The 57671-nt window shown below is 33.1% G+C and carries 55 protein-coding genes, 1 pseudogene and 1 riboswitch (1 of these 57 running past the window's edge); of the genes and pseudogenes, 51 read left to right on the top strand and 5 right to left on the bottom strand.

Features of this window, described 5'->3' with window-relative positions; all coding sequences use genetic code 11:
• Both spoIID and F8154_RS00650 read left to right on the top strand, forming a co-directional pair.
• A protein-coding gene (gene spoIID, locus F8154_RS00655) for a stage II sporulation protein D (RefSeq protein WP_151859656.1) crosses the window boundary here: on the top strand, nt 1–459 show its final stretch. It extends 546 nt beyond the left edge of the window; the window shows 459 of its 1005 coding nt (coding positions 547–1005); its start codon lies off the left edge, out of view; it ends in the stop codon at nt 457–459.
• 419 nt (nt 460–878) lie between these two features.
• A complete protein-coding gene (locus F8154_RS00650; RefSeq protein ID WP_151859655.1) occupies nt 879–1712 on the top strand; it encodes a M23 family metallopeptidase in 834 nt (277 codons plus the stop codon).
• A gap of 56 nt (nt 1713–1768) precedes the next feature.
• Here F8154_RS00650 and F8154_RS00645 read toward each other — a convergent pair whose 3' ends face one another.
• Entirely contained in the window at nt 1769–2215 is a 447-nt protein-coding gene (locus F8154_RS00645) for a CBS domain-containing protein (protein ID WP_151859654.1), read from the bottom strand.
• 180 nt (nt 2216–2395) lie between these two features.
• Here F8154_RS00645 and spoIIID point away from each other — a divergent pair, with 180 nt between their 5' ends.
• The 11 genes from spoIIID (at nt 2396) to F8154_RS00590 (ending at nt 13621) form a co-directional block, all read left to right on the top strand.
• Complete coding sequence (gene spoIIID / locus F8154_RS00640) at nt 2396–2650, top strand: sporulation transcriptional regulator SpoIIID (RefSeq protein ID WP_151859653.1); 255 nt, start codon at nt 2396–2398, stop codon at nt 2648–2650.
• 276 nt (nt 2651–2926) lie between these two features.
• The gene (mreB, locus tag F8154_RS00635) at nt 2927–3952 is read left to right on the top strand and encodes a rod shape-determining protein (RefSeq protein WP_151859652.1); all 1026 of its coding nucleotides are present in this window, start codon (nt 2927–2929) and stop codon (nt 3950–3952) included.
• Nucleotides 3953–4214: 262 nt separating this feature from the next.
• Complete coding sequence (locus tag F8154_RS00630; RefSeq protein ID WP_151859651.1) at nt 4215–5291, top strand: flagellar hook-basal body protein; 1077 nt, start codon at nt 4215–4217, stop codon at nt 5289–5291.
• A gap of 29 nt (nt 5292–5320) precedes the next feature.
• Nucleotides 5321–6115: a flagellar basal-body rod protein FlgG gene (flgG, locus tag F8154_RS00625; RefSeq protein WP_207706789.1), complete on the top strand. Its 795-nt coding sequence runs from the start codon at nt 5321–5323 to the stop codon at nt 6113–6115.
• Nucleotides 6116–6164: 49 nt separating this feature from the next.
• Nucleotides 6165–6479 (top strand): rod-binding protein, encoded by a 315-nt coding sequence (locus F8154_RS00620; RefSeq protein ID WP_192930097.1) that lies wholly within the window; start codon nt 6165–6167, stop codon nt 6477–6479.
• Nucleotides 6480–6638: 159 nt separating this feature from the next.
• A complete protein-coding gene (gene fabZ / locus F8154_RS00615) occupies nt 6639–7073 on the top strand; it encodes a 3-hydroxyacyl-ACP dehydratase FabZ (RefSeq protein WP_151859648.1) in 435 nt (144 codons plus the stop codon).
• Nucleotides 7074–7090: 17 nt separating this feature from the next.
• Complete coding sequence (locus F8154_RS00610) at nt 7091–7831, top strand: alpha/beta hydrolase (protein WP_151859647.1); 741 nt, start codon at nt 7091–7093, stop codon at nt 7829–7831.
• 196 nt (nt 7832–8027) lie between these two features.
• Nucleotides 8028–9587, top strand: coding sequence for a murein biosynthesis integral membrane protein MurJ (murJ, locus tag F8154_RS00605; protein WP_151859646.1), 1560 nt, complete (start codon nt 8028–8030; stop codon nt 9585–9587).
• Nucleotides 9588–9834: 247 nt separating this feature from the next.
• Nucleotides 9835–11571: a phospho-sugar mutase gene (locus F8154_RS00600; RefSeq protein ID WP_279237154.1), complete on the top strand. Its 1737-nt coding sequence runs from the start codon at nt 9835–9837 to the stop codon at nt 11569–11571.
• A gap of 26 nt (nt 11572–11597) precedes the next feature.
• The gene (locus tag F8154_RS00595; RefSeq protein ID WP_151859645.1) at nt 11598–12152 is read left to right on the top strand and encodes a GerMN domain-containing protein; all 555 of its coding nucleotides are present in this window, start codon (nt 11598–11600) and stop codon (nt 12150–12152) included.
• A gap of 542 nt (nt 12153–12694) precedes the next feature.
• Nucleotides 12695–13621 carry an AEC family transporter gene (locus F8154_RS00590; protein WP_151859644.1) on the top strand — a complete coding sequence of 309 codons (927 nt, stop codon included), beginning with the start codon at nt 12695–12697 and terminating at the stop codon, nt 13619–13621.
• Between the two features lie 80 nt (nt 13622–13701).
• Here the strand turns inward: F8154_RS00590 and F8154_RS00585 are convergent, their stop codons facing one another.
• Entirely contained in the window at nt 13702–13926 is a 225-nt protein-coding gene (locus F8154_RS00585; RefSeq protein WP_151859643.1) for a hypothetical protein, read from the bottom strand.
• A gap of 305 nt (nt 13927–14231) precedes the next feature.
• A riboswitch (SAM riboswitch) is annotated at nt 14232–14331 on the top strand.
• Between the two features lie 101 nt (nt 14332–14432).
• Between F8154_RS00585 and metK the strand changes: the two genes are divergently transcribed.
• The 26 genes and pseudogenes from metK to F8154_RS00455 all read left to right on the top strand — a co-directional run bounded on the left by metK (nt 14433) and on the right by F8154_RS00455 (nt 40098).
• Nucleotides 14433–15623 carry a methionine adenosyltransferase gene (gene metK, locus F8154_RS00580; RefSeq protein ID WP_151859642.1) on the top strand — a complete coding sequence of 397 codons (1191 nt, stop codon included), beginning with the start codon at nt 14433–14435 and terminating at the stop codon, nt 15621–15623.
• 467 nt (nt 15624–16090) lie between these two features.
• A complete protein-coding gene (gene recD2, locus F8154_RS00575; protein WP_151859641.1) occupies nt 16091–18316 on the top strand; it encodes an SF1B family DNA helicase RecD2 in 2226 nt (741 codons plus the stop codon).
• 162 nt (nt 18317–18478) lie between these two features.
• Entirely contained in the window at nt 18479–19204 is a 726-nt protein-coding gene (locus F8154_RS00570; RefSeq protein ID WP_151859640.1) for a ComF family protein, read from the top strand.
• 5 nt (nt 19205–19209) lie between these two features.
• Nucleotides 19210–19626: a TIGR03826 family flagellar region protein gene (locus tag F8154_RS00565; protein ID WP_151859639.1), complete on the top strand. Its 417-nt coding sequence runs from the start codon at nt 19210–19212 to the stop codon at nt 19624–19626.
• A 69-nt stretch (nt 19627–19695) separates the two neighbouring features.
• Entirely contained in the window at nt 19696–19989 is a 294-nt protein-coding gene (gene flgM / locus F8154_RS00560; protein WP_151859638.1) for a flagellar biosynthesis anti-sigma factor FlgM, read from the top strand.
• A 26-nt stretch (nt 19990–20015) separates the two neighbouring features.
• A complete protein-coding gene (locus F8154_RS00555; protein ID WP_151859637.1) occupies nt 20016–20513 on the top strand; it encodes a flagellar protein FlgN in 498 nt (165 codons plus the stop codon).
• A gap of 15 nt (nt 20514–20528) precedes the next feature.
• Nucleotides 20529–22094 (top strand): flagellar hook-associated protein FlgK, encoded by a 1566-nt coding sequence (flgK, locus tag F8154_RS00550; RefSeq protein ID WP_151859636.1) that lies wholly within the window; start codon nt 20529–20531, stop codon nt 22092–22094.
• A gap of 68 nt (nt 22095–22162) precedes the next feature.
• Complete coding sequence (locus F8154_RS00545) at nt 22163–22375, top strand: four helix bundle protein (RefSeq protein ID WP_151859635.1); 213 nt, start codon at nt 22163–22165, stop codon at nt 22373–22375.
• 66 nt (nt 22376–22441) lie between these two features.
• Nucleotides 22442–23413, top strand: a complete 972-nt coding sequence (flgL, locus tag F8154_RS00540; protein ID WP_151859634.1) for a flagellar hook-associated protein FlgL — start codon at nt 22442–22444, stop codon at nt 23411–23413.
• Nucleotides 23414–23616: 203 nt separating this feature from the next.
• Complete coding sequence (locus tag F8154_RS00535) at nt 23617–24177, top strand: DUF6470 family protein (RefSeq protein WP_151859633.1); 561 nt, start codon at nt 23617–23619, stop codon at nt 24175–24177.
• 121 nt (nt 24178–24298) lie between these two features.
• The gene (gene fliW / locus F8154_RS00530; protein ID WP_151859632.1) at nt 24299–24742 is read left to right on the top strand and encodes a flagellar assembly protein FliW; all 444 of its coding nucleotides are present in this window, start codon (nt 24299–24301) and stop codon (nt 24740–24742) included.
• Between the two features lie 13 nt (nt 24743–24755).
• Nucleotides 24756–24980 carry a carbon storage regulator CsrA gene (gene csrA / locus F8154_RS00525; protein ID WP_151859631.1) on the top strand — a complete coding sequence of 75 codons (225 nt, stop codon included), beginning with the start codon at nt 24756–24758 and terminating at the stop codon, nt 24978–24980.
• Nucleotides 24981–25301: 321 nt separating this feature from the next.
• Nucleotides 25302–26081 (top strand): flagellin N-terminal helical domain-containing protein, encoded by a 780-nt coding sequence (locus F8154_RS00520; protein ID WP_151859630.1) that lies wholly within the window; start codon nt 25302–25304, stop codon nt 26079–26081.
• 173 nt (nt 26082–26254) lie between these two features.
• Complete coding sequence (locus F8154_RS00515) at nt 26255–29665, top strand: glycosyltransferase (protein WP_151859629.1); 3411 nt, start codon at nt 26255–26257, stop codon at nt 29663–29665.
• A 54-nt stretch (nt 29666–29719) separates the two neighbouring features.
• A complete protein-coding gene (gene rfbF / locus F8154_RS00510; RefSeq protein ID WP_151859628.1) occupies nt 29720–30493 on the top strand; it encodes a glucose-1-phosphate cytidylyltransferase in 774 nt (257 codons plus the stop codon).
• Nucleotides 30494–30519: 26 nt separating this feature from the next.
• Entirely contained in the window at nt 30520–31611 is a 1092-nt protein-coding gene (locus F8154_RS00505) for an NAD-dependent epimerase/dehydratase family protein (RefSeq protein ID WP_151859627.1), read from the top strand.
• 28 nt (nt 31612–31639) lie between these two features.
• The gene (locus F8154_RS00500) at nt 31640–32920 is read left to right on the top strand and encodes a UDP-glucose dehydrogenase family protein (protein WP_151859626.1); all 1281 of its coding nucleotides are present in this window, start codon (nt 31640–31642) and stop codon (nt 32918–32920) included.
• Entirely contained in the window at nt 32908–34203 is a 1296-nt protein-coding gene (locus tag F8154_RS00495) for a glycosyltransferase family 2 protein (RefSeq protein WP_151859625.1), read from the top strand. Before F8154_RS00500 ends, F8154_RS00495 begins: the two co-directional genes overlap by 13 nt.
• A 33-nt stretch (nt 34204–34236) precedes the next feature.
• A complete protein-coding gene (locus F8154_RS00490) occupies nt 34237–35199 on the top strand; it encodes a glycosyltransferase family 2 protein (protein ID WP_151859624.1) in 963 nt (320 codons plus the stop codon).
• Between the two features lie 21 nt (nt 35200–35220).
• Nucleotides 35221–36399 carry a polysaccharide pyruvyl transferase family protein gene (locus F8154_RS00485; RefSeq protein ID WP_151859623.1) on the top strand — a complete coding sequence of 393 codons (1179 nt, stop codon included), beginning with the start codon at nt 35221–35223 and terminating at the stop codon, nt 36397–36399.
• Between the two features lie 22 nt (nt 36400–36421).
• On the top strand, nt 36422–37525 hold the full coding sequence (locus F8154_RS00480) for a Coenzyme F420 hydrogenase/dehydrogenase, beta subunit C-terminal domain (protein WP_151859622.1): 1104 nt from the start codon (nt 36422–36424) through the stop codon (nt 37523–37525).
• 13 nt (nt 37526–37538) lie between these two features.
• Nucleotides 37539–38366, top strand: a complete 828-nt coding sequence (locus F8154_RS00475; RefSeq protein ID WP_151859621.1) for an aldo/keto reductase — start codon at nt 37539–37541, stop codon at nt 38364–38366.
• A gap of 523 nt (nt 38367–38889) precedes the next feature.
• Nucleotides 38890–39063: pseudogene (locus F8154_RS15640) on the top strand (hypothetical protein); the annotation flags it as partial.
• On the top strand, nt 39051–39260 hold the full coding sequence (locus F8154_RS00465; RefSeq protein ID WP_243141112.1) for an SAF domain-containing protein: 210 nt from the start codon (nt 39051–39053) through the stop codon (nt 39258–39260). The pseudogene F8154_RS15640 and the gene F8154_RS00465, both read left to right, overlap by 13 nt.
• Nucleotides 39261–39330: 70 nt before the next feature.
• The gene (locus tag F8154_RS00460) at nt 39331–39699 is read left to right on the top strand and encodes a hypothetical protein (protein WP_151859619.1); all 369 of its coding nucleotides are present in this window, start codon (nt 39331–39333) and stop codon (nt 39697–39699) included.
• Between the two features lie 138 nt (nt 39700–39837).
• Entirely contained in the window at nt 39838–40098 is a 261-nt protein-coding gene (locus F8154_RS00455; protein ID WP_151859618.1) for a hypothetical protein, read from the top strand.
• A 109-nt stretch (nt 40099–40207) separates the two neighbouring features.
• Here F8154_RS00455 and F8154_RS00450 read toward each other — a convergent pair whose 3' ends face one another.
• Entirely contained in the window at nt 40208–40567 is a 360-nt protein-coding gene (locus F8154_RS00450) for a helix-turn-helix domain-containing protein (protein ID WP_151859617.1), read from the bottom strand.
• A gap of 157 nt (nt 40568–40724) precedes the next feature.
• On the opposite strand from F8154_RS00450, the gene F8154_RS00445 reads away from it, so the two are divergent.
• Entirely contained in the window at nt 40725–40940 is a 216-nt protein-coding gene (locus tag F8154_RS00445; RefSeq protein WP_151859616.1) for a hypothetical protein, read from the top strand.
• A 114-nt stretch (nt 40941–41054) separates the two neighbouring features.
• Here the strand turns inward: F8154_RS00445 and F8154_RS00440 are convergent, their stop codons facing one another.
• Nucleotides 41055–41906: an aminotransferase class IV gene (locus F8154_RS00440; protein WP_192930096.1), complete on the bottom strand. Its 852-nt coding sequence runs from the start codon at nt 41904–41906 to the stop codon at nt 41055–41057.
• 180 nt (nt 41907–42086) lie between these two features.
• Between F8154_RS00440 and F8154_RS00435 the strand changes: the two genes are divergently transcribed.
• The 9 genes from F8154_RS00435 (at nt 42087) to F8154_RS00395 (ending at nt 53966) form a co-directional block, all read left to right on the top strand.
• Complete coding sequence (locus tag F8154_RS00435) at nt 42087–42446, top strand: flagellar protein FlaG (protein ID WP_192930095.1); 360 nt, start codon at nt 42087–42089, stop codon at nt 42444–42446.
• A gap of 27 nt (nt 42447–42473) precedes the next feature.
• Entirely contained in the window at nt 42474–44090 is a 1617-nt protein-coding gene (gene fliD / locus F8154_RS00430) for a flagellar filament capping protein FliD (protein ID WP_151859613.1), read from the top strand.
• Nucleotides 44091–44113: 23 nt separating this feature from the next.
• Nucleotides 44114–44497 (top strand): flagellar export chaperone FliS, encoded by a 384-nt coding sequence (gene fliS / locus F8154_RS00425; RefSeq protein WP_151859612.1) that lies wholly within the window; start codon nt 44114–44116, stop codon nt 44495–44497.
• 4 nt (nt 44498–44501) lie between these two features.
• Nucleotides 44502–44990, top strand: coding sequence for a flagellar protein FlgN (locus F8154_RS00420; protein WP_151859611.1), 489 nt, complete (start codon nt 44502–44504; stop codon nt 44988–44990).
• 904 nt (nt 44991–45894) lie between these two features.
• Nucleotides 45895–46431 (top strand): ribosome hibernation-promoting factor, HPF/YfiA family, encoded by a 537-nt coding sequence (gene hpf / locus F8154_RS00415; RefSeq protein WP_151859610.1) that lies wholly within the window; start codon nt 45895–45897, stop codon nt 46429–46431.
• Nucleotides 46432–46641: 210 nt separating this feature from the next.
• Nucleotides 46642–47250, top strand: coding sequence for a DUF5317 domain-containing protein (locus F8154_RS00410; protein ID WP_151859609.1), 609 nt, complete (start codon nt 46642–46644; stop codon nt 47248–47250).
• A gap of 461 nt (nt 47251–47711) precedes the next feature.
• Nucleotides 47712–50384, top strand: coding sequence for a preprotein translocase subunit SecA (gene secA / locus F8154_RS00405; protein ID WP_151859608.1), 2673 nt, complete (start codon nt 47712–47714; stop codon nt 50382–50384).
• A gap of 14 nt (nt 50385–50398) precedes the next feature.
• Nucleotides 50399–51506 (top strand): peptide chain release factor 2 gene (gene prfB / locus F8154_RS00400; RefSeq protein WP_408608993.1). Its coding sequence is split into 2 segments (ribosomal slippage): nt 50399–50461 and nt 50463–51506, totalling 1107 coding nucleotides; the frame shifts between segments, so codons are not numbered across the junction.
• 144 nt (nt 51507–51650) lie between these two features.
• Nucleotides 51651–53966, top strand: a complete 2316-nt coding sequence (locus tag F8154_RS00395; RefSeq protein WP_192930092.1) for a methyl-accepting chemotaxis protein — start codon at nt 51651–51653, stop codon at nt 53964–53966.
• A 33-nt stretch (nt 53967–53999) separates the two neighbouring features.
• Here the strand turns inward: F8154_RS00395 and F8154_RS00390 are convergent, their stop codons facing one another.
• Nucleotides 54000–54449 (bottom strand): YaaR family protein, encoded by a 450-nt coding sequence (locus tag F8154_RS00390; RefSeq protein WP_151859605.1) that lies wholly within the window; start codon nt 54447–54449, stop codon nt 54000–54002.
• Between the two features lie 124 nt (nt 54450–54573).
• Here F8154_RS00390 and F8154_RS00385 point away from each other — a divergent pair, with 124 nt between their 5' ends.
• Together F8154_RS00385 and F8154_RS00380 are read left to right on the top strand one after the other, a co-directional pair.
• The gene (locus F8154_RS00385; RefSeq protein ID WP_151859604.1) at nt 54574–57198 is read left to right on the top strand and encodes a DUF6240 domain-containing protein; all 2625 of its coding nucleotides are present in this window, start codon (nt 54574–54576) and stop codon (nt 57196–57198) included.
• Nucleotides 57199–57208: 10 nt separating this feature from the next.
• A complete protein-coding gene (locus F8154_RS00380) occupies nt 57209–57478 on the top strand; it encodes an EscU/YscU/HrcU family type III secretion system export apparatus switch protein (RefSeq protein WP_151859603.1) in 270 nt (89 codons plus the stop codon).
• Nucleotides 57479–57671 lie beyond the last annotated feature (193 nt).

Below are 57671 nucleotides of genomic sequence, written 5' to 3'. Positions count from 1 at the left end.
GAGGATGTGTTTTTAAGAGCTGTACCTTACTTGAGAAGTGTATCCAGTCCATATGAAGAAAGGTCACCAGTACTTGTTGACAAAAAAGTAGTACCAGTTAATGATTTTGTTAATCAATTGAAGGTATATAGGAAAAGCATTAAACTGACAGCAAAAAATATAGAGGGACAAATAGCTATACATGATAGATCAAGTGGTGGAAGCATAAAAAGAATGACAATTGGTAATGAAGAGTTTACAGGTAGAGAAATAAGAGAATTATTTAAGTTAAAATCAGCTGATTTCACTATAAAAGCAAGCGGAGATAATATAGAGTTTACAACAAGAGGCTATGGCCACGGGGTAGGAATGAGTCAATGGGGTGCAAATGGTATGGCAGAAAAGGGAGAATCCTACCAAGATATTCTTCAGCATTACTATCAAGGAACCCAATTAAGTAAAATCAAAAGCTATCATTAAAATTAAGAGTTAAGAGTTAAGACTTAAGAATTAAGAGTTAAGAGTTAAGAGTTAAGAGTTAAGAGTTAAGAATTAAGAGTTAAGAGTTAAGAATTAAGAGTTAAGACTTAATAATTAAGAGTTAAAAGTGAAAAGATAATACAAAATTGAAAGTGGAAAATTGAAAATGGATAATTAAAAACACAAAAAAAGAAATGTTGAATGTTAAATGTTGAATGTTGAATCAAAAAGATTAAAGCCTTAAAACATAAAAGACAGACATAAAACATTGTAGTTATAAAAATTAATAGCAATAATACTGGCTGACATAACAAACCCCATAAGTATTAAATAATTGATTTCTCAATACTAAACATTTATTGTGTATGTTTGTATGAATGTGGAGAAACTGGAGATACTATCAAATGGAGGTGGGTTAAATGTCAGATAAAAACCACAATAACGATAATAAAAAACCAAAAAGATCCTTATACAATATTCTAGACAAAGAAGGCTTTTACATTATTCTATTTTTATGTGTTTGCATTGTTGCAGTAACAGGAATTTGGGTTTCAAATCAAGACCCAGATTATATGTTGACTGAGGAGCCTCCTAGATTAGAAGAGGACCCAGACATTACTTTAGTTGATGAAGGTGAATCTGCTATAGAGGAATCAAGTGAAGACACTATGGATTTAAATCCAGAGGAGAATACTGAAGAAGAAGGTCAACAGACAGCCTCTGCTGATGGTATCCAAAGCTCCCCTGCAACACAAGCGGAACTAGAGGAAAATCAACAGGAAAATGTTGATAATGACGGATTTGAAGAAGTAATGGCTGTTTCAAGTGAATTAAGGAATAATATGCTCATGCCTGTTATTGGTAGAAGGGGTTTACCTTTTGCAAGTGATAAACTAGTATTTCATCAGACCCTAGAACAATGGAGTACACATAAAGGATTAGATATTCACGCAGAAGAAGGAGCGCCTGTAAGAGCAGTACTAGATGGAGAGGTTCTTGAGATATTAAATGATACTATCATGGGAATTACTATAACCCTCCAGCATGATGGAGAGCTATTAACTAAGTATAGCAATCTATCTACAGATGCATTGGTAGAGGTAGGAGAAATTGTAGAAAAAGGACAAATCATTAGTGGTGTTGGTAAAACAGCATCAACAAAAACTATTGAAGGACCATTATTACACTTTCAGGTAATAGATAATGGAGTTAATGTTGATCCAGAAATATATCTGCCCAAGTCAGGAAATTAATATACATAATATATAAGGTAAGCCCTAAGTGTTAATTAACTTAGGGCATAGTTATATTATAAATAATATTTTAATATGTTTTTTCTAGTGACAATACCTATAAGCCTATTATTCTTTAAAACAGGAATTGTTTTTATCCCCTTATTCACTATAATATCGATAAGCTCTTCTATAGTAGCATCTTCATCTACACTAACCACCTCTGTAGTCATAATCTGGCTAATTTTTAGGGATTTAAGCTCATTAATGCTATCCTTTAAAATTCTCCTATTAATAGGTATATTAGCTTCACTGTAGGCATAGAAGGAGGATGGATTTAATTTTTTATCAACATATAATAAATCAGTCTCTGTAACTATTCCAATGAAACAGTTATCCCTATCTAATACAGGTAAACAATTTATATTACTATTAATCAATAGCTCTACTGCCTTATAGACACTACAATCACCATTAATAGATTTTACCTCTTTAACCATAATGTCCCTTGCTTTCAAATTCATAGCGATTCCCCTTTACATTAAAAATTGATTTATAAATATTATAACATACACAATACTAAATACTAATTATATACATTATGTTATTACCTAGAAAATTAAGATAAATAAAGAATTTATTCTAAATTCAATCTCCTCTTCATATTATAGACTAAGACACTATGATAGAGGGGGGTTACTATATTGAAGGACTACATAGAGAAGCGAGTCATGGAAATAGCAAACTATATTTTAAAGGAAGGAGCAACCGTAAGACAAACTGCTCGTATATTTGGAGTAAGTAAAAGTACAGTACATAAAGATGTTACAGAAAGACTTCCAAAGATAAACCCTCTAGTGGCAAATCAAGTTAAAACTATACTTGATGTGAATAAAGCCGAAAGACATATAAGAGGTGGAAGAGCAACAAAAATGAAGTATAAGACAATGGGGACATAATTCGATTGCTAAAAATTATAACCATAAATAACCCCTCATAAAAGACTTTCCATTAGCAGGAGAGTCTTTTTACTATTATATAGAAGGGCTCAATGTAAACATCTTATGAGATTTATATGTAAATTGCTGAAAAAAAAAGATAAAAAATGAAAAAATAAAAGGAATTTTAATGAACGTATAGAAAGTATATGGTGATGCTTAAAAGCTGTTTTATATTTGAACCTTTTATGTTATATATAAATTTAAACTAACGAAAGTTGGAAGAGGGGGAATAAAATGTTTGGCTTTGGAACTGATATTGGAATTGACTTGGGAACCGCCAGCGTGCTAGTTTTTGCAAAGGGAAAAGGTATTGTTTTACAGGAGCCCTCTGTAGTTGCAATTGATAAGAATACTAACAATATTTTAGCAGTTGGACAAGAGGCTAGAAGGATGCTTGGAAGAACGCCAGGAAACATAGTTGCTATTCGTCCATTAAAGGATGGAGTTATTTCTGATTATGAAATGACTGAAAAAATGTTAAAATATTTTATTCAAAAAACAACAGGAAGAAGATTCCTATTTAAGCCTAAAATAATTGTATGTGTACCAAGTGGCGTTACGGAGGTAGAAAAGAGGGCTGTAATTGATGCTACAAATGAAGCAGGTGCAAGAATGACTTATTTAATTGAAGAGCCAATAGCAGCAGCCATAGGTGCTGGCTTAGATATATCTAAGCCAAATGGGCATATGGTGGTGGATATAGGTGGAGGAACTTCAGATATTGCAGTAATATCCTTAGGCGGAATCGTTGTTAGCACCTCAATTAAAGTAGCTGGAGATAAGTTTGATGAGTCTATAATAAGGTATATGAGGAAAAAGCATAATATAATGATCGGTGAAAGAACTGCTGAAGAAATGAAGATTAATATAGGGACAGCCTCCTTTAGAGAAAAGGAAGTATTTATGGATGTTAGAGGAAGAAATCTAGTATCGGGATTACCTGTGAATATAAAAATATCCAGTAGTGAAATGACGGAGGCTTTAGATGAAACTGTTACTTCAATTGCTGATGCTGTCCATAGTGTATTAGAACGTACACCTCCAGAATTAGCATCCGACATATCAAACCAAGGAATTGTAATGACTGGAGGAGGGGCCTTATTATGGGGCTTAGATAAATTAATTGAGAAGCGTACAGGAATCAATGTATTCATAGCAGAGGATGCTATTTCTTGTGTAGCTAAGGGTACTGGTAAAGCCTTAGACTCTATACATATTTTAGAGCAGAACAATCAATACTCTAAACCAAGATATAGGTAAAAGCTCTTTGCTAACCTATAACCAATTAATTCGTATCAGTGGTGTTACTAATATTCCCTTTCCTTAAGCCAGAGATAAGTACCGTCAAGCTACAAATAAGTACAGCTAGAGCTTAGGTGGAGTTAAAACTCAATCTGAGCTAAGTTTTCTTTATATGACTACCTATATAATATAATAAAAGGACTTAAGTAAAATAAACTAAATGCCGATAAAATATAAGTGTAGGAATTATTTCTATAAATAATAATTATGAGGTGGTTTAATGCTCAGAGGTTTATATACTGCTGTTTCTGCAATGCAAACTACAGAAAAGAAGATGGATGTAACGGCAAACAATATGGCTAATGTTAATACTACTTCCTATAAGAAGGATGTAGTTATTACCGAATCATTCCCTGATGTTCTTCTTCAAAAAATAAATGGGAAAATATCACCAGAACACTTTACTAATAAGCCTATGGTTATAGAGCAGCAGGGGGATGGATACCAGTTAAAAACTGAAAGTGGTTATTTCACAGTAAAAACAGAATTAGGAAATAGTTATAACAGTGAAATTAGATTAGCCGTTGATAAAAGCGGATATTTAAGGACCTTCAGCTTAGACCCGAATGGAAATATTGATACATCAAATGGGAATTTGGTACTAAATTCAGCTGGACAACAAATCTTCGTGGGGGAAGACCCCTTCCAGATAACAGAAAACGGACAAGTAGTTGTAAACGGACAATCTGTAGGAAGCATAATAAACAGAGGCTATAATAACACTATAGGCACTATTAACGGAGGCCTAAGACTAAACCATATAGAAGTTAATTTTAGTCAAGGAACCCTGCAAGAAACAGGTAACAACTTGGATATAGCCCTTAAGGGGACAGGCTTTTTTAAGGTTTTTACTCCTGATGGAGAAATGTTTACAAGAAGTGGTAGCTTTACTCTTAATGATAATGGAGAAATAATTACCCCAGAAGGATATTTTCTAGCTGGTCAATGGGGTTCTATACTTGCTGATGGGCAAGACTTTCAGTTAACTGAAAAAGGTGAAATTATAGTAAATAATGAAGTTGTTGACCAAATAGAAATAATAGATATTGAAAACACCAAAAGCCTAAGAAAGCATGGCTTAGGATTTTATTATCCAGAAGAAGGTACTGAAATAGAAGAAAGAGAGTTTACTGGTGAAGTACTACAGGGCTTTTTAGAAGCCTCCAACATAGATCCAATTAGAGAAATGATTGAAATGATAAATACTTACAGAGCATATGAATCTAATCAAAAGGTTATTAGTTCATATGATGAAATACTAAAAAAGGCAACTAATGAAATAGGTCGTATTGGCTAGAAATTCATTAATAAAGGAGGATTATAATAATGAGAGCTTTATGGACAGCTGCATCTGGAATGAAGGCACAGCAATTGAATATTGATACCATTTCAAATAACCTAGCAAATGTTAATACTACCTCTTATAAAAAACAAAGGGTTGAGTTCAAAGATTTACTATATGTTACACTTAAGAACAGCAATTTGAATGAAGGAAAAGGCAGTCCTGTAAATCTACAGATAGGTCATGGAGTAAAAACCTCTGCCACCACGAGATCATTTATGACTGGAAGCCTTGAGCGAACTGAAAATGCAGCTGACTTAGCTATTGACGGTGAAGGATTTTTTGCTATAGAAGGACCTAACGGAGAAGCATTTTATACAAGAGACGGTAATTTCAAGTTTAGCGTTTTAGATGATGAAATGAAATTAGTTACGGCAGACGGCTACACTGTTCTTTCTGAGTTCGATGATGAAATTATATTTGAAGAAGGAATGCAAAACATTAACATTTCTGAAAATGGATTAATTACAGCAGAAGATCAAGAGGGTGAAATACAAGAAATAGCAACTATTAAGCTGGTTAAATTCATTAATCCCGAAGGACTAGAAGCTGTTGGTAGGAATTTATATAAAATGACTACAGCTTCTGGAGAAGAATTGCCAATGGAGGAAGAAGGAAGAACAAGTAACATACTTCAAGGGTATTTAGAAACCTCCAACGTTGAAATTGTGGATGAAATGGTTCGTATGATTACAGCCCAAAGAGCATATGAGATAAGCTCAAAAGCAATTCAGTCAAGTGATGAAATGCTAGGAATAGCCAATAATCTTAAAAGATAAATAGATAAAAATAAAAAGCTTTCCTTATTGCTAGAAAGGAATGATTAGCATGAAAATTGATGGTACAAATGTCATTGATAATGCTCAAAAGCTTCCTGATAAGACACCTAAAGACCCTAAGGAGCTTATGGAGGTATGTAAGCAGTTTGAATCAATTTTTATAAATATGATGCTGAAGCAAATGAGAAGCTCTGTTGCAAGCGGTGGATTAATTGAGAAAAGCCACTCTCGTGAGATATATGAATCAATGTATGATGAGGCCTTATCACAGGAAATTGCAAATGGAAAGGGAATTGGTTTAGCTAAGAATTTATATAAGCAACTAACAGCATATCAAAAAGGAGTATATAAAGACCAGGATTAAAAGCTGGTCTTTTTTTAGCTATAAAATCAGATATTGTGGGTACTTAAATGGATAGATGTCTATTGAATATATAAGAGGTATAGGATAAAATAATAGTAATGATTTACCAGAAAATAGGCATTATATAATTATCAATTAAAAATGAAGGGAGCTAACTAAATGGAATTGAATAATATAGAAATACAAAAGATTATTCCTCATAGATATCCTTTTCTGTTGGTGGATAGGATTGTAGAAATGGAAGCAGGAAAGAGGGCTATTGGGTTGAAAAATGTAACAATAAATGAACCGTTTTTTCAAGGTCACTTTCCAGACAATCCTATTATGCCAGGAGTTTTAATGGTAGAAGCCCTTGCCCAGGTGGCGGCGATAACCTGTATGAATTTAAAAGAAAACCATGGAAAATTGGGGGTATTTACTGGTATTGACAACTGTAAGTTCAGAAGACAAGTTGTACCTGGAGATACATTAAGGCTAGAAATAGAAATGAAAGCATTAAGAAGAAGCATAGGAAAGGCTGAGGGTAAGGTATATGTAGATGATCAACTGGCCTGTAGTGCTAGTTTAACCTTTGCATTAATAGATAGAGAATAGTGTAAGGAAGTGTTATTATGGATTTTAGTAAAGAGACGAAGGCCTTTTTTTTAGATGGAGGCAATGAAGGATGTCTCTTAATACATGGATTCACAGGGTCTGCTGCCCATATGCGTCCATTAGGTAATTATTTACATGAGAATGGATATACTGTTAATGGTATTCTTTTAAAGGGACATGGGACAACAGTTGAAGATATGGAAAAATGCAGCTATAGGGAATGGGTTGAGTCAGCATTTAATGGCTACAATAAGCTTAAACAGAGGTGTGACAAAATTTACGTAATGGGCTTATCTATGGGAGGTATACTGTCCCTTTATCTTGCAGAAAAACTGCCAGTAGAAAAGGTAGTATCTATTTCAGCCCCTATTATATTGAAGGATCCTTTGGCAAAATGGACTCCAATATTAAAGCATATTAAAAAATATAATAAATGGTCAGTAGATAAAATAAAAAATAAAGAAAAAAATAATCCAGCTATTGGATATAGTATAATTCCTATAAAGTCAGTACCAGAGCTACTAAAGCTAATAAAGATAACAAAAAACAGGCTAGTTGATATTACTTGCCCTTTATTGGTAGTACAGCCAATGCTAGATAAGCATGTAAAACCTGTAAGTGCAGATATAATATTTAACAAAACCTCATCTACCTACAAGGAAAAGCTATGGCTACAGAATTCACCACATGCTTGTACATTAGGACCTGAAAAAGAGCTACTTCATAGAAGGATACTACAATTCATAAAGAAACCTTAGTTCAGCTGGAGTTTATACTCCACTGAACAGAAGCTTTGCTTACTTTCTAGCTTGGCATCACTTATCTCCCCTTAAAAAGCGTGAGTGTTAGTAACGACGCTGAGATAAGATAATAGATTCATAGCTGAAATTAAGCATTAAATCCTTATGCTTCTTAGGTTATAATAATAAACATTCAAATGAGGAGAAGGCTATCATGGCTAGAGCTGGAAAAGTAGCAAAATCTACAATAATAATCATGGTGTTTACTCTTATCAGTAAATTTTTAGGATTTTTTCGAGATATTCAAATTGCCTCAAAGTTTGGTGCAGGAGAGATAGCTGATACATTTTTAATTGTGTTTAAAGCCAGCTCAATTGCTATAGTAATTATAAATAGTGTAATCCACACTACTCTTTTACCTGTATTAACAGAAGTATCATCTAAAAAAGGAAAAGCGAAGGAGATAAGCTTTGTTAATGATTTCTTAAATGGGGCTTTGATAATAACCTCTTTAGTTGCAATACTTGGATGGATATTTTCACCTCTAATAATAAAGGTATTAGCACCTGCCTTTGAGGGTGAACAATATAGACTAGCAATAGAGCTCAATAGAATAGGATTTCCAATGATTATATCTGTTGCTGCTACATCTGTCATAACGATTTTTCTTCAAAAAAACAATCAATTCACAGTACCAGCAGCTACAGGTTTACCCCTTAATCTAACATATATTGTTTTTTTGGTTTTTTTATCCCACAGATTCGGAATAAGGGGATTAATGTATACTGTTGTAATTGCCCATGTAGCACAGTTAGTTTTTCAATTACCTAAAGCATACGAAATGGGGTATCGCTATAGATTTAGTATACCTAGTAATAATCCTTACCTTAAGAAAACCCTGTTGTTATCGGCACCAATAATTTTAGGTGCTGCTGTACAGCAAATAAATACTATTATTGATAGAAACCTGGCCTCTAGGCTTGAGGTGGGAAGCATCTCAGCTTTATCCTATGCCTTTAGACTAGAAGAGTTCATAGTGGGAGTTTTCATTGTAGCAGTTTCCACTGTCTTTTTCCCTATGCTTACAGGTGAATATGAGAAGGAAGACTATGGAGAAATGAAAAATATAATGGGGTATGGTATTAACTTTGCTTTAATGATAACTGTTCCAGCAACAATAGGTTTAATGCTACTGTCATTTCCAATAGTCAAATTGCTATTTCAAAGAAATGCCTTTGACCATCAGGCCACTATTATGACCTCTAATGCACTGATTTTCTACTCCATTGGTTTGCCAGGAATAGGAGCAAGAGATATGCTATTAAAGATGTTTTACTCCTTAAAGGATACAAAGACGCCAATGCTTAATGGAATAATTGCAGTTATAATTAATATAACACTTAGCCTACTATTAATAGGTCAAATGCAGTACAAAGGACTTGCACTAGCAACAGCAATATCTGCACTAATATCAGCCTTACTTCTTACCATAAGTCTTAAGAAAAAAATGGGTACAATAGGTGGAAGAAATATATTTTCAAGCCTTATTAAGATAACTGTTGCTTCATTCCTAATGGGGCTTATAGTGTATCTACTAAAACCAATAATTATAGGTGATTTAATAGGAACTCCCATGATGAATATATTAAGATTAGGCTTAATTATTTTAATAGGTATAGTATCATATTTTTCACTTTGCTACATATTAAAGGTAAGAGAATTAAAGTTTCTTTTAGATATATTTAAGGGTAGAGTTAAAAGGATATTATATTAACAATTACATGCTACTAATAATCAATTACTTGTTTTTAAGGTATTAAGGTTTTTGCTTTCGTCTTTTCATTCAACATTCAACATTTAACATTCAACATTGCTTTTATATTTAATTTTAATTTTGGTTTTTCCATTACTCATTACTCATTACTAATTGATTTTTTCTTGTTTTCAATTTTACTTATTACTTATTACATGTTACATATTATATATTACTTATTACATATTAAACCTAGGGGGTATTCACTATGAACATAACAACTATAAAAAACTATGAGCTATGGCTAACGGATGCTTATTTTGATGAAGATACCCGTAAAGAACTAAAGGACTTGCAGGGAAATGAAAAGGAAATAGAGGATCGCTTTTACAAAGACCTAGAATTTGGCACAGGGGGAATTAGAGGAATTGTTGGGGCTGGAACAAATAGAATGAATAAATACACTGTAGGTAAAGCTACTCAAGGTCTAGCAAATTATATACATAAATATGGAGAAGAGGCTAAGGAAAGAGGAGTAGTAATAGCCTATGATTGTCGCCATATGTCGCGGGAGTTTTGTCAAGAAGCTGCTTTAGTATTGGCAGCAAATAATATAAGAGCCTATATTTTTGATGATCTTAGGTCTACTCCAGAGCTTTCATTTGCTGTTAGAAAGCTAAATACAATAGCAGGAATAGTAATTACCGCCAGCCATAATCCTGCTGAGTATAATGGCTATAAGGTTTATTGGGAGGATGGAGCCCAAATCACGTCAGAGCATGCATTAGGAATAATAGAAGAAATCAAAAAAATATATGATATTAAGGATATTTATAGATTAAATAAAGATATTGCTATCTCAGAGGGATTACTAATAATTATTGGCAAAGAGGTGGATGATGAATTTATAGATGCAGTTAAGAAGCAATCGTTAAGACCAGAGGTTGCTAAAAAAATAGGTGATACCTTCAAAATTGTATATACCCCTTTGCACGGAACAGGCAGTAAGCCCGTAAAGAGAGTACTTAAAGAAATGGGCTTTACTAATGTTATAGCTGTAGCAGAACAAGACAAGCCTGATCCTAACTTTTCAACAGTAAAATACCCTAATCCAGAGGAGAGGGAATCTTTTACACATGCCATCAATATCGCTAAAAAAGAGTCAGCCCAGTTGATTATAGGAACTGACCCAGATTGTGACAGAGTAGGTGCAGTTGTAAAGAACAACAGTGGAGAATTTGTTGTATTAACAGGAAATCAAACCGGTGCTTTGTTGGTGGAGTACATATTAGAAGCATTAAAGGAGAAGGGCAAAATACCCAATAATGGAACAATAATAAAAACAATAGTTACCAGTGAAATGGGGGCCAAAATAGCAAATGAGTATGGAGTAAAGGTATTTAATACCCTAACAGGATTTAAATATATAGGAGAAAAAATTAAGCAATTCGAAGAGTCAAACCAATATGAGTACATTTTGGGCTATGAAGAAAGCTATGGCTATTTAATTGGGAAACATGCTAGAGATAAGGATGCAGTGGTGAGTTCAATGATTATATGTGAAATGGCAGCTTACTATCATAGTAAAGGCATGACATTGTATGAAGCATTACAATTGCTTTACAAAAAGTATGGTTATTATAGAGAAGATTTAAAATCCATTACCTTAGAAGGTAAAGAAGGAATAGAAAAAATACAAAATATTTTACAAGCCCTTAGAAATGAAGGGGTAGAGTATTTAGGTAGCTATAGGGTGGTGGCAACAGAAGATTATTTACTACAAAGAAGACTTAATAACAAAAACAAAACAGAGGAGGTATTAAACCTACCAAAGTCTAATGTAATAAAGCTTATACTTGAAAATGGAAATTGGGTAGCCTTAAGACCATCAGGTACTGAACCAAAGCTAAAAATATATGTAGGTGTAGAAGCTAACAATATTAAAGAAGCTGATAAGCTCCTTAAGGATTTAATGAATGAAATGGAGTTTAAGGTAAATACTTAAAGTATAATAAGAAGGGAAGGGATACAATGAAAAAATTAATAGTTATTTTATTAGTTATAGCTGTAGCTGTGGCCATGATAGCCTGTAGTCAGCCAGAAGAAGAAGTACCAGATGATAATAATGGAAATGGAAATGAGACTGTAGACCCAGATCCACAAGTAGAAACGACTGAAGTTACTCTATATTTTATGAATAAAGAGTATGTAATGACAGGCAATGAAGAATTAGAAAAGACAGTAAAAATTGAAAGAGAAGTTAATGTTGAGGATAAGCCAGTAGAAGAGGTTATTATGGAAGAGTTAAAAAAGCCAGATGATGAAGAATTATATTCAGCTTTAGAAGATATAGAAGTAATAAGTGTTGAAATCGATGAAAGCATAGCATATGTCAATATGTCAGGTGAAAAATTATTTGGTGGAACCTTAGAGGAGTCATCAATACTAACACAAGTTGTTATGACCCTCACAGAGCTGGATGAAGTTGACTCGGTTCAGTTTTTAGTAGATGGAAGCAAACGAGAAACCTTAATGGGACACTACTCAATAGAAGAGCCTATAACAAGAGAAGATATTAGCAATTAAAAAAGAAAGAAAGTAAAGATAAAAAGGTAGATTTACTACTTTTTTATCTTTTTTTAGTACTTTTTACCTGTTTACATAATTTAGTAACCATGAGATAATTTTCTCAATAGTCGAAATATACAATAATATAACATATTAAATAGAGAACGGGGGAAATATGGCAAAAAACACAATTAATATTACATATTTTTCACTTATATTAAAAGTATATTACAATACAGATATTTTAAATTAATTGTGATAAACTTGATTTAGATATTGGAAATATTTGTGGTGGTGATAATATGAAAATAGTTTTTATTATATTTTTAGCTACTTTATATTTTATACTAGATCGTAGTACCCAGGATGAAAAAGAGAAAGATCCTCAATTTTGATATAAATAATATTTCCCCCTCCTCCTTCTGTAGGCCCTAATAAATATAGGGTCTATAGTTTTTTTCTGCCATTAATACTTAAAGGTTAAATCTGTAGATTGAAACCATTGATAAAATTTGTTATGATTAAAAAAAATTTGCATATCCTGTAATGGGAGGGGTCGCATGGGAATACTTACAGTTTTTAATGAAATAAGTGTTTTATTTCTTTTAATACTATCTGGTTATATAGCACGGAAAATGAATTTATTAAATAATGAAATAAATAAAGGTATAAGCATATTAATTCTACAATTTACTTTACCTGCCCTCATAATTAAATCTATGCAGTTTTCCTTTTCTAAAGAATTAATGATGGGTAGCATTAACATGATAATAATATCAGCTATTGTTCATGGTTTAGCAATAGCAGTAGCCTTTTTGACTCCAAGGCTTTTGAAGGTAGAAGGAGAACGAAAAAAAATATTTCAATTTGTGCTTGTTTTTTCAAATGTTGGCTATATGGGCTACCCCGTGTTACAGGTGATATATGGAGAACTTGGTGTTTTCTATGGTGCGTTGTTTAATATCCCTTTTAATTTCCTTTTATGGACTCTAGGAGTATTTATAATGACCCATGGTAAGGATGGCAATGTATCAAGCTTAAGTTTTAAGAAGCTTATTTTAAATCCTGGTATATTATCGGTATTTATTGGCTTCTCTTTGTTTCTATTATCTATTAAGCTACCCTATGGACTATATAAAACCCTTGATTTATTAGGTAATACAACAACACCCTTATCTATGCTGGTGATTGGTTCAATGCTTGCAGAAATAACCTTTAAAGAGATATTTATAGAAGAAAAGCTTCTGCGTATTTCAATAGTAAGACTAGTAATTATACCCTTTATAACATTTGCACTATTAAAAGCCTTTGGTGTTAGTGGATTGATGCTAGGTATTCCAGTTGTAATTTCAGGAATGCCAGCAGCTGCAAACACAGCAGTTTTTGCAACAATGTATGACGTTGATCCACACCTAGCCTCAAAGGCAGTATTTAACACAACAATACTTTCTATGATATCCATACCACTTTTAACCCTATTGCTATAGCAAAAGTATAAATGGCAATAAAGAAAAGGCAGTATTTTCGCTCTGCCTTTTATATTGCTTACTGTAGGCTTTTTCTAAACTCAAGCCATTTTTTTGCTAATTTCAACTCTATCCACTCTTTTAAGCTGTTCTTTTTCTATTTTTTTAAGTCGATAGAATTTTACTATTAGATCGTCTATTCGGTAGTTTAGTTCTAATATCTGATCTAAATCAACATCAGTTTCTAAGTATATACGAAGTTTGCTTTTGAGGGTTTCAATTTCTTCCTTTAATTTCAGTATATCGCTAATAAATAACACCCCCATACTTTTTAGTGTCCTACTATTTAAAGAATAATTGGTAAGAAGATGAATATTAAATTGTTTAGTATTAAAAAAAGGACACCTCTTGATTTTAACTATTAAGAAACTTGTCTTTTTATGTAATATAATTATACCATAGATTTGCTGTAACAAACACTTAAAATAGTAAAATCTACATAAACTATTGTTAATATATCTTTAATAATTTTTACTCAAAGATGACAGTTTCATATTAGTAAAAAAAATGTTGACACATATAAAACTCAATGATATTATTAACTAGTAATTAAGTTAATAAAAATCTTGATGCCTTATCAAGAGCGGTGGAGGGATAGGCCCGATGATACCCGGCAACCATATTATGTATGGTGCTAATTCCTACAGAATCCCGATTCTGACAGATGAGGTAAGCATATGTTGACATATGCCTCTTCTTGCGGGAAGAGGCTTTTTTATATACAGAGAATAAATAAATCATCAAAGCAAAGAATAAATAAGGAGGTTGAAAAATGTCTAAAAGATTATTTACGTCAGAATCAGTAACAGAGGGACATCCAGATAAAATCTGTGACCAAATATCAGATGCTGTATTAGATGCAATATTTGAAAAGGATCCAAAGGCTAGAGTTGCTTGTGAAACAAGTGTTACTACAGGCTTGGTTTTAGTTGCTGGAGAAATTACTACTGAGTGTTACGTTGACATTCCAAAGGTGGTTAGAAAAACAATTGAAGAAATTGGCTATACAAGAGCTAAATACGGATTTGATTGTGATACCTGTGCAGTCTTAACAGCAATAGACGAGCAATCACCTGATATTGCTATGGGGGTTGATGAAGCACTTGAAAGTAGAAGAGGCGAAGTGGCAGATGAGTTAGAATCTATTGGTGCAGGAGATCAAGGAATTATGTTTGGATTTGCTTGTAATGAAACTCCTGAATTGATGCCCCTGCCAATCTCATTAGCCCATAAACTGGCTAAGAGATTATCAGATGTTAGAAAAAATGGTACACTTCCATACTTAAGACCAGATGGTAAAACACAGGTGACTGTTGAATATGATGGGGACAAGCCAGTTAGAATTGATACCATTGTTATTTCAACTCAACATGGCCCAGAAGTTGAGAGGGAAGCTATCGAAAAAGATATAATTCAGCATGTTGTTAATAAAATAGTACCAAACAACCTACTTGATAACAATACAAAATACTATATAAATCCAACTGGCCGTTTTGTAATTGGTGGACCACAGGGAGATGCAGGGCTTACAGGCAGAAAAATAATTGTTGATACATACGGAGGATACGCTCGTCACGGTGGTGGAGCATTCTCAGGAAAAGACCCAACAAAAGTTGATAGATCAGCTGCATATGCTGCTAGATATGTAGCCAAAAACCTTGTTGCAGCAGGTCTTGCTGAAAAGTGCGAAATAGAGCTGGCATATGCTATAGGTGTAGCACAGCCTGTTTCCATACTTGTTGAAACTTTTGGAACTGCAAAGGTTAAAGAAGAGCTTATTGAAGAGCTAGTTAAAAAGCACTTTGACTTAAGACCAGCAGCTATTATAAGAGATCTTGACCTTAGAAGACCTATATACAGACAAATAGCAGCCTATGGACATTTTGGAAGAACAGATGTAGACCTTCCATGGGAAAAAACCGATAAGGCAGAGATTTTAAGAAAAGAAGCAGGGTTGGAATAAGGAATAAAACACTAATGAAAAGTTAAAAGTTAAAAGTGAAAAGTGAAAAGTGAAAAGTGAAGAGTGAAGAGTGAAAAATGAAAAATGAAAAACAAGAAGACATAATTGAAAATTGAAAGTGGAAAACAAGAAGACAAACTAAAGGTTAAAAGTTGGAAAGTTGGAAAGTTGGAAAGACAAGAACAAAGGCAATGTTGAATGTTGAATGAAAAGACGAAAACAAAAACCTTAATATCTTAAAAACATAATTGAAAGTTAACAGGCAGCATGTAAGGGGCAAGCTTAATATAAGCTATGCCCCTTAACTAATTACTCATTACGTTTCCATTGCTTTTCAGCTTTTCCATTACTCATTGCTCATTACTAATTACTCATTGCTTTTAAAATTACTCATTGCTTTAAAATACTAATTATATCTAGTTTATGCTATAATTAAACCTATGAAATACAGGTAGGGGGGGAATGGGTTGACAGAATTGAAGGGGAAACTTGCTGAAATTGTATATTGTAACGAGGCGAATGGCTACACCGTAGCCTTTTTATCCTGCCAAGAGGAGGATGTAACAATAGTAGGTATTCTGCCAACCGTCAAGGAGGGAGAAGAGGTTCATGTAAAGGGGAAGTGGACTGTCCACTCTTCCTATGGAAGACAGTTTGAAGTAAAGGAATACCAATCTATACAACCTACCACTATTGAAGGTATTATTAGCTATTTATCCTCTGGAATTGTAAAGGGTATTGGAGAAAAAATGGCTAAGAGAATTGTAGAGAAGTTTGGTGAAAGCACCCTTGAAATAATGCAACAATCACCCCAAAGATTAAAGGAAGTATCTGGAATAGGTAAAGCTAAAGCAGAGACAATTGCCAATGCTTTTTTGGAGCAAAGAGAATTAAAAGAGGTAGTCTTTTTATTGTCCAAATATGGTGTTACTCCAGTGTACGCTGTTAAAATATATAAGAAATATGGAGAAATGTCTCTGACATTAATTCAAGAGAATCCATATAGACTTGCAGATGATATTAAAGGGATTGGCTTTAAAATGGCCGACCAAATTGCAAAGGCAATGGGAATACCACCCCATTCAATGTATCGAATCAAGGCGGCAATTAAATATATTTTAAATAAATATAATGGAGAGGGACATACTTATACACCATTTAAGCTACTAATTGATGGGGTAAAGGATTTAATAAATGTCAGTAGTGAAGAAGCTAACGATGCAATTTCAAATTTAGCTTTAGACCAAAAAATTCATTTAGAGAGATTAAACAATGACGAGATTATAGTGTATTCTATGCCCTACTATTATGCAGAAACTAATACCTGTAAACGTTTAATTGAGCTTTCACAGGTTGACTATAAGGACAAAAATACCAATATAGAGGAGCTTTTGAACTCCATAACAAATGATGACTTTGTGCTAGCTAAAAACCAAAAAGAAGCTATTGTTCAGGCTGTTGAAAATGGAATAATGGTAATAACAGGGGGGCCTGGTACAGGTAAAACAACAACCATCAATACTCTAATAAAGGTATTTGAAAGACTTGACAAAAAGATTATGCTGGCAGCACCTACAGGAAGGGCATCAAAGAGGATGAGCGAAGCCACAGGCCGTGAAGCTAAAACTATTCATAGGCTATTGGAAATGGGTTTTTCAGATGAATCTGACGAAATGACATTTTTAAAAAATGAAGACCAACCATTAGATGCTGATGTTATAATCATTGATGAAGCATCAATGGTGGATATCTTACTAATGAATAACCTACTAAAGGCAATTGTGTTAGGGACTAGACTTTTTTTGGTGGGGGATGTAGATCAGCTTCCTTCTGTGGGGGCTGGAAATGTACTTAAGGATATAATAGATAGTAACATTGTGAAGGTAGTAAGACTTAATGAAATTTTTCGACAAGCCCAAGAGAGCATGATTATTGTAAATGCACATAAAATAAATGGTGGAGCCTTACCATTATTAAACGAGAAGGATAAGGATTTTTATTTTATCACTAAAAACAAAAAAATAGATACAGTTGATACCCTCATAGCTCTTGTTAAAGAAAGACTTCCTAAGCATTATAAATTAGACAGTTTAAAGGATATACAAGTTCTTACACCAATGAAAAAGGGTGAGACTGGAACATTGAATCTAAATAAAAGATTACAGGACTCACTGAATCCTCCAGGTAAGTACAAGGCAGAAAAGGAATATAGAGATAAAATCCTCCGTGTAGGAGATAAGGTAATGCAGATAAGGAATAACTATACTCTTAAGTGGACAAATATATCTACAGACTCCCAAGAGGAAAAGGGAGAAGGGGTATTTAATGGAGATATAGGCTATGTTCACTCAATTGATTTAGAAGACCAAGAATTAACTGTAATATTTGATGAGCATCGCCTTGTTGTATATGATTTTTCCCAGCTGGATGAGCTAGAGCTTGCATATTGTGTAACAGTACATAAAAGTCAAGGAAGTGAGTTCTCTGTGGTGGTTATGCCTATCACGTGGGGTCCCCCCATGCTGTTAACTAGAAACCTACTATATACAGCTATCACTAGAGCTAAAAAGCTGGTGGTGCTGGTAGGAGTTGAAAAATATTTACATGAAATGGTTAGGAATAACAGAATTGTTGAACGTTATTCAGGCTTATCCTTTAGACTTAAGAAAATTTTTGACATAAGTAGATTGTAGTTGCTTCATTCAACTAATACCATGCCTAAGTTTAATAACACCTTGATTATAATCAATAATGTCAATTAAGTACTAACGTACTATATTTTTATAAAAAAAAAGGAAAATTAAAAAAATTGTAGAACTTAATAAAAAAAGGGAAAATATTGAAAAGGTATAAATATGGATAATGAAATAAATTACAAGAAAAGTTCAATTTATGGTGAGTATATAAAACCCTATTTAGATGCCTTTTGGCAGTTGATATACCCAGAAGGAACTGGCTGTATTATATGTAAAGGGTCTATTGAAACCAATAATTATAGTATTTGTAACGCCTGCTTTAATAGAATTGTGTTTTATACACCAACGTCATGGATGCAAATAACTACATCAAAACCATTTACTACCAGAGTTTTTTCAGTTATAAAATACAGTAACAGCTCAAAGCAAATAATATATCGCTTTAAGTACAATCACGAAACCTTTATTGCTAAAATAATGGCTAATATGATGATAGATTATATAAGCAAATTGGATATTACTTTTAATGCTTTAGTGGCAGTACCATTACACCATACAAGGCAAAAAATAAGGGGCTTTAATCAAGCGGATTTACTATCAAAGTATATTAGTAAAGGTTATAATATACCCAATATTGAAAAAAGCCTTATTAGAGTAAAAAACACAAAGGTAATGCACCATCTTTCAAGAGAAGAAAGACGTACAAATATAGCAGCAGCATTCCAAGTAATTAATTCTAATGAAATAGCAAACAAAGATGTACTCTTAATAGATGATATAGTAACAACTGGTGCCACGATTGAAGCCTGCTGCAGGGCCCTAATAAATGCAGGGGCTAAATCTGTTACGGCATTAACCTTCGCAAGAAGAACTAAGGAGGTGTAAAATGTATGGATTTAAGAAATTGTTCGAAATGCGGAAGAGTATTTTCCTATAAGGGTGTTGCTGTATGCTCTAGGTGCTTTAATGATGATGAAAGCGACTTCAGTAAAGTAAAGGAATATTTATATGATAATCCAGGTGCTTCTGTGAAGGAGGTATCTGATGAAACAGGAGTTACAGAAAAGCAAATTTTACGATACTTAAGAGAAAACAGAATTGAAATACGTGAAGAAAGCAACTTTTTCCTTGACTGTGAAAGATGTGGAAAGCCTATAAAATCAGGAAGATTCTGTGATGGCTGCACTATGCAGCTTCAAAAAGAGCTACAGACAGCTATGAGGCCAAGAAGTGTATCAAAAAAAGCAGATGAAGATAATAGTAAAATTAGAATGCATATAGCAGAACTAAGAAAAAATAAGAAATAATATTAAGGAAAACCTCAACTATGCCGATAATTAAGTTAGTAAATAAATCGTTAAAGTTGAGGTGTTTTTATGAAAATTTTTAGTAATCCTAATATCTCCAAGGTGATGAAAATATATGAGAAATCAAAGAAGCATACATCTGAAGGTGTTAAAGAAACAGACTATAGCAAGGATAAATTAGAACTATCTAATAATGCAAAGGAATTACAAATTGCACTAAAGGCGTATAAAAACCTACCAGAGATAAGGGAAGAAAAGGTAAAGGAAATTAAAGATAGAATCCAGCAGGGAAGCTATAATGTAGCAGGCAAAGAAATAGCAGAAAAGATTCTTCAAGGAGTTCAAATTGATAAGAAAATATAGGCGTGTGAGATAGGTCGGGTGATAAAATGAAAAAATCAATTGATCAGTTAATAGAATCACTAATACATGAAAAAAACATGTATGATGAAATTTTAAGACTGGAAAAGGAAAAATTTCAAGTGATTCGAAACGGTAATATGCAGCTATTAGAAAAAATGACACAAAAAGAACAACAGTATCTTATGAAAATGGGAACCTTTGAAAAAATAAGAAGATCGGTGCTTGTAAATGTAGCAGATGAGTTAGAGGTAGATGAAATAAGTAGCATATCAGAGTTCCTATTGTATATCGAAGATGATACTGTTGTTGAAGAAATAGACAAATTACGTGATGAGCTACTTAAGGTTATAGCTGAAATTAAAGAGGTTAATCAATTAAATGAGAAGCTTATGAAGCAACATCTTGAATATATTCAATTTAATTTAGAAGTGCTTACAGGTAATATACAAGAAGGGAATAGCTACGGAGGAAAAGCATCGGAAAAAGGAAAGCAAAAAATTAACTTATTCGATGCACGTATATAGAAGAGGGGGACAATTATGCGATCTACTTTTTTAGGGTTTAATGCAGCCCGTTCAGGTTTATTTGCGGCTCAAAGGGCTTTAGATATAACAGGTCATAATATATCCAATGTTAACACTCCTGGTTACACAAGACAAAGATTAAATCAAGTACAAAGCGATGCCATGAGGCTTTTTGGTGGACAAGGAACCCTAGGAACCGGTGTTGATACAGTATCTATAACTCAATTTAGAAATGAATTTTTAGATTTCAAATATAGAAGTGAAGTTAATACTGAGGGCTATTGGGAGGCAAAGCGGGATGGACTAAGGTTTATCGAAGCTATTTTTAATGAGCCATCAGATACTGGAATAAGCACAGTAATAGATGAACTCTTCGAATCCTTCCAAGAGCTAAGTAAAAATCCAGAAAATCTAACCACACGAGCCCTTGTAAGACAAAGAGGCGTAGCCTTTGCAAATTCAGCAAACCATATGTACAGCCAATTAGAAAAAATGGCAGTTGACCTAAACTTCGATATAAAGACAACGGTTGACTCTATAAATGGTTATGCAGAGCAGATTGCAAAGCTAAATGAGCAAATTTTTAGATATGAAAATGATGGAAGCAACGCCAATGATCTTAGAGATCAAAGGAATTTATTATTAGACGAACTATCAAAGCTGGTAAATGTTGAAGTTTTAGAGGTACATAACCACAATGATGATGTTATAAAGGGTCAAGAAGGCTCTAAAATAGGCAAGAAAATGGTTATACAAATTAATGGACAGCCCTTAGTTTCCCATAATAGGTTTACCAAGCTTAATGCAGATGATGAAAAGGCAAGCTCCTTTGACAGTACCCTTTTCATGAAGGAAATTAAGTGGGAAGGTGGAGACAAGCTAGATATACGCGGGTTAAATGGTGAACTTAAGGCACTCCTGGATTTAAGAGATGGCAACACAGGAAGCAGTAAAGGAATACCATACTATATTAATGAGCTTAATAGATTTGTTAAAACATTTGCAGATGAAATTAATAAAATCCATACTTCAGCCTTTGGTCTTAACGGTAGCGATGGAGTAGCATTTTTTACAGCAGGTGGAGTTGATACACCTCCACTAACTCCTCCATTAACTGATGCCAACCTAGACCCAACTGACGGTAGCTACATTCCAGAGCTAGGTGGAATAAATGCTAAAAACATAAAGATTTCATTAGATATAGACAATGATTTAAACACAATAGCAGCATCAAATACTGTAGATCTTTTACCTGGAGATGGCTCTCAGGCACTGGCAATTAATGCCTTAAGGCATAAGGCCTCCATGTTCCAAGAAGGTAAACCAGAGGATTTCATAAAATCCTTAATTTCAAACCTAGGGGTAGATACACAAGAGGCCATAAGAATGGCAGCCAACCAAACCTTTTTGACAGAGCAGATAAATAACCAAAGACAATCCATCTCAGGAGTATCAATCGACGAAGAAATGACACATATGGTTAAATTTCAGCACGCCTACAACGCCTCGGCTAGAATGATAACAACAATGGATGAAATGCTGGATGTGATTATAAATAGAGTTGGGCTAGTGGGTAGATAAATTTATGCTTAGCATAAATTTATCTAGTGAAAAATGAAAAGTGAAAAATGAAAAATGGGTGAACCACAATGAGCAAAAATATTATCAGTGATAAGTCATTTGAGTTTTCAATAAAAATAGTAAAGCTATGTAAAAGATTATACAAAGACAAAGAATATGTATTATCACATCAGTTATTAAAGTCAGGAACGAGTATCGGTGCTAATATTGAAGAGGCACAATATGCTCAGAGTAAAAAAGATTTTATTTCTAAGCTTGTGATTTTATCTACATTTTTATAATGGTTTAAGATTTTAACTTTTAACTTTTCATTTTTAACTTTTCACTAAAAAAGGAGGGAACCGACCTTGCGAATCACCAACGGTATGATGATAACAAACTTAATGCAAAACTTAAATAGAAACATGCTAAGACTTGATAAAACACAGTTGCAGGCTGCAACAGGAAAGAGGGTTCATTTACCATCCGATGATCCTGTTGCAATTTCCAGAAGCTTAAAAATAAGGGCAGACATTAGTGAGCTAAATCAATATTCCAAAAATGTTAATGATGCTGTATCCTTTTTAGAAACCACAGAGCTTGCCGTTAAGAATGTTGGAGATGCATTGCAAAGATTAAGGGAACTAACTGTACAGGCTTCCAACGGTGTTTTATCAGAGGATGATACACGTAAAATAAAAGGGGAAGTAGAAGAAATTAAGGCTCAAATCATTAGTTTAGGAAATACTACATATTCAGGAAAGTATATTTTCTCAGGTAAAAAAACTGATGAGCCACTATTTGAGTTTAATAATGATCCTTTAGTAGATGAGTATGAGTACAATGTTGATTTAGCTGAAAGAAAGGATCCAGCAACGGTTGACGATAAAATGCAGTTTGAGGTAGGAGTAAATGAAACAATAGAAATTAACACCCTTGGACTAGAAGTGTTTGATATAATAGCTCCCGATGCTGCTGGTGATAGAGAAGTCACTGATGGAACTGAACCTGGAATTATAACAATGATTAATCAAGTTATTGATAACTTAGAAAATGGTGATGAAGCAGGGTTAACTGCTGACATTGAAGAAATCGATAAATATTTAAATGTTAATTTAACCGCCAGATCAGAAATAGGTGGAAAGGTTAATAGGATGGAGCTTGTTCAGAATAGAATTGCAGACGATAAAGTAAACTTTACAAGACTACAGTCACAGTTAGAAGATGCAGATATGGCAGAGGTATATATGAATCTTATGAATGAAGAAAATGTCTATAGATCTTCTTTATCAATTGGAGCAAGAATTATACAGCCTACTTTAATAGATTTTCTTAGATAAATTTTAAAATGTTGAATGTTAAATGTTGAATGTTGAATGTTGAATTAAGGTAGCTAGTTAATTTCCCATGAAAATACTGATTGTAAAGATTGGAATTATATGTAAAATTACTAGCTAAGTGAGTGACACAACAGACGAGCTGTTGGTCATCTATTTATTTTCACTTTTCACTTTTAATTTATATTTTCCTAGAGGTGATTCTATTGAAAATACAAATTCAGACCCAAAGCGCCTTAATTGGAATAAACAGTACTAACGGTCAGCTATCCATAAAGCAAAACAATAGGCCAATGCAGCTAAGAGCAACACAAGGAAAGCTATATTTAAAATCAGAAGCTCCAGTACTATTAATAGACCAGCGTCGATGTTTTTCAGAGGCTGGTCTTAAAAGCACTATGGAGCTTTCCCATAAATACTCACAGAAGGGTAAAATGGCTGCCCTAGAGGCTGTTGCTAAAATTGCCAGTGAAGGTAAGGAATTAGCTGATATTCACAAAGGAGATGCCTTGTCAAGGCAGGCAAAAAGAAGAGCAATGCCAAAAGAAAGACAAATTGTTTTTGATATGATACCCAAAAGCAGACCAGAAATAAAGGTTATTAGAGGTGAAGTTACGGGTATGTATGAAAAGGGAGAAATAGATGTACAGATGAATGATTACAAACCCCAAATAAACTACCAAAGAGGCAAGCTTGATATTTACCTAAAGCAAAAGCCTAGCATACAAATTGAATATGTTGGTAACAATTTAGATGTATATGAGTAATAGATAATGAGAAATGTTATTATTCTTTATTATATATTACATATTACTTATCATTTATTAATTACTCCTTATTACTTATTACTTATTCCATATTACTTTTAAAAGAAAGGGTGTTTTCCACATGATACTTAATACAAGACATTTTGGCGAAATAGAAATAAAAGAAAATGAAATTATTAATTTTGTAGACGGTATTCCAGGCTTTGAAGGGATAGAAAAATACATTATAATTAACAATCCAGATAAGGAAGTACCCTTCAATTGGCTACAGGCTGTTGATGAACCATCCTTGGCCTTTGTCGTAATAAATCCTTTTATATTTAAGCAGGACTATGATTTTCAAATACCAAAAAACACTATTGAAAAATTAGAAATAAAATCCCACCAAGATGTATTAGTACAATCTATAGTTGTTGTTCCTGAAGACATTAATAAAATGACAGCCAACTTAAAGGCCCCAATCATAATAAATGTTAGAAACAAAAAAGCAAAGCAAATTCTACTTGACGATGAAAAATATCAAATAAAGCACTATGTACTTGATGAAATAAAGAAAACAGGATAGGAGGGGCGATAATATGTTGGTTTTAACAAGAAAGGTAGACGAAAGCATTATACTGGGTAAAAATATTGAAGTTAAAGTACTAGGCATAGATGAAGGGAAAATAAAAATTGGCATATCTGCCCCAAAGGATGTTGAGATTTATAGAAAAGAAATATATTTAGAGATTCAAGAGGAAAACAAAGAGGCAAGCACCCATAAGCAAAATATTGATCAGCTTAAGGATTTGTTTAAAAAATAATTGAACAAGAATAATGTTGAATGTTGAATGTTGAATTGATGTAGAAATTTGTCTATGCAAATTTCAGTATTAAGTGTCAATTGTCTTCTACACCTATTACATATTCCTTATTACGTATTACCTTTAAAAACATAATTTAATTAAAAAATTATGTTTTTAACTATAAAGTTTTCAATCAGTCTTCCGATATATACTACATAAGCTAAAAAACATCTTTTTTCTACAACGCCGGCAAGTAGGTAAAGGGATGTGGCTTAAAATAATTATTTTAAGCCCAGACAAGGATGTCAGGGTAAATAAAAATTCAAGGAGGAATTACTAATGAGAATTAATAACAACTTAATGGCACTTAACACCCACAGACAATTAGGAGTAAACAATCTTAATGGATCAAAGAATATGGAGAAGTTATCTTCAGGATTTAGAATCAACCGTGCTGCTGATGACGCTGCTGGTCTTTCAATCTCTGAAAAGATGAGAGGACAAATTAGAGGTTTAAATCAAGCTTCTAGAAATGCTCAAGATGGTATCTCTTTAATTCAAACTACTGAAGGTGCAATGGACGAAGTAAGTAACATGCTTATAAGATTAAAAGAACTTGCAATTCAAAAAGCAAATGGAACATACAATGCAGATGATACAGCAAACATTGACCTTGAAATGGACGCATTAATTGCTGAGATGTCAAACATCGAAACAAATACTAAGTTTAACGGTGAGACAGTTTTAGATGGTACTACAACCTTTGACATTATTATTTCTGACTCAGACAGTATATCTTTAACAATCACAGCTGGAGATATCAGTACAGCTTCTGGTTTAGCTAACACATCAACTACAGGTGCAATTGAAGCTGCTATCAACGATATTAACTCAGAAAGAGCGACTCTAGGTGCATTACAAAACAGATTAGAAAGTACTGTAAGAAACCTTAACTCAACTTCTGAGAACCTTCAGGCTGCTGAATCTCGTATAAGAGACGTAGACATGGCTAAGGAAATGATGGAGTTCACTAAGAACAACATCCTTCAACAAGCTGCTACAGCTATGTTAGCACAAGCAAATCAAGCTCCACAGGGAGTACTTCAATTATTAAGATAGTAAATATTAAAAAAGAACTAGTGTAAGTCTAGTTCTTTTTTTTTGCAATATTTTCCCTAGATGTATAAAAAAAGCTTAAAATTCATACTTAATAAAAAGCAGTTTTTTGTCGATAAATATATAAGAATGTTGTAATAAATAGAAGATATCTTCTTATTGCAAGGAGGCAAACAATGCAACTTAGTATTGTAATGATGGTAAAAAATGAGTCAAAATATTTAGACCAATGCTTAAAAAGTCTTAACTCAATTAGAAGCCAGATAGAAGCAGAGCTAATAGTTTTAGATACTGGCTCTACAGATAACACGGTAAATATAGCTAAAAAATATACTAAAAAAGTGTTTTTAAAAGAATGGAATGGTAATTTTTCAGATATGAGGAATACCTCAATTAGCTATGCTAAGGGCCAGTGGGTATTCATATTGGACGGTGACGAGGTAGTCGACAACCCCACTGATTTAATAGATTTCTTTAAAACCAATAGCTATTCCAAATACAACACAGCCACTGTAAGAATTGAAAACATATATGCAGGTAAGATAAGTAGCATTATGGCTCAATGTAGATTGTTTAAGCGAGATAGCGATTTTAAGTATAATGGTGCTATACATGAACAACCAAGTGCAAAAAAACCTCTTAAAAACTTAAACACAAATATAATACATTACGGTTACGACATGACGGATATTCAGTTGAAGGAGCGTAAATATAAGAGAAATACGGAAATTCTGTTTAAAGAGCTTAAAAATAATCCCGACAACTATTATTATTGGTTTCAGCTGGGACAGTCCTATTGTGCCTACGACGAATATCAAAAGGGATTAGATGCCATCTTGACTGCCATAGATGTAATGAAAAAAGCAAAGATTGAAAAGAGCAAAATGATGTTCATTTTCATATACCATATGAAAATTTATTTTTTCATGGAAAGGTATGATGATGTAATAGCAATTGCTAATGAAGCTTTAAGCATATCTAAGGAATATTTAGATGTTTATTATTATATGGGTAAAGCTCAGCAGCTTCAACATAAGTATCAAGACGCAGTAAAGTCCTTTGACAGGTATCTTGATATGGTTTTTTGCTACCATAAGTTTAAAGGATACCATGACATAACTACTGAAACAGCTTCAGTTAATTCCTATGAAAATATATATGCTAATATGTGCTTATTACATAACAAGCTTTCTAACTATAAAAGAACAATTGAATATGGATGTAAGCTAAAGCAAAAGGAAGTATTGACTGGGGCATTAAAAGCCATAGTAGAAGCCTTTGTAAAGGAGAAGGAGCTTAAGGAGCTAAAAAGCTTTTATGATAAAAAAATATCTGGAGATATTGAGCTTCTAAATATATTCGGAGCTTCTTTAGAAAAAGTAAAAATTTACTTAGATGAAGCCAATAAACAAAGACTGGTGAGGGAGTATTCAACAGGTGAAGATAATTATTCCCTCTTGAACAAAATTAGATTAGAGAATTATAAAGAAAGTGTTACCATTGACGATAGATATGTAGCTTTAGTTAACAATTTAGACCTTAATGAATTAGCAGATGAATATGCTGATATTATATATTTTTTAATAAAGAGAGACTACTCAATAGTTGAATTGTTGTCTGAAACCAATACTAAAAAAGTGGAGGGCTACTTTAATTATTTATTAAAGCAATATAAAAAAGATTTTATTAAATTGGCTATAGAGCTAACAAGTCAGCTAACACCTTCTGAAATGAAGCTATGTGAGTTAAGGGTATATAAACCACTGGCTAAGGTTTTAGCCCTATCAGATAATTTAGATCTTCAACAGCTTAAGGAGATTATACAGTTATATAGTGAAATGAGCTTCAAATACATTAGTAATACTATAAACAGTCAGGTAATTGAAAATGAAATGATTTACGATGTGCAGGATAACGAAACAGCCTTTATTATATTGATTTATCATGCAAATAAACATAAAAGTACTAATAAACTTAAATATGTAAAGTACCTTAGAAGAGCTTTAAAAACTATGCCCAACATGGGGCCAATAATAGAATTTTTGCTAAAGGAAATAGAGGAAGAAAAAACAAACCCCTACAATCAACTAAAGAAGGAAGCCGAAGGGGTAAAAGAAAGAATAAAGCTATTGTTGGAGGAGGGTAATATTGAGGCTGCCTACCATGTAATAGGTGAGTACGAAAAAATAGTAAATAATGATGCCGATATATTTTCCTTTAAGATTATTATGGATTTAATGAGTAACAACCTGGAAGCTGCCCAACAGCACCTAAATATGGGGCTTTCACTTGATGAAAACAACTGTGATCTATTATACAATGGCGGCTACATTATGGCCTTATCAAAAAACTACGAAAAGGCAGTTGAATACTATTCAAGAGCATTAACCTTAACGGATGATGAGGAACTAAAAAAAGAAATAGAGCTAGCTATTCAAGATATAAAAAGCATCAGCTCAAGTAACTCCATAGTTAAAGAAAGTCCTCCCTCAGTGGAACTTAACATAAATAATCAGCATGAAGAGCAAAGCCTTTTACTAAAAAATAGTATTAAAAGCCTTAATGATGAAAATGAAGATATACATATGAAAAAACCTGCCGTCAGTATATTAACCTGGGCATATAACTCAGAAAAGTATATAGTCCAGTGTGCAGAAAGTGTATTAAATCAAAGCTTTAGTGACTTTGAATGGATAGTATTAGACAATGGTAGTACAGATGGTACAAGTGAGATGTTAGCTAAGTACCAAAAAAAAGATAAAAGAGTTAAGGTATTTAGAAATGAGTTAAATTGTTTTATTCATAAAAAACAGAATAATCCTGATTATACTAAGTATATCGATAGCTTAGAATCGGAGTATGTGTGTCATTTAGATAGTGATGATTATTTACACAAAGATTTTTTGAGGGAGCTATATTTCTCTGCAACTAAGAAAAACGCAGATATAGCAGTAGGTGGCACAGAAATGTTTAGTGAAGAAAGTGGACAAACTCTAGGATTGAGATGTCCTCCAAGTCTGTATGTAAGTCCCATTCAGAAGCTTGGAGAACGGCTTCCCGACTTTTATGGATCTTTTAGGCCTCTGTGGGGAAAATTGGTTAGAACAACCATCCATCTTAAGGCTCGAGACCATGTTAATCAGAGAAAAATTAAGCTATTAAATGGTGGAGATACTATGATTAGTTTAGTACACCTAAAGTATGCCTCATCATTAATATCTATACACAAGGCACTTCACTATTACAGGATTAGGAGCGGATCCCACTACAACTCACAAATAGACACAAAACGGTATCAGGATTATTTATTAATATATGAAGAAAGCAAAAACCTTTTAACAAGCTGGAATCAGTATAGTAATAGTAATCAAAGCTTTATTTTGAGTGTGTTATTTTACTCCATCAAGGATTTAATCGATTTAACGGTTAATTCAACTAACGTTACTTTAGAATCTAAAATACCAGTAGTTACAAATATATTAGCCGACAAAAGGCTAAGGGAAGTATTTAATAATAAAGGAGCTCTTATTAAGTTACTTGATTACTCAATTAATAGTATAAATCATATGGTGAATAGTAATCACTAACCATATTATCTGCTTTAAGACTAGGCAGATATATTACTCTAAGGAGGTCACATTATGAAGGTAGTAATTTTAGCAGGTGGGTTTGGGACAAGGATTAGTGAAGAAAGTCATCTAAAACCTAAACCAATGATTGAGATTGGTGAACGGCCTATTTTATGGCATATAATGAAGAGCTATAGCTATTATGGCTATAATGACTTTATTATTTGTTTGGGCTATAAGGGGTACGTTATAAAGGAATTCTTTGCAGATTATTACTTGCATACATCTGATGTAACCTTTGATTTCTGTAAAGAGAATAAAATGACCATACATAATAATGCTTCTGAGCCTTGGAGAGTTACCTTAGTCGATACAGGTTTACATACCATGACTGGTGGCAGGATAAAACGAGTTAAAAAATATATTGGCAATGAAAGGTTTATGCTAACCTATGGTGATGGAGTCAGCGATGTAAATATAAAAGAGCTGGAAAAATATCATGTAAAATCTGGTAAGTACATTACAATGACAGCGATTCAGCCTGGAGGCAGATTTGGAGTACTGGATATTAACGACGAATCTCTTCAAATTAATCAGTTTGTTGAGAAATCTAAAGAAGATGGCGGTTGGATAAATGGAGGATTTATGGTAGTTGAACCAGAGGTTTTTGATTATATAACCGATGATTCTACCATATTTGAACGAGAACCCTTAGAAAACTTAGCTAAGGAGGGTAATTTAGTAGCCTACAAGCATTATGGCTTTTGGCATTGCATGGATACCCAAAGAGACAAACTGCTATTAGAAAGATTGTGGAGGGATAATCCTGCTTGGAAGATATGGTGATACAGTAATTGAAATGGGGTGTAAAAATGTCATTAATTCCAGAAGTATCAAAAAAGGATATGGAGTTTATATATAATGGTTTATCATGTTCTGATAAAGAAAAATTTAAAGATAGTATTATCTTAGTAACAGGCTTTGCTGGCTCACTAGGGTACACCTTACTTCACTTTTTTCATCTATACGGGGATAAACTTGGAATAAAAAAAGTATATGGTATAGATAATTATAAGTTTGGAAAGCCAAAGTGGATAGAAAGGATTAAAAACAATCCAGTTTTTGACTTGAAAGAGCTGGATATTGTAAATTGTGATTTACATTTTGCCAAAGATTCAAATATTATATTTCATATGGCCTCCCTTGCATCACCTGTATTTTATAGACTACATCCAATTGAAACGATGGATGCTGATGTAATAGGCCTTAGAAGGCTTTTGGATTTATATAAGAACAAAGGGCTTAAAGGGTTTTTGTTTTATTCAAGTAGTGAGATATATGGTGACCCTGATCCTAAAGAAATACCCACTAATGAGAATTATTGGGGTAATGTTAATACTTGCGGTCCAAGAGCTTGCTATGATGAGTCTAAAAGGTTTGGTGAAACCCTTTGCTATAACTTTGCAAAGCAATATCATATGCCTATAACAATAGTTAGGCCCTTTAATAATTATGGACCAGGTATGAGGATTAACGATCAGAGGGTAGTTGCTGATTTTGCAAAGGCCATAATTAATAATGAAGATATTGTTATATACTCAGATGGAAGACCAACACGTACCTTTGATTATATACCAGATGCAACAATCGGTTATTTGAAATGTGCAACTTATGGAGGCTACGATGTTTTTAATATCGGTTCAGATCGTGATGAAATCTCGATATTACAATTGGCTGAACTATATAAAACCATAGGAAAGGAAATCTTTGATTATTCAGGTAGTATTATATTTAAAACCCATTGGGACAATCACTATTTAACCGATAATCCAAAGAGAAGGTGCCCGGATATTACAAAGGCTAGAAGTTTATTGAAATACAATCCTCAAATTCATATAGCTGATGGCATTGAACGATATTTATTATATTTAAAAGAATGTAATCGAGATGAGTTCGATTGGTAACAACGTATCCTAAGAAGGAGGTAAACTTATGAAATATACTGTTACAGTTTTTGGATTAGGCTTTGTTGGACTAACTACAGCACTAGCCTTTGCAGAAATGGGAAATAAGGTCTATGGTATTGATATTAATATAGAAAAAACTAATACAATTAAATCAGGAAAGCTTCCCTTTGTTGAACCAGGCTTAGATACTGCTTTACAAAAACATATAAATCAGAATTTTTTTGTGTCCGACTCTGTTGAAGAGTGTGTGACAGATAGTGACTTTATCTTTCTATGTGTGGGTACGCCCTGTGGTAAAGATGGTGAGGCGGATCTAACCTATATTAATAATGCAATTGACGCTTTTGCAGGGGTGTTAAATGATGGGAAGTATCGTGTTGTTGTTGTAAAATCAACAGTTCCTCCTTCCACAACAGCAGAGAGAATAATTCCATATTTATCAAACAAGGGATTAGAGGTTGGTAGTAATTTTAGTATTGCCAATAACCCTGAATTTTTGCGTGAAGGATATTGCTGGGAGGATATGATGAATGCAGATAGAATAGTCTGCGGTGTTTCAGATGAAAAGGCTAAAGATATGCTATATTCCCTTTATAAGGATTGTAATATTCCAATATTTGCTGTTAATCTAAATACAGGTGAGTTTATAAAATATCTATCCAATACTCTTTTGGCAACTCTAATCAGCTATTCTAATGAAATGTCAAGAATAGCGGATGTAATTGGTGATGTTCAAATTGCAGATGCTTTTAATATACTACATTTAGATAAGAGATGGGGAAATTGTAATATGACCTCCTATGTATATCCAGGCTGTGGCTACGGGGGGTATTGTTTACCGAAGGATACTGTGGCTATGGTTGCTAAATCCTTAGCAAAGGGATATGAGCCCAAAATTTTAAAGAATGTGATTGAAATAAATAATGATATGCCCAGCTTTATGGCAAATAAAATAACCAGTATTACCAGTAAAAATCAAACAATAGGAATACTTGGATTGGCTTTTAAGCCAGGTTCTGATGATGTAAGGGATAGTTCCTCTGCTAAAATTATTAAGATATTATTAGAAGAGGGCTATACCAATATTATTGCCTATGATCCTATAGCTAATCACCCCTTTGATAAAGAATATAAGCTACAAGAAGTAAAATACTTTCAGGATTTAGATAGTTTATGTAAGGAATCAGATGTACTAGCATTGATTACTGCTTGGGACGAGTTTAAAGATATCAATATACGATATGCTAATAAGCCTATAGTTGATTGTAGATATTTCTTAAGGAGCGGAGAAGAATGCCACTTTTAAGTATAATTATTCCGGTTTACAATGTTGAGAGGTACTTAGCTGATTGTCTTGATAGTATTCTAAATCAGAATTTTACGGATTTTGAGGTTATTTTAGTGAATGATGCATCTAGCGATAATAGTGGTGAAATTTGTGATGAATATGTATCAAGGCATAATAATTTTAAGGTAATACATCTCCCCAAAAACATGTTACCAGCTGGTGCAAGAAATGTTGGTTTAGAACATTCATCAGGGGATTACGTACATTTTTGTGATAGTGACGATTATTATATAAAGAATAGCTTTTTAAACATTGTAGATGCACTTCAGGCTCATAAGCCAGATGTTTTAATTGGTCAATTCATTTGCAAGCCTGAAAAAGGTGCCTTTTATTGCTCTGATGTATCCTTTGATCCAGCAGTATTCCAACATGATAAACCTGAGATAGTTATTAATTACCTTAATAAACTTCCAAAGCTTACCTGCACAACTTGGAGATTTATACTTAAAAGAGAATTTTTATTAAAAAATCAAATATATTTTTTAGAAGGTTTCCATGTTGAAGATGAAGAATGGTTTCCCAAAATTATATGTAGTGCAGAGAAGATAGCCTTGTTATCATCGCCCTTCTATTGCTATAGACCTAGAGCTACAGGATCAATAACCTCATCAAAGACCTATTTACATACAAAAGCCCATTTTGTCATTGCTTTACAACTGTTATCCTTTTTGTTTGAAAAAGGATTTAGTGGTGCCAGAAAGGACTTTATTATGTCGAGGGTTAAATTTTTAATTGGTTTGTTTTCAACAAGATGTGATACCTTAGAAGATAGTGAAATTCATGAACTGTCAAGAATTTATGAGGACTATAGAGGAATTACCCTAAGAAGAAATCTTGATATAGGCTTGTTCCAGCTTCTAGATAAATATGGTGGGAAAGAAGGTCTTACCAATTATAGAACCAGTGTCATCGAAGAGACTTTAAAATGTGTAGAGGGTAACAATGATAAGGATATATATATCTTTCCAACAGGTTATAATGGTGAGGCTTCTGCTCGTATATTGAAGAGTGCTGGATTTAAAGTAGTTAATTTCTTAGATAACAGTGAAAATAAACGAAATTGCATTATTGAGGGAATACCTGTTAATTCTCCAGACATACTCAAAAACTTCACTACGAGCCAGTTTAATCAAGCTTTTATTGTTGTATCAATTCAACAAAAACAAATAGCTAGAATTATACAAGACCAATTAAGGGGTTATGGATTAAAAGATCATCAATTTACTGAAAGATTCTATTAATAAGTAAATTTTGCAGGTAAGGAGTAGCATATTATGACGTATATAAAACCTATTATTAGTGTTGTATTAGTTACCTACAATCGGGTTAATTATCTTGAAAGAGCATTAAATAGCATTCTATCACAAACCTTTACAGACTTTGAATTGATATTAGTAAATAATGGTTCTACTGATGGGACTGATTTACTGTGTCAAAGCTATGTGGCTAAGGATGATAGAATTAAGTATATTACAATACCAGTAAATAACGGTGCTTCAATAGGAAGGAATGTAGGTATTGAAGCAGCATCCTCAAAATATTTGACAATAGTTGACGATGATGATTATTGCCATGAGGAAATGCTAGAGTTTTTAATTAATTTGGCTAACACCCATAATGCTGATATTGCTATGTGTGGCAGCTATAACGATTTTGGCCATCGACTAGAGCCCTATTTTGTATTTGAGGAAATGTTGATTTTAGATAGGCTTATGGGGTTGGAGGAGCTATTAAAACGAGAAAAATATAACGTTGCGCCTCCTACTAAGCTTTTCAAAAGAGATTTGCTTAATCAAATTAAATTTCCAGAGGGGGTACTGGTCGATGATATTCATGTAATCTACAAAGTATTCGCTAGAGCTAGAAAAGTTGTTGTTAAAGGTAAACCACTGTATTTTTTCAGGAAGCACAGTAACAACATGACAAGCTTTATTCAATCAAATCAAATAACACCAGATCTCCTTAATGAATACCTAACCATGTACAAGCAAAGAACCCTTTATTTAACCGAAAGAGTTCCTGGAATCAAACATAGAGCTAAGTATTCTGAGTGGTCCTATATGTTATCTATGTGTAACAAAATTAATCAGTATCATTGTAAGGGCTGTGGAGATATATATAAGGATATGCTTAAGCAATTGAGTGACCACTATGAAGAAATAATTCATTCACCCTTTACAACTTTAAAAGAAAAGGAATCTCTAAACGATTTATTACAGAAGGAAAAATTGATTTAATAAAGTGAGGAGGCTTAATTAATGGATATATGCTTTTATGGTCATGCTGGAAGTGATAATCACGGTTGTGAGGCTATAGTAAGAAGCACCTATGATGTTCTAAATGAAGAGTATAGATTAACATTATTTACAATCAATAAAGCTGCAGATAACAAGTACCAAATAGATTTGTTGGCAAAGGATATAGTACAATATCATCGGTACTTTAAAAAGAATGCACCAAGCTACTTACTAAATAGGTTTCTAAAAAATGTTTTTAATTATGATAATTTTTATTATCACTATGCCAACCATAATTTATTAAATAATATAAAAAGGGATTCTATATATTTCTCCATTGGAGGCGATAATTACTGTTATGGTAACTATCATAAAAACTTAGCCTATATAAATAAAAAGCTCTCAAAAGTAACCAAAACAGTGCTTTGGGGTGCATCTATTGAGGAATCAATTATTAACAAACCGCATGTAATAGAAGACTTAAAAAGATATTCACTTATTACAGCAAGAGAGACCTTGACCTATGAAGCTTTATTAAGGGCAGGGATTAACAAAAACACTCATTTAATACCAGATACTGCATTTATGTTACCAAAGGTTTCATTAGATTTACCAGAGGGTTTCATCGAAGGGAAAACAATAGGAATCAATGTAAGCCCTCTTGTGCAAAAACTAGAAAAAGACAATAATATGACCTATCTTAATTATAAAGAATTGGTAAAATTTATTCTTAAAAAAACTGATTACCATATAGCCTTTATACCTCATGTTGTTATTGAAGGGAATAATGATTTAACACCACTAACGGAGTTGTATAACGAGTTCAAATCATCCAACAGGGTTGTGCTATTAGGTGATTATAATTGCTTAGAGCTTAAAGGCTTTATTGCTAGATGTAGATTATTTGTGGGAGCCAGAACACATGCTACAATTGCAGCCTATTCCTCATGTGTGCCAACATTAGTACTTGGTTATTCAGTCAAATCTAAAGGAATAGCAAAGGATTTATTTGGTAGTTATGATCAATATGTTATCCCAGTACAGGAACTACAAAACCAACATCAACTTACAGAAGCCTTTGAATGGTTATTGGATAATGAGGAAAAAGTAAGAGAATATTTGCAAATAAAAATTCCAGAATACACTTTACCTATTACAAAGGCAAAGAACCTTATAGATTCACTTGTAAGCCATAAATAATTAATGAAAAGCTGGTGTTTATATGATTAATTGTATAGAAAAAGAATTATGTACAGGATGCAAAAGCTGTTTTAACATATGTCCCTATCAAGCAATTACAATGCCAACAGATTTAGAGGGATTTTGGTACCCCTTTGTAAATGAAAAGTGTAAAAAATGTGGATTATGCCTTAAAATATGTCCTTCCCTTAATAGAAGGTCATATAACCATCATTTTAACACACCTCTTGTTTATGCTGCATGGAGCCGTAATGAAGAAGTTAGGTGTTTTAGTACATCTGGTGGCATATTTTCAGAGTTAGCTCATCAAGTACTTAATGATGGTGGATGGGTTGTTGGAGCTCAATATACATGTGATTTTTTAGTAGAACATAGCATGGCTAGAAATTCAACAGGTATATCCAGACTAAGGCAATCTAAATATTTGCAAAGTGATACCAATACAATTTATCAACAGACATTGGAGGCCCTTGAATTAGGAAAAAAGATACTCTTTTGTGGAACCCCTTGCCAAAATGCTGCATTAGACACCTTTCTAAGAAGGGACTATCAAAATCTAGTAAAATGTGACTTTATTTGTCGAGGCGTAATATCACCAATGGTGTATACTAAATATTTAGAGATGCTTGAGGAAAGGTATGGACAGCCTATTATAAGTGTTACCTTTAAAAATAAATCTAGAGGTTGGAATGGGTTTTGTACTAAAATCCAGTTTACAGATGGACAAGAGTATATAGAAGACCGTAACCATGATTTATATATGATAGGTTATTTAAAATATAATTTATATTTAAGAACTTCATGTCATCATTGTTTATACAAGCAATTGCCGAGAGTATCAGATATAACATTAGGGGATTTTTGGGGAATTGGTAGAACAAGACCTCATTTAGATGAAGACAAAGGAACCTCTGTAGTATTGTTGAATTCCAATAGGGGACAACAGCTTTTTGAAAAAATATCAAAAAGAGTGGAATTTGAAGAATGTACCTTAGACGAAGCTATAAAAGGGAATGTATGCATATTAGAAAGCACTCCCAAGGGGCCATGCAGAAATGTGTTCTTTCAGGAGATTCTTGCTAATCCATTTGATGTAGCTTTTAATAAGGTAGTTAGTCTAAAATAAAGAGGGTGATCAGGTGGAGAAGTTTACATTAAACAATGGTATAGACAAGCCAGTAATAGGACTGGGCACTTATCCAATGAAGGGCAATATATTAATAGAAACAATGGAAAAAGCTATAGAACTAGGCTATAGTAGCTTTGATACAGCAACTGCATACAAAAATCATGAAGAAATTGGCGAAGTAATAAATAATAGTATTGTGGCTAGGGAAGAAGTATTTATTACAACTAAGCTTAGTAATATCCATCAGAAGCATGAAAATATCGAAGAAGTATTGAAAAGGAGCCTAAGTATCTTGGGCTTAAAATATGTAGATATGTATTTAATTCATTGGCCAGTACCAGATTACTTTTTAAAATCTTGGGTTGAGTTGGAGCAGCTATATAAAAAAGGTCTTGTACGTTCAATAGGTGTATGTAATTTTCATGAGCATCATCTAAGGGATTTAATAGAGATTGCTAATATATTACCTGCCATTAATCAAATAGAATTACATCCTCTATTAACTCAAAAACCCTTAATTAAATTTTGTTCCAAATATGGAATTAAAATTGAGGCTTATTCACCATTAGCTAGAATGCACAATTACATACAAAATAGTGACATACTAAAAGAATTAGCTGACAGATATCAAAAGTCCATTCCGCAAATCATATTACGCTGGAATTACCAAAATGGTGTAATTTCTATACCTAAAACTCAAAGCCATCATAGATTAAGTGAAAACATAAGCATTTATGATTTTCATTTATCAAATGAAGAAATGATATCAATTGATGATATAAATATGAATTTTAGAGTAAGACACGACCCTGATAATTGTGATTTTGACAAGCTTTGATATTGAATGCTTCTAAAAAGTGGGGTGAATTGTATTGAAAACTAAATCAAATATCATACAAAAGTTAAAGTTTTATAGCTCATTAAACCTGTGGGATTACTTTAAAGGAAATAATCTAGCTAGAAATATGATAATAAATGGTGGTAAAATAATACCCTATAGAAATACAATACTTGATCTTGACCCAAGTGCTAAAATTACCTTAAATGGAAAACTAACACTTAATTCCAACAAACTGAAAAAATCTAAGGCTGAAATGAGATTAAGGTTGGGAAAGGACTCGTCTCTTAATGTAAATGCTAATTTCTCCTTTTTTTATCAGTGTGATATCAGTGTTTTTGATGGAGGCACCTTGAGCTTAGGTTCAGGTTATGCCAACTATGGCACCCAAATAAGGTGTGCAAAGAGCATTACTATTGGTAATAAAGTAGCAATAGCAAATAATGTTGTCATAATGGATAGTGACTTTCATAGCATAGTTTATTCTGATGGTTCCCACAGTATCAAAGAGGCACCAGTTTTTATTGGCGATAAGGTATGGATAGGAAGAGAGGCTATTATTCTTAAAGGGGTTACGATTGGAGAAGGGGCAATTATTGCAGCCCATTCTGTTGTGACAAAAGATGTACCACCCCATTGTGTAGTGGCTGGAAATCCAGCAAGGATTGTAAAGGAAGGTGTAAGGTGGATACCATAATTAACACAAGACACAGGGGGACGGAGGTGTTGTGTCCTTTTGTTTTGAAGGCAGGAGAAGTTTTTACTGAAGAAAATGTAAGGTCTATTAGACCAGGAATTGGTTTAGCTCCTAAATATATTAAAAATGTATTGGGGAGAGCTGTTAAACAAGAATTAAGTAAAGGTACACCTGTTATTTGGGAGCATATAGACTAGAAGTAACTATAAAAACTAGATAGTAAAGCTTTTTAATTACATACAAAAAAATATTTAGGAGTTGATCATTATGGAAAAATACTACGAAGTTATAAGAAGAATAATAGAGTTAATAGATACCTTGGAGGAAGGAATAATTCACTTAGAAAAACAACTAACAGAGCATCGTTATGAAGAATCTGTTGTTATGCTACAGGATTTGTTAGAAGCAATATCAAGCATAGCAAACGCCATAGAACCTATGGATGGGGAGCTACCAGAAAACAATATTAGCAGCCTATCACAGAATCTAATAAAAGGCATACAAAAAACAGTTGATAGCTATAGCGAAGATAAAGAAGTTAATTTAAGTGTTGAAGCACAGGAATACATCATTCCAAATTACATAAGCTGGAGGGATGAAATCGCTAAAACACTAAAACCTTACATTCAATCATAAGTAAGTAGTATCACCATGGATAACCCCTGAAAAACTAGGTTTATAGGATTAAATTAATGTTAAATATATTTTGACATAATAATTTAGATATATAATACAGTGTTTTTATTACAAACGAATATGAGGGGGAAAAACCCAATGAAGCTAGTGAATTGCACAGTATGTGGAGAACTCTTTAGAAGCAGGGATGGTGAAATATGCGATATATGCACTGCGGCAAAAGATGATAACCCATTAAAAAAGGTTAGAGACTTTATAACCTCTTCGAATCGTAAAGTAAGCTTAGTGGATGTATCTCAAGCAACAGGAGTAGATAAAAAACTAATATTAAAATACATAAGGGATAATAGAGTAACAATAGTTAAGGAGAGCTGGACTGATTCACTAGATAATAAATAATTAAAAATGCTTAGGATGCTTAATATCCTAAGCTTTGTTATGTGTGCTCAGCATGAATAAACACAAGTAAACACAAGGGGACGGAGGTGTTGTGTTCTTAATATACTACCTACTCATCTGGAAGAACCTCTACTAAGGATATCAAACCCTTTATTATTTCATCAGGAAGCCTTTCAGCCTTGCTTGTTAATTTTTTTATTAATTTATTTTTACAATAATTATATTCAGTATCAAAATCCTTTACTACCTTTTTTAGATTAGAGGAGGAATAATCTCTACCTAAAAGATAGTCTGTAGAAACCTCAAAAAAATCAGCAATTGAAACAAGTAGCTGCTCATCCTTAGGAAATCTTGTTCCTTGTTCATAATTACTAATTGCTTGTCTACTTATATTAAGAATAATTGCTAAATCCTCTTGACGTAAACCCTTTCTTTCACGTAAGCCTTTTAACCTTGTAGAAAAGTTCATAATAAGTACCTTCACTTCCTATATAAGTATTTGCATTAATGTTAGCATAAAAAATTTAATCAAAAAATATTTTACACAAAAAGTGTCAAAAATGTTGATTAGACACGATAGGTAGCGTATAATGGTAATATATAGTAAATAAGGGTGGGAGTAAAATATGATAACTTATGACAGCTTTAAACGTGTGGTGCTGGAGGATATAAAAAAAACATATCAAGCAAATTTTCAACTTAGTCATCGAGAATGGATAGATGCAGTTGAGCAGGTTCAAAGAGATTTATTATACAACAGATTATATTTTCAAAAAGAAGTAACCTACAGTGAGTTTGTTGATCTTCTTTATATATTTTTATCAATGAAATCTAGAAATTAAGCTAATATGTAACAAATGTTTAAACACCAAAAAATGTTAAAAGAGGACAAGCGCCCTCCTTTGATAAATATACAAGATATCCTCTTAGTTTAACATAAATTATGTAGACACTATTTAGTGAATTGGAGTTATATAATTATTAACATAATCCTTAATTAGTTCATCATAAGCATTCATAAGCTTTACTATTATTGAATTTTCTGCCGATCTAAAGCTCCTGTTTTCTACTGCTGAAATAGGTAATATTTTGGGGGATGTACCAGTCAAAAATAGTCCATCAGCTTCTTCTAAAAAGGATACATTAATTGTTTTCTCAGTAACAGCAATACCATGCTTAGTACATAGCTCAATAACACGATTTCGTGTAATTCCTACCAGTACATCACTAGATGGAGCTGTAACTATTGTATTATCCTTAACAAAGAATACATTAGACCTGCTACCCTCAGTAATAGAATTAGTAGCATCTACTAATAGAGCTTCATAGGCATTGTGCTGAGTAATTACTTCATTGAGTAATTGCCTTTGCTGTTGCATTACTACCTTTGCATTGGGATTAGATCGTTGTGTACTATATAATATCGTTTTGACACCTGTTTTATATAGCTCATGCTTGGGATAGCTGCTCTTTATAAAGAACAAAAAAATATTAGGCTCTTCTTTATCAAAATTATTTATTACAATTTTAATATTATGATTTTCCACCTTATTGAGATGTATAAGCCTATGTATATTCCTCTGTAGCTCTTCTACATTAGGACTATAAGAAAAGCCCAGTAATGAAATTGACGTTTCTAGTCGATTCAAATGCTCTTTCTCAAACAAGGGTACTCTTGAAAAAACACGTATTACCTCGTATACTGAGGTTGATACGGATAAATCATAATCCTTTAGATTAGCTGTAGCATAAACATTATCATTTAGTATGTAGTATTGTAGCTCTATATCTTGCTTATTATTAACCATATTAGTCACTCTCCCCATATATATTTATATTGTATCATTATTTTTTATAAAGTATAATAAAAACTCTATAGCAAACTCCAAAATAAAAAGAAATGCTTAATTTATGTTAAAAAGTTAAACATTTCTTTTTGTTATACCGATATATTAAGTATAAAAAATATGTACAGGAGGGAGCCATCCATGAAGATTGATGGAGTACAAGGTGGAGTAAGCTATCCACACAATCAAGGGGTAAGGCAAGGAAGCCAAGAAATTAAAAAGACAATAGAAATTAAGGGTATAGGTGAGGAAGGAATCAAAAGAGAAGGGCGATACAATGAAGAACAGCTTAACAAGGCTATAGATAAGGCAAATAAAAGCTTTCAGCCCTTTGATCGAAAATTTGAAAGATCTATCCATGAAAAAACTGGCACACTTATGGTAAAGGTGATAGATAGCTCGACAGAGCAGGTAATAAGAGAAATACCTCCAGAAAAAATACTGGATATGGTGGCCCATATGTTGGAGGTAGCAGGAATAATAATTGATAAAAAGGGTTAAGTGAAATTATTAAGAGAGGTGATATGAATGAGAATTGGTGGTATTGCATCAGGCATGGATACTGAACACATTGTAAAGCAGCTTATGGATGCAGAGCGTATGAGGGTTAATAGATTTATTCGTCAAGAGCAAACCTTAAAATGGAGAATGGAAGAATATAATAACCTTAATAAAAGCATGGCTAATTTCATTCTGAATACAAGAAATGAGTTTGGACTAAATGAATTTTCTACCAATGGAACAATTAGAAGTAGCTCTACCAATAGCTTCACCTGGGCAAAAGAAGCTACATCAGCTAACGAGTCAATAGTAACTGCATCTGCTAGAAGCAATGCAATGAATGGAAGCTATACAGTTGAGGTAACTAGTACTGCCAGTGTTGCAAAAACAACCAGTAAAGTGTTAAAGGGTAATGTTGATCCTTTAGATGATGTTTTAGATGTAGATAATAATTTTATTGCTGATGGAAGCTTTACTATAACAACAGATGTTGGTTCAAGTGAAATAACTGTAACAGCTGGAGATAGTATAGGTTCTTTAATTTCGAAGTTAAATAATGCAGTGGCTGTTGGAGGCCCAAATGATGGACAAAGCTTAGGTATTAGGGCTTCTTACGACTCGGATTTAGGGCAATTTATGATGAGCACTAGGGAAACTGGTGAACATAAAAGCATACAGATTACAGATGATCCAGTTGGATTAGCCGCAGCAATGTTCTCAGGTGATATAATGGGTCCAGGAGAAAATGGAACAGATGCTGTTATTAATTTTAATAGTTCAGAGATAAGAAAATCAACAAATAGCTTTTCAGTGTTTGGGATTGACCTACAACTAAAAAATGCTGCTGTGGGTGAAGTGGTTACAATAAATGTAAGCACAAATACAGATGGAATATACGATAAGATTAAATCCTTTGTAGATGAATATAATGGACTATTAGATGAGATAAATGGTAAAATAGGAGAGAAGGAGTATAGAGACTTTTATCCACTTATACAAGAAGAAAAGGATGCTATGACAGAAAAGGAAATTGAGCTATGGGAAGAAAAGGCTAAAAGTGGGTTATTAAAAAATAATGAAGTCCTTCAAAGAACCCTTTCTGGTATAAGAGGAGCCCTTTACGAAAAGGTAGAGGGAGTTACAGGAAGCTTTGAATACATCTATGATATTGGAATAACAACAGGGTATTATAAAGATGGTGGAAAACTGGTAATTGATGAAGATAAACTTAAGGATGCAATAAATAGTGACCCAGATGGAGTCTTAGATTTGTTCTTTAAGGCGCCTGAAGTCTCAGCTACGGGTGAAGACAGAATGAAGGAGTCAGGATTAATTCAAAGAACCTATGATGGATTAGTAGCTGGCATGAAGGAAGTAATTAGACACTCGGGTCCTGGTGATGATTCTAGCCTGTACCGTAGTGTTCAATCAAATATGCTGGTAGATTTTGTTACAAAGCAAAGTAATATTAGTGATATTGGTAGGAGCATAAGTCAATTAAATAGTAGGATAGCAAGAGAGGAAGTTCTATTAGCTTCAAAGGAAGACCGCTATTGGAATCAGTTTACAGCTATGGAAAAGGCAATGGCTGAAATGCAACAACAAAGCAACTGGTTAATGTCCCAAATGGGTTTAGGAGCATAGTATCATAATGAGGAGGAAGTATCGTGGCATTAAACAATCCATATAATCAATATAAAGAAAATAGTATAAAAACTGCAAGTCCTCAAGAGCTTACACTTATGTTATATAATGGTGCTATCAAATTTATAAATCAGGGAAAAATATTTATAGAAGCTAAAAATATCTCGGCAGCCAATGAAGCATTAAAGAGGGCCCAAGATATTATAGATGAGTTAAATAATACACTTGATATGAAGTATGATGTTTCTAATGGACTTAGGGCTATCTATACATATATAAAGCAAAGGCTAGTTGATGCCAATATTCGAAAGGATATAGCACCATTAAATGAGGCTGCAGAGATGGTTGTAGAATTACGTGATACATGGAAAGAAGCTATGAAGCTGGCAAAGATAGGGAATAGGTGATTATATGAGGCCTGAAAAAATTGTGATAGAGCTCCAAAATATATGTAATCATAAGCTTAATATAATGAAGCAAATTTTGTCTTTAACAATAGCTCAAAAAGAAGCATTAACGAACAAAGAAGATCAGGGGATTAATCTACTTAATCAAATAATTGAAGAAAAGCAAAGCTTAATTGATATTGTTAATCAGCTTGATCATGATTTTATAACCAATTATGAGGCTATAAAAAAACTACTAAAAATAGATTCTTTTGAAGAATGTACAGAAGAACCTGTTAAAGGCTTTAAGCAATTAAAGGATACTGTTAATGAAATAGTTAATGTAACTAAAGATATTAGCCAATTGGACAAGGAAAACATGGAAATGGCTAATAGCAATATGAATGAGTTAAAAGCACAGCTAAAAAATATAAAAACGGGAAAAAAGGTAATAAATTCCTATAACAGAAAATATGTGGAAACACCCTCTATCCTTATTGATAAGAAGAGGTAAATAAGATATAATACAAAGGTACTATTGAAGGTCTGTGGTTGAAAGTCCATGCCAGTCGCAGGCAAAAGGACCCACGTAAGATAGTTAAAATAACTATTGATCATGGTGCGGCTTAGAAGTAAGACCTGCCGGTAAAGCCGAGAGGGGTAGTAGTGAAAGTAATCCTTAGCGAACCCTCCAGCAGGCGAGTGTGGGGTAAAAAACCAGGTCAGCTTCAAGTACATTTAATAAAAGCTTTTGACTTTGTCAAGGGCTTTTTTTAATTAACTAAATTAATGATAATTTACGCTTATTCAACTAATAATGTTTATCATTTTCAATATAAGGGTAAATATATTTATTAGTAAGTTTGTCCATTTTTATACACATAATATACACACCCCTTGTCCATGTAAAATAAGTTATCAACAGGCTTATTAACATTATCCACAGACGTGACTACTAACATATTCACAGCCAACAAAGTTATCCACAAGTTCCCAAATGAAAACTAATAACTATAATAAAGTATGAGTCTAATCATTTTATCCTATAGTTAACTAAGCAAAGATGGAGTAAAAACTCCTTTTGAACTAAGTAATGTTTATCATGGTAGTTACAAAGAATGAATATACTAATTAAAGAAAACTTAGTTCAGATGGATTTAAACTCCACCTGAACTCTAGTTCCGCTTACTTTCTAGCTTGGCGGCGCCTATCTCCCCCTTAAGAAGCGAGAGTGTTAGTAACGCCTCTGAGAGAAAAGCATATAGTCAAAAAAAATAGTGTACTTGCTGTTTTATATTTTTAAATTAGGGTAATTATAAAGATAACATATTTACAATTATATATTTAGCTAATTTAAGCCACAGCTTTTAAGCCAATTAATTGGCTTAAATTATATAGAAGTGAAAGGAGCTGGGACTATGAAAGTCATAGTAAGTGGAAGAAATGTAGAAGTTACAGATGCTCTAAGAAATTCAGTTGAAGCTAAAATCTCTAAGCTCGAAAAGTATTTTAATAAGGATGCTGAGGCACAAGCAACCTTATCTGTTGAAAAACAGAGACAAATATTAGAGGTGACTATACCAATTAATGGGTCGTTATTACGGGCAGAAGAAGCTACAGAAGATATGTATACATCTATAGATAGGGTTGTAGATAAGCTTTCCAGACAGCTAAGGAAACATAAAACAAAGCTTGAAAATCGAAACATAAAATACGAGACTATAAGATTTGAAAATATTCCTGCCTTAAAGGAAGAGGATAGTCCATTTGAGGCTAAAATTGTTAAAACAAAGCGCTTTGCCATTAAGCCAATGAGCTCAGAAGAAGCTGTGCTACAAATGGAATTGATTGGACATAACTTTTTCGTTTATGCCAACTCTGAAACTGATGAGGTAAATGTAGTATATAAAAGGAAGGATGGTAACTACGGTTTAATAGAACCAGAGTTTGAATAGATATATTATAATCTACAATCTAAATACTTAATTTACAATAATAGACGGCAGAAATGCCGTCTTAAGCTTTGTATTTTACTAATCATTATTTTATTTACTGGTTAAAGTATATCATTAACTAATAATTAATAAAAAATAAGAAGGAAAATCCATAATAAAATAGAAATACTAAAATTATTAGAACTTCCAACTGAGGGGTAGTGATATTATATGATTCTTGAAGGTTTAATTCTAGGATTAATAGTAGGTAAGCTTAGAGGTGGACAATTTAAAAGGATAGGCTACTTAACTCTTAGGTTTCCATTTATACTACTAACATCATTTTTACTATTATTAATAACATCTATTATGATATCTATTGGAAACCCTCTATTTATTGCCCACAGAATGAAGCTTTATATATTTGCCTATTGTCTTTTATTTGTTGTATTATTCTTTAACCTACATAATAAAGGAATTTGGTTAATATTGTTAGGGGCAATTGCTAATTTTGCTGCAGTTGTATTAAATCAAGGTAGTATGCCAATTAGTATTGAAGCATTAGAGCAATTAAATTTTGAAAACATGTTAACATCAATTAATTCAGGATTATTACCAAACTATATTCCATTAAAGGATGCCTATCCTTTAACGGATTATCTAGGGAAGAGATTAGTTATACCTTTTGCCTATCCCATTAAACAGATTTTTAGTGCAGGCGATGCTTTTATATCCCTAGGGCTTTTTCTTTATATACAGGGCATGATGAACTCAAGGGTATATCGTAAAGCCTCAAGTGTAATTAAGTTTGACCATTACGGGAAAGTAAAGGGAAGATAAAGAAATACATGGAATAGGGAATAAGGAATAGGGAATAAGGAATAGGTAATAAGTAATAAGTAATAGGGAAAATTAAAAATTAATAGTTAAAAGTTAAGAGTTAAAAGTTAAGAGTTAAGAGTTAAGAGTTAAGAGTTAAAAACATAAAACCATAAAAACAAAAATGGAAAATTGAAAACAATTATAAAGGCAATGTTGAATGTTGAACCATAAAAGCAAGTAATAAGTAATATGGAATAAGTAATAAGTTTAAACAAAAGACCAAAATAAAAGAAGATAAAAGATAAATACCTAGTCCTTATAACATTAAATAAAAATTCAAATGGAAAATTATATAGTTGAGATTAAACTTCTCAACTTTTTTTGCGTATATATGTTATGGGCATGTCAATTGTGTTAGACTAAGAATGATGATAAAATGATAAAATAAGTTTATACTATACTGGATAGAGGTGATTTCATTGAAAAACTTGTTTGAGAAGTTATTCGGAACCCATAGTGAGAGGGAATTAAAAAAACATAAAAAGACTGTAGAGCATATTGAGTCATTAGCATCTGAGTTTGAGAAGTTGACCGATGGTGAGCTTAAGGATAAAACAAGACAATTTAAAGAGAGATTAAAAAACAATGAAACATTAGATGATATATTACCAGAGGCATTTGCAACTGTTAGGGAAGCAGCATGGCGTGTACTTGGACTTAAGCATTATCCTGTGCAAATTTATGGAGGTATCATTTTACATCAAGGTCGAATTGCAGAGATGAAAACAGGAGAAGGTAAAACCCTAGTGGCAACTTTACCTGTATACCTAAATGCACTAGAAGGAAAAGGGGTACATGTTGTAACAGTAAATGACTATTTAGCTAGTCGTGACCAAGAGTGGATGGGTAAAATCTATAATTTTCTTGGTCTATCAGTAGGAGTTATAGTACACGGTTTAACACCCAAGCAAAGGCATGAAGCCTATAGGGCAGATATTACCTATGGTACAAACAATGAGTTCGGGTTTGATTACTTAAGGGATAATATGGTTATATATAAAAAAGATATGGTGCAAAGAGAGCTTAACTATGCCATTGTGGATGAGGTGGATAGCATTTTAGTTGACGAAGCTAGAACCCCCCTTATTATCTCAGGGCAAGGTGAAAAATCTACAAAAATGTACTTTGTTGTAGACCAATTTGTAAGAACTCTAAAGAAGGAAGAGGATTTTACTATTGACGAAAAAGCAAATACTGTTGCCTTAACAGAAGTAGGTGTTGAAAAGGCTGAAGGCTTTTTTGGAATAGAAAACCTTTCGGATATTGGAAACATGGAAACCTCTCATCATATTAATCAAGCCCTAAAGGCACAAAACCTTATGAAACTTGATAGAGATTACGTTATTAAAGATGGAGAGGTTGTTATTGTAGATGAGTTTACTGGAAGATTAATGTTTGGTAGAAGATATAGTAATGGACTTCATCAAGCTATAGAGGCTAAAGAAAAGCTAGATATACAAAGAGAATCAAAAACCTTAGCAACAATAACATTCCAAAACTACTTTAGAATGTATAAAAAGCTTGCTGGTATGACGGGTACTGCCAAAACAGAAGAAGAAGAATTTATATCCATTTATGGAATGGATGTCATTGAAATACCAACAAATAAGCCAGTTGTAAGGGGCGATTTCGCCGACAGCATATATAAAACAGAAAAAGGCAAGTTTTTAGCCCTAGCAAATGAAATAGGGGAAAAATATAAAACTAAACAGCCAGTACTTGTAGGAACAATTTCTATAGAAAAATCAGAGGAAATTGCACAGCTATTAAAGAAAAAGGGAATACCCCATGAGGTATTAAATGCAAAGCAGCATGAAAGGGAAGCAGAAATAGTCGCCCAGGCAGGTCGTAAGGGTGCAATAACCATTGCAACAAACATGGCAGGCCGTGGAACCGATATAATTCTTGGAGGTAACCCTGAGTTTTTGGCTAAACAGGAAATGAAAAAGAGAGGATATAGTGATTACATACTTTCAATGGTTACTAGCCATGAAGAAGCAATGGATGAAGAATTAGTAGAAGCAAAAAACCTTTACCAAAATCTTTATAATTCCTTTAAGGTTGAAACCGATAAGGAAAATAAAGAGGTTATTGCATTGGGTGGTCTTCATATTATTGGTACAGAGCGACATGAATCCCGTAGAATAGATAATCAGCTGAGGGGACGTTCTGGTAGACAAGGAGACCCAGGCTCTAGTCGCTTCTATATTTCTCTTGAAGATGATTTGATGCGCTTGTTTGGTGGAGACAAAATGCAAGGCTTAGTAGATAAGCTTGGCTTAGGGGAAGACGAAGCCATAGAGCATGGTATGCTAAGTAAATCCATAGAAAATGCACAGAAGAAGGTTGAGGGTAGAAACTTTGGAATTCGTAAACATGTGTTGCAATATGATGATGTTATGAATAAGCAAAGAGAAGTTATTTATGGAGAAAGAAGAAAAGCCCTACAGGGAGAAGATATGTACCAGCATATTATTAACATGGTTGAATCCATAATTGACGATGCTATTGCAATATATACAGCAGATGCCCAATACCCAGAGGAATGGGATTTAGATGGACTAACAGAATATCTAAGCACTATCTTTTTACCAAAGAATTCTCTACATATTGAGAATATAGAAGATCTAACAATTGACATATTGAAGGAAAAGCTGTTTGATATAGGAAAATTAACCTATGACAAGAAGGAAAAAGAAATAACCCCAGATAGAATGAGGGAAATAGAAAGAATTATTTTACTTCAAATAATAGATACAAAATGGATGGACCATATAGATGCTATGGATCAGCTTAAACAAGGGATTGGGCTAAGGGCTATAGGACAAGAAAACCCAGTTCGAGCATACCAAGTTGAGGGCTATGATATGTTCCAGCAGATGATAAAAAGTATACAAGAGGATACTGTAAGGTATTTATTTAGTATTGAAAAGGATAATAATGCCCAAAGAAAACAAGTTGCTACACCTATAGAGGCCACACATGGTGACAGAAATAAGCCTGTAACTGTAAAAAAAGGTAATGAGGTAGGCAGAAACGAACCCTGTCCCTGTGGAAGTGGTAAAAAATATAAAAAATGCTGTGGAGCTTAAAACGAGGTGAGTAAATGTTAAACTTAGATAATTATAAGCAACAATTATTAAGCATAAATGAAGTAATTAAAGAATTGAGGGCTTCTCTTTGACATAGAAGAAACTAAAAGATTAATTAAGGATTATGAAGCTAAAATGACTGAGGAGGATTTTTGGAATCAGCCTCATGCTGCCCAAGATACTCTCAAAAAGGTTAAAGTGTATAAGGATAAGGTGGAAACCTATGAGAATTTAGTTTTTAAATATGAAGAGATTGAGACAATGATATACTTTATAGAAGAAGGAGAAGATTCCTTTGAAACTGAGTTAGTCCAGTGTATTAACCAGCTGGAAAAAGATATTGAAAAAGTACGCTTATCTACCCTATTAAAGGGTGAGTATGATATGAATAATGCTATTATATCTATCCACGCCGGCACTGGTGGACTAGATGCTCAAGACTGGGCTAAAATGCTTATGAGAATGTATACCCGCTGGGGAGAGCATAAAGGCTATAGAGTAAAAATATTAGATTTATTACAGGATCCAGAAGCTGGTATAAAGAGTGTTTCTCTTTTGATTGAAGGTGAAAATGCCTATGGATTTCTGAAATCCGAAAAGGGTGTACATCGACTTGTACGTATATCGCCCTTCGATTCTTCTGGTAAAAGACATACTTCCTTTGCCTCTGTGGATATTATGCCAGAGCTAGATGAGTCGGTTGAAGTAGACATAAAACAAAGCGATTTAAAGATTGATACCTATAGAGCAAGCGGTGCAGGTGGTCAACATGTAAATAAGACTGATTCAGCAGTTCGAATTACCCATTTGCCAACGGGAATTGTAGTTCAGTGTCAAAATGAGAGATCCCAGCATACAAATCGAGATGTTGCCATGACAATGCTAAAGGCTAAGCTTTTTGAGCTTAAGGAACAGGAGCAAAAAGAAAAAATTGAGGATTTACAGGGAGAATATAGTCAAATAGCGTGGGGAAACCAAATAAGATCCTATGTATTCAATCCATATAATTTAGTAAAGGATCATAGAACTAACGTGGAAGCTGGTAATATACAAGCAGTTATGGATGGAGATATTGATGGCTTTATAAATGCATATCTAAGAAATATAGGTAAAAAGTCTTGATTATAAGTAAACATTAGTGAACAACACACAAATCTAGGATAAAATCTCCTAGATTTTTTGTTATTTTGATATGAGTGTAAAGGTTTTCATGCTTTTATGTCGAATAATAATAAATGCAGGAAAATTATTCAAGGAGGCTTATATATGGAGTATAACAAGAAAAAAGATAACGAAGGTTATTCACAGCAAAAAGGAAAATATAAGTCAATTAAGAGAAAGCTAGTTATGGTAACACTGATTATGGTCCTTATTCCCATTCTTACTATTACTGCCTTAAATTATTATATAGATTCATCTAATATAGTAGAAAACGCTGAAGTTAATAATAATCTTATAGCAGAGTCCATAGCGCAACAGCTGGAGATTTATATGAACTCATTGTTTGAAATGATTGAAATGGTGGCTGGTGCCCACGACTTTACTGAAATGAGTAATCATGAGATTAACCTGTTATTTAATAGCTATTCATTTAAGTATAAAGATTTTAAAGCCTTTCAGTATATTGATACTAAGGGTAATGTAGTGGTATCTAATGGGAAAAATAGAACCGCAAATGTTTCTGACCAACAGTGGTTTAAGACTGCTTTAGGTGGAGAACTATATGTAACTCCTTCTATAGGTGATAAACAAGCCTCAGATGTAGGGCTTATAATTGCTGTTCCTTTGAGAAAAGGTGATGGCAACAGAGGTGGCGTTATGACAGTACTGTTGGGTTTTGACCAAGTAATTAATTTAGTTAAGGATGTAAGTATAGGTGAAACAGGCTATGCATATGTTGTAGATAATGAAGGCTATATAATTGGGCATCGTGTCGCCTCAGAGTATGTATATGGTAGATTTAACGTATATGAAGAAGGCACAGAGGATATTAAGAGGATTGCTGCTGGAGAGTTAGATCTTACCCAGGGCATAAATAGTGAAGGGAAGGATATTCTAATTGCCTCCTCTAGTGTTGGGGATTTAAACTGGAGGGTAATAGTTGAACAAGATAAAGATGAAATACTTGAAGTAACTCAGGATACCTTTATAAGAAACATACTTATAGCACTTGTGTTTATTATAATTACCTCAATAATGATCTACACCTTTGCTAACTACTTTATAAAGCCAATTAGAAATTTAGTTGTTAGTGCTAATAAGATTAAAGACGGGGATTTACGTGAACGTATAAATGTTGACTCTGATAATGAGATTGGGCAGCTTCAAATGGCCTTTAACGAAATGTCAACATCTATATCCCATATTATTAAGCAAATTATTGGTACAACCAACGAAGTTAGTGGGTCAATAGATGATTTAATGAATAATGCAAATATGACATCAAGAGCTGCATCAGAAATATCAAAAACTATAGAGCATGTTGCATTAGGAACTTCAGAGCAGATGGCAAGTGTTGATAAGTCCACAGGAGCAGTAGAAAAAATGGTGGATGGAGTTAAGAAGGTTAATGAAAATGCAGCCACTGTAGTTACATCAGCAGAGAAGGCCTCTCTTATGGCATACAATGGGGTAGAAAGTATAGATGAAATAAAGAATACTATGGCTCAAATAACTGCTGTAGCCCAAAATACATTTAACCTAGTATCTGAGTTAGATAAGCATATTAAAGAAATAGATAGAGCAGGCCAATTAATTACCCAAATATCTGATCAAACAAACCTGTTGGCATTAAATGCCGCAATAGAAGCTGCAAGGGCTGGGGAACATGGAAAAGGATTCACTGTAGTTGCAGAAGAGGTTAGAAAATTGGCAGAGCAATCAAGAAATGCGTCAAAAGAGATAATAAATCTAATTGGTAAGATACAGAATGAAACAGGTATGGCAGTTGATGCAATGGAAAAGGGAATAGAAAGTGTAGAGGTAGGAAATAAAGTTATAAATAAAACAACTTCTTCATTCAATAATATATTAGAGGAGACAAAAAGTGTCACAGCCTTAATGAAGGGATTATCCTCAGTTATCCAGCAGGTTTCTCAAGAGGTTAGTGAGGTTGAAGGAGCAATTGCTGATGTGGCAGGAGTATCACAATCTACTGCTGCAGGGGCTGAAGAGGTTTTAGCAAGTGTCCAAGAACAGGATGCCTCAATACAACATATGACAAATTCAACTATAGCACTAGGAGAAATGATAAAGAACCTTGAAAAGCTAACAACAAAGTTTCTAATTGATAATTGTAATGGCTTTGATGAAGGGTCACAGAAATATGAAACAGATAATAGTCTATTATCAGAGGAAGAAGTAATTGATGAAGCTCCTATTGATAAAGCTTCTATTGATGAAGCTCCTTTAAATGAAGCAGTAGATGTTCCTGAAGAAGCAGTTGAAGATACTGCTATGGAGGAGGATATTGAAAAAAATAAAGAGGAAACAGAAGGGCTTCAAGCTGATAATGGGTTGGTTAGTGAAGAAATAGAAAATGACGAAGAAAGCAACCAAGATAATGAAAAGCAAAGTAGTTAAATAAAAGATAGCCCCTTTAGGGGGCTATTTTAATTACATTAAAACATCCAAAAGCATACCTCTAATATCGTCTAATCTTTTTAATACTGTTATACGATCTACCTCTTGGCTTAAAAATTCTTTAGTTAGTTCATTTAATTCACGATCAACATTTTTTACAATGCTATAGACCCTATGGCGTCCACGGCGGTCTAAAAAGTTTTGTTTTGAAAACTGATGGGAATGCTTAACAGCAACATCCAGAAAATCACGCACCAATTTTTTATACTTTACTACTTCACTAAGGTGCATCTTATCTGCTATTCTTTCTAATTGCTTATTTATTTTATTATACAGGTCTTCAAGGTGACCTTTAACATTATCAGATTTTATATCCTGAAGCTTCTCCATAAATTGCTGACGGTTTATTTCAGTTTTTTTTATGTCTGCTTTATTAATATCCCTTATTTCTATACTATGATTAATTCCATCAATTTTTCTCATGGGGCACCTCCATATACCGATGTATCTATTATATATTATCGGACAAAACATAGGAAGACATTAGGCAACAATTAAAGAAATCAGTTTAAAATGTCGATATATCCTTAGAAGAGGTGATATGAAAATGAACAATGGAATTAGTAGTCAATTTTTTCAACGTATAAATCAAGCCTATGGAAATACAGGATTTACCCTTAAAATAAGAGGAACCATTGTATCTAATAATGGAACTAATATGAAAATAGATATAGGTAATCAACGTATATTAGATATGAAGCTTAAGAAAGAAATCCAGGGAAAAACAGGAGATGTAGTCACAATTGATAAAAAGAACATATTATCCTCTAAGCTCACCCAGGAAAGTCTACCAACTATACAACAAGAGGAAGGGGATAAATATACCAAAATATTGAAGTCCTTTAACTTTCCATCTAAATCCCAGTATCTTCAGGTTTTACATTCATTAGAAAATCACGGCTTAGACCTAAGCAAAGAAAACATGCTAGCCTTTATGAATGCAAAAAACCAATTAAGTAGTATTATAGAAGGATTAGATTATAATTCTGCAATTCAGCTTATAGAAAAAGATATAGATATAGGAAATGAACCATTATCTAAAGTATCTGAAGCAATAGATGAAACAAAAGAAAGTGAGGGCTTTACCCTAGCTAAAATCATAAAAGGCCTTACTAAAATGACTACAGAAGAGGCTGAAAAGATAGCAGAAAAGATATATGGTAGCAAAATGGGAAAGGATATAACAGATGTAATAAAAGCCCTTAAACAGGCAGGATTAGAGCTAACTAAAGGCAATATTGAAAAGGTAAACAATGTTTTTAATAAGCTCCATTCAATAAAAGAGATTGAGGATGAAGGTTTAATTAATGCTGTAAAGAATAAAATTGAAACCACAATAGATAATTTATATAAATTAAAGAAATCCATCACTAAAGGCAGTATAAGTTCTGATGATAAAGGCAGTAGCCAAGCAGTAAAGGTCTATGAGGGGTTTCAATCACATAAGACTCTAAGGGAAAAAGATTTAAGATTAATGGAGGATGAAATTAGGAGTATTCTAAAAGAAGCTGGCATAGAAGCCACCGATAAAAATGTAAGTTTATCAAAACTACTATTAAAAAATGACTTACCAATAAACAGAGAGCTAATTGAAAGGATAGTATCAATAAAAGAAGTAATAGGACAATTATCAAATGATATGAATAAGGACACTATAGCCCTACTAATGGAGCAAGGTATTAATGTTGATAAGGAAAATATAAACCAATTATTAAAATATATAAATCAATTAAACATAAGTGAAATCAATCAGTCTCAGACTAATATAAATCAGGCTCAGTTAGACAAAGTACTTAGCAAGCTAACTAAGCTAGCTAATATAAGTGATGAAGAGTTACTCCTTCTTATAAAGGAAAACAGTGAAGTTAAGTTAAGCCAAATTAATATACCTAGAGGCTTACATATTACAGATTTAATAGAAAAACAAGATGTCACCATTAAGAATATTTTTCAATCTGCTACAGTGATATCAAGTGTTTTTTCAGAAATGAAAGCCATTGACTATAACACCATAGCATTTCATTTAAATAAAGGAATTCCCCTTACACTAGAAAGCCTTTATAACAAGGAAGGAATACAATTTAAAAACACCTTAGCAGGAAATGAGGTTAATAAATTAGATGCAAGAATACTTAACGTCGGTTTAAATCCATCCCACGAAAAAGATATGCAGTTGGTAAAGGCATTAATGAATAATGGTTTAAGCATAAGTAAGCAAAATGTTGAGCACTTAAGTAAAGGTGAGCATCAGTATAATCAGCTACGTAATTCATTGACTATATCAATGGTTAAAGATTCAATTATTGATGGAGCGAAGCTGGAAAAAATGCCTTTGAATGAGGTCAGCTCCTATACACAGGGCAAACAATTGATTAATTCCTATTCCTTTTTATCCAACATATCCAGTATAAAGGATAGTATAATCTCGTTACTTATGAAGAATAATACTCCTCAAAACTTATCATCAGTACAGAATATATCTATGCTACTATATAACAGGCAGCAGCTGGCACATAATATAGAAGATTTATTGATGAAGTCTAAGGAGTGGGAGCTTAGCTCATTAAAGGAAGCCAATGAACTACAGCAATCCTTAAAGGATTTAACTAATCAGATTAAATCTGGAAAAGTAGACACTGACAAGCTCTATGATAAGCTATTAAATAATGCTAAAAACCTATCTGAAAAAATTGTTGAAATTAACCCAGAATTAAGAAAAGATGTAGAAAAGCAACTAGAAAAAATTATAAGTAATCTTCAGCAGCAAGGAGAGCTAAGTAAAAACGACACTATGCTACAGCTTCCAGTTATGATGAATGACAAGCTTAGCAATCTTCAGATTTATGTAATGAATAAGAAAAAAAACAGTAAAAAAATTGATCCTAATAATATGTCAATATTGCTAAACATAGATACCAGCACTATGGATGATATAAATGTTTATGTTGGAGTTACAGGAAAAATGGTGGATATTAAGATTGGAGTTAAAGAAGTTCAGTATAAAAAAGCAATAGAGAGGGAGCTTAAAAATCTCGAAGGCCTTATGGATAAAGCAGGCTATCAAATAAAGGATGTATCCTTTAAGGTAGATGAAGATCAAAATCTAATGGGTATGGTTAATGAAATAGAGATACAACAAGCTACAAAGCATTCAATAGATATAGTCATTTAGAGGTGGGAAAATGAAATCAAAAAAGCTAAAGCAAGCAGTAGCACTTAAGTTTAATCCTGAAAAAGACAATGCTCCAAGGGTCACCGCTGCAGGTAAGGGTGTAGTTGCAGAGAACATCTTAGATAAAGCCATAGAGAGCTCTGTACCTATTCATGAGGATCAAAAGCTGGTGAAGGAACTAATTCAGTTCAAGGTGGGCACAGAAATTCCACCAGAGCTTTATGAAATTGTTGCACAGGTTTTAATTTTTATAGAGGATATTGATGGAAGAAGGGAATAAAGATTAAAATTAAAAATTAAAAGTGAAAAATTAAAAGTGAAAAATGAAAAATGAAAATGGAAAACAAGAAGACATAATGAAAAATGAAAAGTTAAAAGTGAAAAATGAAAAATTAAAAATTGAAAACAAAAAGACATAATGAAAGATTAAAAATTAGAAGTCAAAAATGAAAAAAGAAAAAAGAAAAAAGAAA

Source organism: Alkaliphilus pronyensis (genome assembly GCF_009017275.1).
GTDB lineage: Bacteria > Bacillota > Clostridia > Peptostreptococcales > Natronincolaceae > Alkaliphilus_C > Alkaliphilus_C pronyensis.
Note: the sequence above shows the minus strand (reverse complement) of the source record. Positions and strands in the feature narration are given on the sequence as shown.

Excerpts from the sequence above, each read along its gene's own strand:
- F8154_RS00610 (WP_151859647.1), top strand. The coding sequence starts at position 7,091 with ATGGATTTTAGTAAAGAGACGAAGGCCTTTTTTTTAGATGGAGGCAAT.
- flgM (WP_151859638.1), top strand. The coding sequence starts at position 19,696 with ATGAAAATTTTTAGTAATCCTAATATCTCCAAGGTGATGAAAATATAT.
- F8154_RS00460 (WP_151859619.1), top strand. The coding sequence starts at position 39,331 with ATGGAAAAATACTACGAAGTTATAAGAAGAATAATAGAGTTAATAGAT.
- F8154_RS00590 (WP_151859644.1), top strand. The coding sequence starts at position 12,695 with ATGGGAATACTTACAGTTTTTAATGAAATAAGTGTTTTATTTCTTTTA.
- F8154_RS00515 (WP_151859629.1), top strand. The coding sequence starts at position 26,255 with ATGCAACTTAGTATTGTAATGATGGTAAAAAATGAGTCAAAATATTTA.
- F8154_RS00520 (WP_151859630.1), top strand. The coding sequence starts at position 25,302 with ATGAGAATTAATAACAACTTAATGGCACTTAACACCCACAGACAATTA.
- F8154_RS00450 (WP_151859617.1), bottom strand. The coding sequence starts at position 40,567 with ATGAACTTTTCTACAAGGTTAAAAGGCTTACGTGAAAGAAAGGGTTTA.
- F8154_RS00645 (WP_151859654.1), bottom strand. The coding sequence starts at position 2,215 with ATGAATTTGAAAGCAAGGGACATTATGGTTAAAGAGGTAAAATCTATT.
- hpf (WP_151859610.1), top strand. The coding sequence starts at position 45,895 with ATGAAAGTCATAGTAAGTGGAAGAAATGTAGAAGTTACAGATGCTCTA.
- F8154_RS00650 (WP_151859655.1), top strand. The coding sequence starts at position 879 with ATGTCAGATAAAAACCACAATAACGATAATAAAAAACCAAAAAGATCC.
- F8154_RS00505 (WP_151859627.1), top strand. The coding sequence starts at position 30,520 with ATGTCATTAATTCCAGAAGTATCAAAAAAGGATATGGAGTTTATATAT.
- F8154_RS00595 (WP_151859645.1), top strand. The coding sequence starts at position 11,598 with ATGAAAAAATTAATAGTTATTTTATTAGTTATAGCTGTAGCTGTGGCC.
- F8154_RS00420 (WP_151859611.1), top strand. The coding sequence starts at position 44,502 with ATGAGGCCTGAAAAAATTGTGATAGAGCTCCAAAATATATGTAATCAT.
- F8154_RS00600 (WP_279237154.1), top strand. The coding sequence starts at position 9,835 with ATGAACATAACAACTATAAAAAACTATGAGCTATGGCTAACGGATGCT.
- F8154_RS00630 (WP_151859651.1), top strand. The coding sequence starts at position 4,215 with ATGCTCAGAGGTTTATATACTGCTGTTTCTGCAATGCAAACTACAGAA.
- flgG (WP_207706789.1), top strand. The coding sequence starts at position 5,321 with ATGAGAGCTTTATGGACAGCTGCATCTGGAATGAAGGCACAGCAATTG.
- metK (WP_151859642.1), top strand. The coding sequence starts at position 14,433 with ATGTCTAAAAGATTATTTACGTCAGAATCAGTAACAGAGGGACATCCA.
- F8154_RS00570 (WP_151859640.1), top strand. The coding sequence starts at position 18,479 with ATGGATAATGAAATAAATTACAAGAAAAGTTCAATTTATGGTGAGTAT.
- F8154_RS00385 (WP_151859604.1), top strand. The coding sequence starts at position 54,574 with ATGAACAATGGAATTAGTAGTCAATTTTTTCAACGTATAAATCAAGCC.
- F8154_RS00380 (WP_151859603.1), top strand. The coding sequence starts at position 57,209 with ATGAAATCAAAAAAGCTAAAGCAAGCAGTAGCACTTAAGTTTAATCCT.
- F8154_RS00495 (WP_151859625.1), top strand. The coding sequence starts at position 32,908 with ATGCCACTTTTAAGTATAATTATTCCGGTTTACAATGTTGAGAGGTAC.
- murJ (WP_151859646.1), top strand. The coding sequence starts at position 8,028 with ATGGCTAGAGCTGGAAAAGTAGCAAAATCTACAATAATAATCATGGTG.
- F8154_RS00500 (WP_151859626.1), top strand. The coding sequence starts at position 31,640 with ATGAAATATACTGTTACAGTTTTTGGATTAGGCTTTGTTGGACTAACT.
- F8154_RS00485 (WP_151859623.1), top strand. The coding sequence starts at position 35,221 with ATGGATATATGCTTTTATGGTCATGCTGGAAGTGATAATCACGGTTGT.
- fliW (WP_151859632.1), top strand. The coding sequence starts at position 24,299 with ATGATACTTAATACAAGACATTTTGGCGAAATAGAAATAAAAGAAAAT.
- F8154_RS00480 (WP_151859622.1), top strand. The coding sequence starts at position 36,422 with ATGATTAATTGTATAGAAAAAGAATTATGTACAGGATGCAAAAGCTGT.
- F8154_RS00585 (WP_151859643.1), bottom strand. The coding sequence starts at position 13,926 with ATGGGGGTGTTATTTATTAGCGATATACTGAAATTAAAGGAAGAAATT.
- F8154_RS00555 (WP_151859637.1), top strand. The coding sequence starts at position 20,016 with ATGAAAAAATCAATTGATCAGTTAATAGAATCACTAATACATGAAAAA.
- F8154_RS00620 (WP_192930097.1), top strand. The coding sequence starts at position 6,165 with ATGAAAATTGATGGTACAAATGTCATTGATAATGCTCAAAAGCTTCCT.
- fabZ (WP_151859648.1), top strand. The coding sequence starts at position 6,639 with ATGGAATTGAATAATATAGAAATACAAAAGATTATTCCTCATAGATAT.
- csrA (WP_151859631.1), top strand. The coding sequence starts at position 24,756 with ATGTTGGTTTTAACAAGAAAGGTAGACGAAAGCATTATACTGGGTAAA.
- F8154_RS00445 (WP_151859616.1), top strand. The coding sequence starts at position 40,725 with ATGATAACTTATGACAGCTTTAAACGTGTGGTGCTGGAGGATATAAAA.
- F8154_RS00410 (WP_151859609.1), top strand. The coding sequence starts at position 46,642 with ATGATTCTTGAAGGTTTAATTCTAGGATTAATAGTAGGTAAGCTTAGA.
- F8154_RS00435 (WP_192930095.1), top strand. The coding sequence starts at position 42,087 with ATGAAGATTGATGGAGTACAAGGTGGAGTAAGCTATCCACACAATCAA.
- F8154_RS00455 (WP_151859618.1), top strand. The coding sequence starts at position 39,838 with ATGAAGCTAGTGAATTGCACAGTATGTGGAGAACTCTTTAGAAGCAGG.
- fliD (WP_151859613.1), top strand. The coding sequence starts at position 42,474 with ATGAGAATTGGTGGTATTGCATCAGGCATGGATACTGAACACATTGTA.
- F8154_RS00390 (WP_151859605.1), bottom strand. The coding sequence starts at position 54,449 with ATGAGAAAAATTGATGGAATTAATCATAGTATAGAAATAAGGGATATT.
- flgK (WP_151859636.1), top strand. The coding sequence starts at position 20,529 with ATGCGATCTACTTTTTTAGGGTTTAATGCAGCCCGTTCAGGTTTATTT.
- F8154_RS00395 (WP_192930092.1), top strand. The coding sequence starts at position 51,651 with ATGGAGTATAACAAGAAAAAAGATAACGAAGGTTATTCACAGCAAAAA.
- F8154_RS00490 (WP_151859624.1), top strand. The coding sequence starts at position 34,237 with ATGACGTATATAAAACCTATTATTAGTGTTGTATTAGTTACCTACAAT.
- rfbF (WP_151859628.1), top strand. The coding sequence starts at position 29,720 with ATGAAGGTAGTAATTTTAGCAGGTGGGTTTGGGACAAGGATTAGTGAA.
- F8154_RS00440 (WP_192930096.1), bottom strand. The coding sequence starts at position 41,906 with ATGGTTAATAATAAGCAAGATATAGAGCTACAATACTACATACTAAAT.
- mreB (WP_151859652.1), top strand. The coding sequence starts at position 2,927 with ATGTTTGGCTTTGGAACTGATATTGGAATTGACTTGGGAACCGCCAGC.
- F8154_RS00545 (WP_151859635.1), top strand. The coding sequence starts at position 22,163 with ATGAGCAAAAATATTATCAGTGATAAGTCATTTGAGTTTTCAATAAAA.
- F8154_RS00565 (WP_151859639.1), top strand. The coding sequence starts at position 19,210 with ATGGATTTAAGAAATTGTTCGAAATGCGGAAGAGTATTTTCCTATAAG.